This is a genomic window from Planotetraspora mira (assembly GCF_016863275.1).
Lineage (GTDB): Bacteria > Actinomycetota > Actinomycetes > Streptosporangiales > Streptosporangiaceae > Planotetraspora > Planotetraspora mira.
Window position 1 is genome coordinate 1 of record NZ_BOOO01000037.1, and the last position, 57,671, is coordinate 57,671.

The window sequence follows — 57,671 nt, forward strand, 5'->3', positions numbered from 1 at the left end:
CCGGTTCAGATTTGTTCCGGTGAGCGTCGACCGACCGGCGTTGCCGAACCTGAGCGTCCCAGTCTTGCCGGAATGAATCGGCACATGCCCTATGAGGCAGACGCGACCCGTACCTTCGCCTCCTCGAAGCGGCCATCGCGACCTTCCATCAACGCTAGAGATCACGGCTGTTACGTGAAAACGAAGCCCCCCGAAGCGTTTCGCCGGGGTCTGTTCTCCTAGTCGGCTAGGTCAACCGGTTCACGCCGCCTGCGATTACCGCCTCGCCGAGGCCAATGCCGTTCGGATGGCCTCCTCCCCTGCCGACCGGCCCTGCTCATCGGACACCGGACCGTACGGAGTCCCCCACACCGGCGTGCCCGTCGCCTGCCGCCAACTGTCGGCCAGCGGTCCCGAGTCCACCACGCCGTACCCGACGGACTCGATGAAGCCGGTCACCACCGCCTTCGCCGGCGCGGAGTCTCCGGCGATCGGCAGATACGAACGGCCGGCCTCCCCTGCCGGACGGGCAAGCGACAGCAGGTGCTTGTAATAGATGTTGTTGAACGCTTTCACGATCATGGCGCTGGGGATGTACCGCAGCAGCAGCTCACTCGAGGTCAGGGACGTGCCGTCGAGCTCCGGGATATGCCCGTCACGCTCGGCGCCGTAGTTGCAAGTGTCGATCACCGCTTTCCCGGCCAGCGGCGCGGCCGGAAGGTGAGCGAAGGCCTTGACCGGTACCGTGACCACCACGATCTCACCGGCCGCCGCAGCCTCCGCGCTGGTTGCCGCGGACGCCAGCGGCCCCAGTGCGGCGACCATGTCAGCAAGCGTCTCCGGGCCGCGCGAATTGCTGAGCACGACCTTGTGCCCAGCTTCGAGGGCGAGCCGCGCGAGGGCGCCGCCGATGGCACCGCTTCCCAGGAATCCCACAGTGGTCACGATCTCAGCCTCTTTCGATCCGAGACCCTGCCGTCAGCCGGCGGGGAAGTAATGGCCGTTGTCCAGGTCGTCAAGCAGTCGCGGCTGAACCGGTTCCCACCCGAGGACCTGACGGGTGATGGCGTTGGACGCCGGGTAGCTGCGCGTGACGATGTTGGCGAGGAACCCGAAGTATCCCGGCAACACCAGTTCGTCCATGGGAATACTCAGGGCAGGCAGGCCCAGGCGGCTGCCGATCGCCTCGGAGATTTCCCGGAACGCGACGCCCTCATCCGCTACCGCGTGCCAATACCGGCCCGCCGGCCCCTTCTCCAGTGCCAACCGGAACAAGGAGGCGGCATCACGGATGTGCACGGCGTTCCACAGGTTCGCGCCGTCCCCGGGGTAGCCGGCGAAACCTCTCTCCTTCGCCAGAGCGATCAGCTGTACGAGGAACCCGCGACTGTCTGTGGTGCTGTGCGCGATGTTCGCGATCCGCACGACCGACGACCGCACTCCTCGTTCAGCGAGCCCGATCACGGCCGACTCCACGACATTACGAGCATGCAGAGTGCCTTTGTGCTCGTCGCGGACGGGCAGGGCCGGGTCCTCCTCGGTGGCCGGCCGGCCCAGGCCCTGCTGCCCGGGCGAGCCGATGCTGCCGGCCACGACCAGCGGTTTTCCGGTTCCCTCCAGCGCCTCGCCGTAGGCGAGCATGATGGGGACCTCCGCGGCGGCCACGGCATCGATTCCACCGGAGAAGAGCAGGTCCTGTCGATGCGCGACATGGATGACGCCGTCGAACTCCGCGGCCGTCTCCCGGAGCCCGGTGAGATCCTCGAGGTCGCCTCGACGCACCTTGGCGCCGAGCGCGGACAGCGCCGCTGCCGCCCCGTCCGACCGGGCCAGGCCGGTGACCTCGTGACCGGCGGCGACGAGCTCGGGGACGATGTGGGAACCGGAGTGGCCGGTTCCACCAGTAACAAGAACGCGCATGATATGGCTCTCCGTGGGTGAAGAAGTGTGGGTGTGATCGGTTCAGCGGAGAGTGCTGATGCCGAGGGTGAAGTCGAAGGTCCCGACACCGTTTCGGGCGAGGCTGATCATCAGCAGGCCCAGCCCTTCCAGCCAGTGCGCCATCTCCAGGCCTCCGGCATCCAGCGGGCGCAACCCCAGGCTTTCGATGAACGCCGAGACGGTTGCCTTGGCTTGAGCGTCGTCGCCGGCGAACAACACGTCCAGCGAGCGGCCCGGAACCAGCGTGTGCCCGAAGACGGTGTTGAACGCCTTCACGACGTGTGCGCTCGCCGGGGCGGCGTCGGCGATCGCCTGTGCGGCGGACGCGCCGTCAGCGGTGACCAGCCCGGTGGCGTCGGCGTTGACCGGGTTCGTGAGGTCGATGATGACCTTGCCGGCCAGCGCGTCACCGTACTGGGTGACCACGGGCACGGCACTGGCGTTCGGGACCGCGAGGATGACGATGTCGCCGGCTGGGGCGGTGCCGAACGTTCCGGCCGTAGCGCCGCCGCCGAGCGCCGCGGCCATCTCCTTGGCCTTGGAGATGTCGCGGCCGATGATTTCGACGTCGTTGCCGCCCGCGACCACGCGGGCGCCCAGGGCGTGGGCCATGCCCCCCACGCCGACAATGCTGATGCCGCTCATGAGTCATGCCTTTCTGAAGCTGCGAAGGTCGTCGACGAACAAATCATCGGCGCCTCGGGAAGCGCGCTGTTCGGCGCTCGACCCGAACGTGCCACCGGCCGATCTCGGTGTCCAAGACCTCTTGTGGTGGTGGCGATAACCTGAAGGCATCACCAGACGGGGAGGCCTGATGGATCTGGATTTACGCAAGCTGCGCTACTTCGTCGCGGTCGCTGAGAGGTTGCACTTCGGCCGCGCCTCCGACGACCTGCACATCGCGCAGCCGGCCCTCAGCCGCCAGATCCGCGCGCTCGAGCATGACCTCGGCGCCCCTCTGTTCGTCAGGGACAGCCACGGCGTGACGCTGACCGACGCGGGCCAGCAGTTGCTGGACGACGCCGGCCCGCTACTGGCCGCCGCGCAGGGGGTCCGCCGCCGGGTTAGCGTTGCTGCGCGCGGCACCCGGCGGCTGACGGTTGGTTTCCGGGCCGGTGTCGCCGTCACACCAGCGGTACGGGCGTTCGAGACCCGGCATCCGGATGTGATCGTCGACGTACAGCGCATCGAGGGGGATGAACAGGCCGCGATGCTGCTCGACGGCCGCATCGACGTGGGCTACGTACGGCTGCCGATCGACGAGGCCGGCCTGCGCGTCACCCCGCTGTACACCGAACCGCGGGTGGCGGTGCTGCCCGCCGACCACCGGTTGGCCGGCAAGGAACAGATCACCGAGGCCGACCTGGCCGGCGAACCGCTGGTCTGGAACGCCGACCCGAGCACGCAGCCCACGAGGCGCCCGCACCCGAACGCCGGATACCAGGTGCGCGGGGTGGACGAGACGCTCGAGCACGTCGCAGCCGGCCGCGGTATCTCGTTTCTGGCCCGTTCAGCGACCGTGTTCTACTCCCATCCGGACGTCAGCTACGTGCCCATCCCAGACCTGTCCGCCGAACAGGTGTGCCTCGCCGTGCCGGCGGCACGCACCTCGCCTCTGGTCGACGACTTCGTCGCCGCGGCTCGGGCGACCGCCGAGATCACAGAGGAATGCGGCAACTACGAAATGTGGCAGCTCGGAGGCGAATCCGCCGCCACGAACGGTTGATTGATCCGGCCGGCCACAACAGCGCCAACCGAGGGCGCGCTCACCGCGATGCCGAACACCACGCGTTCGATCGTTGCAGCGCCCGATCGGTGAACCGCAACACCGCACGACGGCGCGACCCGCCCGGCCAACATGCAGCCGTCCACTAGTCGCATTCGCGGTCCTCGTGCTCGTGACCTCCTGTTCGGAAACCGGGGTTGCTTCTCCCTCGGTCCCGCCTACCCCAAGCGGCCCACCAGTCGATGTCGGGTCCTACTCATCGCCGCAGGACATCGTCGCCAAACTCCAGAGCGTCGGCATCACCTGCCCCGACTATGAGCCCATCGCGAACGCCACCGGCGCGCGCGACAGAGGCACCTGCAAGGACGGCAACCTTGTGGTGCCCATCTACGACCGTGAAGGCGACGTCCAGACGCAGATCGAGATGGAAATGGGATTCGCTGACATCGTAGGGATCAGCCTCCTCACCGGGCGGAACTGGACCGTCAACTACGACAACCGGCCCACGCTGGAGAAGGCCAAGTCCGTGCTCGGCGGAACCCTCGTCGTACAGCATCCCGCAAGCTGACACCTCATCCCTGAACCTGGGAGCCACTGGCTGGATAGGCGCCTTACACGGGGCTGCGGCACGTTGGCGTCACCCTGGACTTGATCATGCCGATGGGGTCCCGCTTTTGCCGCGCGAGCTACTGGGCGCCAATTCCTCTACTTGTTGACGCGCCCACGGGTAAACCACGCCGTCCACGCAGCCGTCGATATATGGGCAGCTTCTTATTGAACTTGACGCCATGATCTCGATTGTCACTAGCGATGTAGACCATCTCAGCAGAAGCATTAATTGTTTTTGGTAGCATGAGCATCACCGATTAGCGTCCCGGGCTGGCATGCATATCTTTAACTGCCTGTGAAGACCTGTTCGGGCTATGTGCTCATGGCGTATCGAGCTATAGCAATACCAGGAAACCTGTCACATTTAGCCATTCGTGCTGACCAGCAGGAAAAGCGCAGCGCATCACCGCAGAATTACTGAACGGTCGTTACCGCCCTGTGACGGCCGTCGGCGCGCCGCGATCTGCTCCGCGGCCTTTCTTCCCCCCGAAAGCGCGTGATGCCCCATGCCCCCTGCGCATCCTCGTACGCCGACCCGCCTGGTCACCCTGCACCGTCTGCCGGACGTGCGCCCCGATGCCCTGCTTGATGCGGTCGACCTGGAGTTCGCCGACATAATGGGCGCTGATCTCCGCATCCCCACCGCCTTGGAGGTGCCCGCTCTATGGGTGGACGGCTGCCTGGCCCCCGACGAACCCGTCGAATGGTGTGCCGATGCTTCGCTGACCACCGGGTTGCCGGTCGCCCACTACGAACGCCGGTCCGGCGGGTTGCTCGTCCTCGCAGTCGATGATGTCGTCTATGCCGTCGGGTTCGGCACTCATGGCCGTCATCTCCTGGCGGATGAGCACAAGGACCCTCGTTTCGGCCTGCAGTTCGCCGTGCGCGCCGTCGACCCCTACAACATCCATGACCTGGTCCGGCGGTTCCCCGCCGCTCGTGGCAGGTCCGACTTCACGCACGTCCCGGCCGGCCTGCCAGTCTTCAGCTTCGGTCTCGAACCCGCAGAGATCGTCCGCCGCCTCGGCGGCGGGCTGGATCAGGCGGATCTGACCTTCCGCCGGCAGACAGGGCGGACCGCCCGCGTCGAAGGATCATCCGGGCTTCGCCTGCGACTGGCTCTGAGCCCTGCTGATCTGATCGCGGACATTAGGGCAATCGCCGAGACCTGCGCCCGCCGGCCTCCTCACGTACTGCTCGAGTTCGTCGACCAGGTGCAGCCCGTCAGTGACAGACGAACCCGGGAGCGACTCGACGCCGCTCTGGAAAAGATGCTCAGCCGCGATTCCAGCAGCGAGAGCCTCCTGGCACTTGCTGCTCCAACCACCGTCCTGACTCATCTCGCCCATACGCAGTCGTACCTGGTCAGGATCCCGGGTGCGCGTGCCACCGCTCACGACCATCTCCAACTGGAGACGATCACGGCTCCGCTCCAGAAGCAACCTGCCGGTAACCGGGTCCAGGCGCTGAAGAAGAGCAGAATCCAGGTGTGCGCCTCCGGCGACGGCAAAGATCCCATCGCCGGCTCTGCGGCGATCAAGTGGCTCGAGGCCACTTGCTCCATCGACTCCCGTCGGTTCCACCTGCTGGATGGGCACTGGTACGAGATTAGCCAGACCTATCTCGACGGCATCCGCGGACATATCGTCCGCATCCTGTCTGCGCCACCGTCGTTGGACCTGCCCGGTTGGGCGGCGAACTGGACCGAAGGCGAATACAACAAGAAAGTTCCTGGGCTCCGCGACGGCTACGTGTGCCTGGACCGCAAGGGCGTCCGTAATCCGCTGAACAAGAGAAACTGGATCGAGATCTGCGACCTGCTCGGGCCCAACGACGAACTCATCCACGTGAAAAAGGCCGAAGGCTCGTCACCGCTGAGCCATCTGTTCTACCAGGCGCTCGTATCCGCGCAGGTCCTGGCCCACTCGACACAAGCGCTCGCACAGTTCGCCGAACTTGTCGCGCGACAGGACCGGGGCCGTACCATCCCGGACGACTTCCAGCCCAAAAAGATCGTACTTGCGATCCTGTTGAAGGGCGGCGAGGCCTTGACCGCCGACACGCTCTTCCCGTTCTCGCAGATCACGTTGGCCCATACCGCGATCGCGCTGCAGGAGCAGTATCACGTGGACCTCGAAGTGATCGCCATCCCTGCACGCCAGCCCTGACGGAGTTCCAGAGTGAAGGTTCTGGAGGTTAATCCCGGCCCGGCATCGTCTGGCGCGGATTCGCCAGATCCGTCGTGGCGTCGAAAAGATTGATCCCCGGCGTTGCGGTGGAGGGATCTGCGTCAGGAACTGAACTGACCCTCTGCTCCGTAGCGCCGTCCGGCGAATCATCAGCCTGCGGTTTGCGCGGCCACACCGCCTCTTCCGGCGTTGGAAGACCGATCGTGGACGCAGCCGCGCCCTGCAGATCGTGAACCGGGTCGCCGCGTGTAGAAGATGACAATTTTCGCGACGCTTCTACTGCCGGCACCACGCTTTGGCGATAGCCGCCCTGGAATGTCAGTGATGCGACATACCATTGCCGCGCTATGGACTACGAGGAGATCAACTCGCTACGGAAGCACAGTCCGGCGTGGAGGTTGCTACGCGCCGACAATGCGCCACTGGTGTTGACCTTTCTCGAACGAATTTTCGTTGCAGAGAACGTGCGGTCCATCTCAGCGACCGATCTCGCCGGCCGCTTGGATGACGAACTGTACGCGCTCAACGAGCGTGGCATCACGTTCCCCAAAACGGCCAAAGCGTACTTGGACGACTGGGCAGCACCTGAAGCCGGATGGTTGCGCAAATACTATCCGCACGGCTCGGACGAGCCTTTCTATGATGCCACTCCGGCGGTGGAGAAGGCGCTCAGCTGGGTGCGTGCCCTGACCAGTCGATCCTTTGTCGGGACCGAGTCGCGGTTGAATACGATCTTCATCTTGCTGCGGCAGATGGTGTTCGGGGCGGAGACCAGCCCGCACGCCCGCCTGCAAGAGTTGCACCGGCGCAGGACGGAGATCGACAACCAGATCCAGCAGGTCGAAACTGGCCAATTCGAGATCCTTGACCCGTCATCGCAACGTGACCGCTACCAGCAGCTCACGACGACAGCCCGGGAGTTGTTGTCGGATTTCCGGGAAGTCGAGGCGAACTTCCGGCTGCTCGACCGGCGCCTGCGGGAGAAGATCTCCACCTGGGACGGCTCAAAAGGGGCACTGCTCGACGACATTCTCGGCAACCGGGAAAGCATCGCCGACTCCGACCAAGGAAAAAGTTTCCAGGCGTTCCACGACTTTCTGCTGTCCAGTTCACGGCAGGAGGAACTTTCCACGTTGCTCGAGCATGTTCAGGGCCTCGACGAAATCACCGATCCGGATCCCCGGATGCGGTACGTGCACTACGACTGGCTGGATGCGAGCGAACGCACTCAGGCGACAGTGCGGCAGTTGTCGGAGCAGCTGAGACGGTTCCTCGATGATCAGGTATGGGCCGAGAACCGCAGGGTGGCGGACATCATCCGCAACATCGAGAAGCTCGCGTTGACCGTCCGAGAGGATCGTGCGGTATCAGTTACCACCGAGCTCGCCGGCACCGCGCCCGAACTTGGCCTGCCAATGGAACGCCCGCTCTACCTGCCCCGTCCCAAGCCACTGATCAACAGCGAATCCATCCGGGACGACCAGGAGGAGTTCCCTGCCGACCTGCTGTTCGACCAGTTCTACGTGGACCCCGAACGTCTGTCGGCAGGCGTGCGGCGCGCACTGCAGAGCCGGTCCCAAGTCGATCTGGTCGAGCTGATCCGCGATCAGCCGCTGACTCAAGGGCTGGCCGAACTCGTCACCTACCTGTCGATCTCCGATGACGCCTTCCAGCTTGTTTACGACGAGTCGCAGACCGATGAAGTGACCTGGAACGACTCCGGGGGAGCGGAACGGACTGTGACCCTGCCGAGAGTCACCTACAACCGCACGAGCGGAGGCCAGAAATGAGCGCGGAGCTGTCGCTGGCCGTCACACAGGTGATGAAAGGCGTCGTCTACCGGGACACCCACGAAAAGGCGTGGAAGCACCTGATTGACCTCCACGCACAGGTCCGCGATCACGTCGCGGTGATCGGCCTGACCCTGATCATCGACGAGGCCGAGGGCTACGCCTTCCTGCGTTCCCGCGACGACGATGACGATCCCGATGCCCCGCCACGCCTGATCCCAAGACGATCCCTGTCGTTCCATGTCAGCCTCTTGCTGGCTCTGTTACGCAAACGGCTCGCCGAGTCCGACGCCCGCGGTGCCGACACCCGGCTGATGCTGACCCGCGACCAGATCGCGGACATGCTCACCATGTTCCTGCCCGACAGCAGCAACGAGGCCCGGCTCGTCGATCAGGTCGACATGCACGTCAACAAGGTGATCGAGCTGGGGTTCCTGCGCAGAGTCAAAGGCCAGGACGGCCTGTTCGAGGTACGCCGGATCCTCAAGGCATTCGTCGACGGTCAATGGCTGGCTGGTTTCGAGGAAGGCCTCACGCGATACACCGAACAGGTGGAGGAGGCGCAGTGACCGATGCTCTGTTCAGCGCGGTCGAGCTTGGAGACGCGGACAACCTCGTCGGCCACCGGCTGACGCGGCTCGAACTCTACAACTGGGGCACCTTCACCGACCGCGTGTGGACCTTCCACATCGATGGCCGTAACGGGCTGCTTACCGGCGACATCGGTTCAGGAAAGTCCACGATCGTCGATGCCGTCACCACGCTCCTGCTGCCCGCCAACCGCATCGCCTACAACAAGGCCGCCGGTGGCGAGGCTAAAGAGCGCAATCTCCGCTCATACGTCCTGGGCTACTACAAGTCGCAACGCAACGAGGAGACCGGCGTCTCCCAGCCGGTGCCGCTGCGCGACCCCAACTCCTTCTCGGTGATCCTCGGAGTGTTCACCAACGAGGGCTACAACACGACCGTCACCCTCGCCCAGGTCTTCTGGATGAAGGACGCCAACCAACCCACCCGGTTTTACGCCACGGCCAACCGCGACATGTCCATCGCCGGCGACTTCTCCGACTTCGGTACCGACATGGCAGCACTCAGACGGCGGCTTCGTACAGCAGACGCCAAGACGTTCGACGCGTTCCCCGACTACGGCCGGGACTTCCGGCGCAGGCTAGGGATCGAATCCGAACAGGCCATGGAACTGTTCCACCAGACCGTGTCCATGAAGTCTGTCAGCGACCTCAATGAATTCGTCCGGCATCACATGCTTGAGCCGTTCGACGCAGCAGCCTGGACGAATCGGCTGATTTCACACTTCGACGACCTGACCCGTGCACACGACGCGGTGAAAAGCGCGGAGGAGCAACTCACAGCTCTCGCGCCGCTTCTGGAGGACTGCGACAAGCATGATGCGCTGCGCGACGAGCTCAACAGTCTGACCGGACAGCGAGACGCGCTCCGCTACTTCTTCGCCGACCGCAAGTCGACGCTCCTGCAAGAGCGGATAGGCAAGCTCAGCGAACAGTTGGCTACGCAGCAATCGGTGCTCGCCGACCACAAGGAAGAAATCGATCGGCTGCGCAGGCGCCACAACACGCTGAACCTCGAGCGTGACGGCAAGGGAGGAGCCCGCCTCAGCGACATCGAGAAACTGATCAACGAGGCCGGCGTCGTCAAAAGCCAACGCTTGGCCAAAGCACAGGATTTCGCCGAGGGGCTGACCACGGTCGGCCTCCGTCCGATCGAGACCGCTGACCAGTTCGCCACCCGGATGCGGCAGATCAGCGAGGCCGCCGATGCCGCAAGAGCGAGACTCGGCGCGGCGCAATCCCAACTCGACACTCTCGGAGTGGACACCAAACAGCTCGACCAACATCTCAAAGAGGTCGGCAACGAGATCCGCAGCCTGCGCGCACGCAAGAACAACATTCCCAGCCGCATCCTGGACCTCCGCAGCCGACTCTGCGATGAACTCGACCTCAAACAGGAAGACCTGCCCTTCGCCGGTGAGCTGATCCAGGTCCGGCCGGAGGAAAGCCGCTGGGAAGGCGCGGCCGAACGTCTGTTGCACGGTTTCGCACTGTCCATGCTGGTGCCCCACGACGTGTACACCGATGTCTCAGACTGGATCAACGACCATCATCTGGACACCCGGCTCGTCTATTACCGGGTGCCAGACTCTGTCCCTGCCAGGACACCCAGCCAAGGCGTCACAGGCCCATTACTGGCAGACAAGCTCGAGATCAAGGACTGCGAGTTCTACCCATGGTTGGAACGAGAGCTCACCATCCGAGCCGGATACACCTGTGTCGAGACCATGGCCGAGTTCCGCCGCCTTCCCAAGGCGATCACCACGGCAGGCCAGTTCAAAGGCGCCGGAGGCCGACACGAGAAGGATGACCGCTACCGCATCGACGACCACAGCAACTACGTCCTCGGCTGGACCAACGAGCAAAAGATCAACGCCCTCCTTCGACAGGCCGTCGAGCTGGAGCACAAGATGAACCGGCTGGCCCAAGCACGTGAAGAATTGCACACCACCCGGAACACCGCCATTGAGCATGGGCAGATCTTCAGGGTCCTCACCCAGACCACCGACTTCACCGAACTCGACTGGCAGCAGCAGGTCAGGTTGATCTCTGACCTGGAGGAGGAGCAGCGCAAACTACAGGAAGACTCCCACGAACTCGGACGGCTGACACGCGAGATCACCGCGACTGGCAAGGCCATCCAGGATGCTGAAGGAGCCCAGGAAACGTGCACCCTCGGAATCGGCGAGCTGAAAGGACAGCTCAAAGACTCCGAAACCGACGGACGTAAAGCCGGCGCGATCTCGGCAGAGCCGGCAGCCGCCGCGGCCGGGCAGTATTTCCCTGACCTTGCCCGACGCTTCCCCGGCATGGCTGACCTCACTCCAGCCGATTGCGACGGAGCGGAGAACCGGGCTGCGGCCACGCTGAGCGGGCAGATCGACCGGCAGACGAGAGCGCAAAGCCATCTCGGCACCCGCATCGTGACCCGGATGACCGAGTTCCGCAGGCGCTACCCCGTGGAAACCGTCGAATTCGACGACTCGGTGCTGTCCGCGCCCGCCTACCGGGACTTGCACACTCGCCTGGTCGCAGACGATCTGCCGAGATTCCGCGAGCAGTTCAAGACCTACCTCAATACCAACACCATCCGTGACATCGCGACCTTCAGCTCAAAGCTCGCCGAGCAGGAAGCGCTGATCAGCCAGCGGGTCTCCACCATCAACGACTCACTCCTCGCCGTCGAGTACAACCCTGGCCGCTTCATCCGGCTCCAGGCAGAGCGCAGCCCCAACACCGATATCAGGGACTTCCGAACGGAGTTGCGGGAATGCACGGCAGGCGCCTTGTCCTCACACGCCTCAGACCAATACTCAGAGGAGAGGTTCCTCCAGGTCAGCCATCTTATTGAACGGTTCAAAGGCCGCGAAGGACGCACCGAGACCGACAAGGCATGGACCAAGCGCGTCACCGACGTCCGCAACTGGTTCGTCTTCTCCGCCTCCGAACGCTGGCGTCAGGACGACACCGAACATGAGACCTACTCCGACAGCGGCGGCAAGTCGGGCGGCCAGAAAGAGAAGCTCGCCTACACCATCCTCGCCGCCTCGCTCGCCTACCAGTTCAAACTCGAGTGGGGCGTCACACGATCCAAGACCTTCCGATTCGCCGTCATCGACGAGGCGTTCGGCCGCGGCTCGGACGAATCCACCAGATTCGCCCTCAAACTGTTCCGCAATCTCGGGCTTCAATTGATGATCGTCACTCCCCTGCAGAAGATCCACGTGATCGAGCCCTACGTCTCCGCTGTCGGTTACGTCGACAACGTCAACGGTCAATACTCAAGGCTCCAGACACTCACGATCTCCGAATACAAGGCCCGACAGCTCGCACACACACTCCAGCAGGCGAACCCATGAGCTGGACAACCCCACAAGACATCCACAGCATCCTGCGCAAACGCTGGACGGCCGGCACATACCTCCGCATGCTCGCGAGCGGTACCACGTGGGAGCCCCTCTCACTTCCGATCCACGGGCCGAAGGCAGGCGAACTCGCAGCACGCTTCGACCAGGTCCGCCGCTGGGTCAGCCAATGGGAAGCCACGCGCTCCGTCCGAGTGGAATTCAAACAGGCCGGCGGCCGCACACTCGGCACCAACAACCTCCCCGCCCGAGCCTGGATCGACGACTACGACCAGCTGTGGACCTTGCTCAACGTGCACGGCGACGTCAAACGCTTCCAAGAGCACCTAGCCGCGACCGAGTTACCCGGTGTCGCCGCCTGGATGGCCATCAACCCCATGAAAGTCCTTGAGATCGCCGACCGATGGCCCGAGATGAACGCGACCGTCGCGTGGATCCACGAACGGGCCACACCAGGCGAACTGTACCTACGACAGATCGATGTGCCCGGTGTCGACACCAAGTTCGTCGAACGCCACAAGGCGGTACTGTCTGCTCTGCTCGACGCCCAACTCGAACCAGAGCGAATCGATCACGATCGCCCCAGGTCAGACTTCGAAGGCCGCTACGGGTTCAAAAAGAAACCCGACTACATTCGCCTCCGTTTCCTCGATGGCGCCGCCATCGCGGGCTTCACCGAGCTGACAGTCCGCGCCAGCGACTTCACTACCAGACCTGCCAGCGTCACGACCGTGTTCATTGTCGAGAACGAGATCACCTACCTGGCTTTCCCGCCAGTCCCGAACGCGATCGCCATCTTCGGCAGCGGCTACTCCGTCGCGCTGCTCCAATCCCTGGCATGGCTCAACCACACCGACCTCATCTACTGGGGCGACATCGACACCCACGGCTTCGCTATCCTGGACCGGCTTCGGGCACGATTCCCCCACACAACCTCGATGCTCATGGACGAGACCACCCTCCTCGCCCACCGCCCGCACTGGACACGTGAACCCGCCCAGAGCGGCCACCGCCTTGAGCATCTGACACCCGCGGAAGCCGCGCTCTACCAAGCCCTCACCACCCAGACCCACGGCCCGGCCGTTCGGCTGGAGCAGGAGCGAATCAGATTCTCCGCCGTCGAACAATGTGTAGGGGCCGGCAGCCCACCACGACCCCCGACCGCACCGCGGATAAGCGGCCCACTCTGATCGGCTGCCGCTGAACCCCGCGGTCGACACCCGCTGCGGCGGCGACATCAATGCGGCCTGTGTGAGGCGTTGCCATGGTGGTTTGTCCGTGTGGGCGATCAGACTGGCGTGCATGAGCGCCACCGGTGGCCAGTACGCCTTCGTCATCCAGACCCGGGACAACGCCGACCGGTCATGGTCGTGGATCTTGACCCACGGGGCTGCAGCGAACACGGCACCGGGCCGTGGGGTCGACGACAACGCCGCGTGAACGCCACGAACGTTTGGCCGGGCAAGGTTCGATGCCTTCCTGGACCACCTGGTCACCGACTGCCCAGGGATGGTCGACTACTTCCTGTTCGAGGATCATGACGACACCGAGTGGCGCATCCTGGTGCGGGATGTTCCCGCCACAAGGCCTTCCACCCGAGGGCGGTGCCACGCCTCCAGGCTGAGTCCATCGTCGAGATCACCCATCGACGCGAAGCGATCCCACCCCTCGTTGCGGAGATGGTCAACGATAGTGACGCTGCCAGGGGCATCCGCGCAGAATTCGGCAGGCTGCCAACCGTTCTTCGTCAAACGAAGGTCCAGCGGAAACTTGTGAGTCACGAAAGCTCCGTATGGCCGGGATGACATGTGAACACGACCGTACGCGATCGGTGCGCCTGCGCCCTGGCGAAGCCAAAAAGTCCATCGCCTCAATGGATCGCTATGTCCTAATCGCCTGATCTGCTGTCCTCTTGGTCGGCCGTCATACCCGCTGTCGCGGACGAGGGAACACGCCTGCACGATTGAGCCGTCGAATGTTCCCTAACCGACATGACTATTCACCCTGACATGGTGCTGAATAACGGACCGATTGCACTATGCCGGTTTCTCCTCATCCTTTCTGTGCGCGCTGGAATCTTTTTCCGGGCTACACTGGGAGGGACCACAATGCTCAGGACGGACGACGCGCTCGGCTACGCGGTCATCGACGTGGAAACAACCGGCCTACGGCCATCCCGGCACGACCGGGTCATCGAGGTGGGAATCGTTCACCTCGATCCCGCCGGCGCGATCACCGGCGAGTGGACCACCCTGGTCAACCCCGAGCGGGATCTCGGCCCGCAGCACATTCACGGCATCACCGCGGCTGACGTCCGCCATGCGCCGGCGTTCGGCGAAATCGCCGGATCCGTCGCGAACCTGCTACGGGGCAGAATCGTCAGCGCTCACAACCTCCCGTTCGACCTGCGCTTCGTTACCCATGAATTCGGCCGCCTCGGCATGACGACACCGCTGAGTGACGACCACGGTGTCTGCACGATGTCGTGGGCAGCGCACTTTTTGCCGGACGCCCCTCGCACGCTCCCTGGATGCTGCGCCATGGCTGACATCCCGCTGAACGGTCACCACGATGCTCTGATCGACGCGCGGGCCGCCGCCGAGTTGCTCCGGCACTACATCACGCGCACCGGCACGGTCACCCCTTGGCACCACCTGTTCACGATCGCGTCCAAAGCGTCATGGGGGCAGATCTCCGACACAGGCGCGGCCTGGGTTCGCAGAGGCGTCTCCGCCGAGCGTGACTCCCACTTCCTCAGCCGGATCCTCGACCGGATGCCTCGGGTAACCCAACCGGCCGCTGACTCCTACCTGGCACTGCTTGATCAGGCACTGATCGATCACCACATCTCCGCCTCCGAGGCGGACGCACTGGTGGAACTCGCATCCGATCTTGGACTGCAACGGGCGGATGCCGAGCGATTGCACCTCGACTACCTCACCGCACTCGCCCAGGCCGCTCTCGCCGACGGCGTCGTCACCGACGCCGAACGGCAGGAACTTCACCTCGTCACAACGCTCCTAGGACTACCACCCGAACACGCGGACCAAGCCCTCGAACAGGCATCAAAGGAGACCCATCCAGCGATCGCGCGGTTCACACTCGAGCCAGGCGACCTGGTCGTCTTCACAGGCGAGATGGATGGCGACCGACAGACGTGGGAGGCACGCGCGCGCCAAGCGGGATACGTTCCGCACTCCAACATCACTAAGAAAGTTCGGCTACTCATCGCAGCGGACCCGGACAGCCTGTCCGGCAAAGCACGCAAAGCGCGGAGCTACGGCATCCCGATTGTCACCCCAGACTCGTTCGCACGCATGATCACCCAAGTAGGGCGAACTAGTCCCAGGTCGAAGTAACAGCTGGAGGCTCCCGCTCCGCACGCTGGACGGGACTCCCCTAGCGCGGACGCGCCTCGATCGCCGCAATCCGGGCCGAGGCCAAGAATGTCCTGATCGCTCCAAGGCGTCACCTATCCTGACCTACACCATCAGGAGGGAAATGGCTCATTGATTTCGTTCCCTGATAACGTTGGCCGCCGCTGCTCGATTCGAGTGCCGCCTGACTGGTGGGTAGGTCGGCGCGTCGAGAGCGTGGTCGGGCACGGCTTTCGCCGGAAACGGCACGAATTACTTTCACATCGTGGAGGCGTGAATGCCGGGTAGCCCGGCCGCGGCTTCGGCGCGGCAGTTTCATGGTCTTTTCGTAGGTATCAACCGGTACCGCTCCAAGTCGGTGCGGCGGCTGGCATCGGCGTCGCGTGATGCGAAGGCGCTGCACGCCCTCTTCTCCGACAACCTTGGCGACACCAACACCACGTTGCTGGTGGACCGGGACGCCACCTGCGACGCTGTCGTGGCCGCTCTCGTGGAGCTCCAGACCCGCACCACGTCCGAGGATGTCGTAGTCATCTCGTTCTCCGGGCATGGCAGCACGACCCATGAGTTGGTCACCTACGACGCCGACCCGAACAACCTGCCCTCGACGTCGTTGCCGCTTGACCAGTTCACGGACCTGGTGAGCGCGATTCCGGCCCGGCAACTAGTCGTGGTCTTGGACTGCTGCTTCGCCGGAGGTGCGGGAGCGAAGGTTCTGAACGCCCCGCTCGTACCCCGCGGCGGCCTGCACGGCTTGCCAGAGTCCACGGACGCACGGTTGGAGCGGATGGCTGGGACCGGACGGCTGATCCTGGCCGCGGCGACCGGCGAGCAGGAGGCGTGGGAGGACCCTCACCTGGGGCACGGGCTGCTTACCTATCACCTGGTGCGGGCCTTGCTGGGCGCGGCGCCCAGGGAAGGCGGGCAGGTTCGCCTCTACGACTTGCTGGCGTTCGTGACCCGCGAGGTCAAGGCGAAGGCATCCGGCACGGTGGCCGCCGAGCAGGATCCGAGCCTGCGGGGTCAGATGGACGGGGAGTTGCTGTGGCCGGCCTTTACCGATACCGGCCCGCTCTATTCGGCGCAATTCCCTTCGTCCGTACTCGCTCCGGTGACCGGTGACCTTACGAGCCTCCGTGGCCACGGCATCCCGCAGATCGTTCTGGACACCTGGGCGGCGCGCATCGAGAAGCTCAATGATCTTCAGGTCGACACGATTAACCAGGGGCGGCTGCTCGCCGGGGCGAACGTCCTGGTGACGGCTCCTACGTCATCCGGCAAGACCATGATCGGGGAACTCGCCGCTATCCGCGCTGCCCAGATGGGCGGGCGGTCGGTGTTCCTGCTGCCGACCCGCGCGCTGGTCAACGAGCAGTACGCGAGGTTCACGCGCACATACGGGCCGATCGGGTTGCAGACCATCCGGGCCACGGGGGAAACCGCCGACGACGTGCCGGCGCTGCTGCAGGGACAGTTCGACCTGGCTGTGCTGACCTACGAGAAGTTCGCTGGTCTGGCCTTGGGTAACCCGCACCTACTCAAGCTGCTCTCCGTCATCGTCATCGACGAGGTTCAGACGATCGTCGACTCTGGCCGTGGCGCCTACCTCGAGTTCCTCCTCACTGTGCTCAAGGCGCGCCGTCCTGAAGGTGTCGCACCGCAGGTCGTCGCGCTATCCGCGGTGCTCGGCGACCTCGGTGGTCTCGAGAGCTGGCTCGATGCGAACGTCATCGCCCGGACCGAGCGGCCGGTGCCGCTACTCGAAGGGGTACTCGGTCCTGATGGGACCTACCGGTACATCGATGCCGATGGCGAAGAAGCATCCGAGCAGCTCATCGCGCCGACCGGATGGACGCAGCGCAACCAGGAATTCATCATTCCGCTGGTGCGCAAACTGGTAGGCGAGGGTCAACAAGTCATCGTCTTTCGGAGCACTCGGGGAGCGGCCCGCGGCTGCGCTCGCTATCTTGCGCAAAGTCTGAGCCTGCCGGAAGCGAAGGCGGCGCTGGAAGGCCTGGCGGGCGGCGACCCCAGCGCCGTCTGGGCCGACCTGCGCCAGTGCCTGGCCGGTGGGGTCGCCTTCCACATCTCTGACCTGGCGCGCGATGAGAAGATCGCCATCGAGGACCAGTTCCGTGCCCCGGACAGCGGCATCCGAGTGCTTGTGTCCACCACAACGCTGGCTCAGGGCGTCAATCTTCCCGCCGAAACCGTGATCATCGTGGAGCTGGATCACCCGACCGGGCCGACTCAGACAGCTCCGTATTCGGTCGCCGAGTACAAGAACATCGCCGGGCGGGCTGGCCGGCTGGGGCTCACCGATGGAGGCCGCGCCGTATTGATCGTTGGCGGCGGCATCGACGGCGACCGCCGGTGGCGCGACTACGTGCTCGGTAAGCCGGAGGATCTGCGTTCTCAGCTGCTGGACCCCGAGCAGGATGTCGCAACGTTGTTGTTGCGCGTCGTAGCGGTCGCCTCGCGACGCGAGGGCGTGGCGGGCCTGAGCCAAGCCGACGTCATCGCGTTCCTGTCCAACAGCTTCGCCGCGCACCAGCAGCGGCTAGCGGGCGCACCGGATCCATTCCCCACGGCAACCGTCTCCGCTGTTCTGGACGAACTTGTCGATGCCGGACTGCTGTCATCCGGCCCGAACGGGCTCGAGTTGACCGAGCTCGGGACCTACGTGTCCCAGAGCGGTCTGCGTGTCGTGTCCGCCGCGCGGGTCTCTCGTGCCCTGCGTACTGTGCACCCGAGCGCACTGAATCGCGTCACTATCATCGCAGCGGCCCAGCTGACCGACGAGGTAACTACCGCTCGTCCTCCGGTCAATACAAGGGGATGGCAAAGGGAGCAGGCGACCTATCTCGGCGAGTTGCAGCGCCACGGTATCGCCGGACCCGTGCTCGCAGCCATGCCCGGCAGGGAGCGCAAGACGGCCGCCGAACGGGCCAAACGGGCTGTGGCCTGCATGATGTGGATGGGTGGCGTCCCGATCGGCCGCATTGAGCAGCAGCTCATGGTGCACATGCCGACGAAGGACGCCGCCGGCGTGACCCGGGCGTCTGCCGATCGCACCCAAAGTGTCGTCGGCACCGTCATCGAGATCGCCCGTTGCCTGCATCCCGACGCCCGCCTCGACGACCTCGCCCGCCTCCTGCCCGTCCAGCTCGAATTCGGCATTCCGGCCGAGTTAGTACCGCTGGCCCAGCGTGCAGGTGCCGCGCTCGACCGGACGGATTACCTACGGCTTGCGTCCAAGTTGCTCACCGACCCTGCCGCGATCGTCGATGCCGACGATGATGTCCTGCTGCCGTGCCTCAACGGCAACCACAGCAAGCTCCGCGTGCTGCAGGAGGCCGCGCGGACTGCCCGTGACGGCGACGACAGCACCGACTTCGTCGATCTGCTGCCCGCCTCCACCGACTAACTCCTCACCGAAAGCGAGCACCTCGCCATGACCGACGATTTTTCGACCGCGACTGCCGCAGCGGGCGAGGAAGATCATTGGCCGTCGTTCGACATCACGCCGAAGGCATACGAGGAAGCGGTCGCCGCGATCGCCACGTCGATGAACCTCGACCTGGTTGACTGGGAGGTCAAACACCTCGATCCGGTCGAAGGGCTGGACGGGACCTACATCATGGACGTCACGGCGCGCTTCCAGTTGGCGGGCATGGACTTCCTCATCCTGTTCGAGTGCAAGCGCCACAAAGACCCCGTCAAACGCTCTGACGTCCAGGTGCTGCACACCAAGCTCCAGTCCACGGGTGCCCAGAAGGGTGTCGTGGTGGCCGCCACCGGCTTCCAGAGCGGTGCTCTCGAATTCGCCAAGGCCCACGGCATCGCTTGCGTCCGCCTGGTCGACAACGCCTGGACGTACATCACGCGCCACACCACAGCGACCACCCTGCCCGTCCTCACCGGCGCGTACTCCGGCTACGCCATGACGCCCGACGGCGACGGGGACTACGACTTCACATTGCTCACCGGCAGCGCCCACAACTCGCGGTCGGCGTTGATCATCCCGACCTAGGCAGAGGCTTCAAAGGCTATGCCGTGCCTGACGTCGTCGTCGTCGACACGTCGCATAGCTGATCACCGTCAGCTGGTGCGGGATCCGAGGCAACAACTGAGGGTCGATTGATCAGGCCCAGATTTTTGCTTCCCTGGCAAAGCACGGCCATGGCCGGGTGCCGAAAGGGAACTCGCCACTGAGCGTCGCGGCGACCTGCCGACTCCAGGTGCGTAGATCGATCAGCTCTAGCATCAGCTCCGCGATCGCAGCGAAGTTCAGCGACGTCGACCAGAGCCGATTGCCAGACCGTGCGGCGACGCGCAACAACGGCTTCGAAGGGTTCTCCGTGCCGTCGAGGCGCTGCAACCAGGAAGCCTGGACACCGGCCTTGGCCAGCGCGTCGATAATCTTGTGCGGGTTCATACAGACGGCGAAGAACATGCCGTCGGCGATGAGGCTTGCGGCGACCTCGGCTGCGATCGGGTAAATCGCCCAGGGCGGGCGCACGAGGGTACGGCCGGCCTGGTCAATGCTCAGCAGAGTCAGCGTGTGCCCAGGGTCGTCGGCGCCGATGCGGCGGCGGACCCGGTCGAGTTCGGCGCTGAACCGGGCGCTGAACTGTTCGGCGGTGTACGTTCCGGCGGCGGTGAACTGACTGGCCGCCACGACCGCGCGTCCGGACGAGACAACGCCACCGGCGATCCCCGACCGCGCATGTGCCAAGCCGAGGACGACACGCAGACCCGCCAGGTCGGTGCGGTAGTCGATGGTGGTGCGTACCGGTACGTGACCGCTGGGCAACTCGCCCGCCTCGTCGGCGAGGACCTGCGACGTGTCGGCCAGCAGCCGCTCCTGGGCCGGCACCCGGTACCGCTGGTTGGTTTTGATCTCGCGGAGCCAGGCCCGGCCGTCACAGTGGAAGACGGTGACGTCGCCAACACGGATCACATTAGTCAGGTCGTGGTGCAGCACGAACTCACGGTTCTCGCGCCAGGCCGTCTCAATGACCTCCAGCTCTGCGGCTAGGCCTGCCTTGCCGTACATCGGGCCGGGGGCGTCGGCGCGCGACAGCGCCACGATGATGTTGCGCTGGTAACCGAAGACTTTCCAGGCAAGTGCGTCTGCGATCGACTTGAGCTGGCGCCAGATCCGCTCGTAGACGTCACTTTCAAATACCCAGGACTCTAGGTCGGTGCGGTCGTAGCCAGTGCCGAGCTCGGGCGCGTCGGCTGTGAGCGTGTGATGCTTACCCAGTCGTTTGATCTGCTGGCTGATCCTGGCACGGTGTTTCTCGGTGTCGAGGACCATGCTGCGGAGCCGGTCCTGGAAGTGGTACATATCCTCAGCCGAGCGGCAAGCGCGTAAGGCCCTGATCAGATCGATCAAGGCGCGCAGGGTCTGCTGGTGCGCCGGATGCGTCAGGATGGCGTCGATCTGTTCGCCGTCCGCACGATCCATCAACGTGGCGCGCACTGTATCTCCTGCACTGACGACCGGATGGGATTCCCATCCTCGATGTTGCTCACCGTATCGGCAAACGAGTCGCCGCTGCCGAGCCGCCGTCGACAGCGTGCTGTGCCGTCGAGCGTCCGGCGGCGCACTGCACCTCGGCGGCTACCTCGTCGACGGCTAGGAGAGCGTCCGTCGGCGACGGCCAGGCGGTTGGCGACCGTCGCGTTGCGGTATGCCCGATCCCTTCGCTGCTCTCGATTCCTGCACCCTTGGTCGGGGCGCCGCGACGGGCACACAACGGCATCCCGATCGTCACCCCAGACTCGTTCGCACGCATGATCACCCAACAAGGACGAACTAGTCCCAGGTCGAAGTAACAGCTGGAGGCTCCCCCCGTCCGCACGCTGGACGGGACTCCCCTGGCGCGGACGCGCATGATCGTGCTCGTATGCCTGTCGGGAGGGCAATGATGAAGTCCTGGTGGAACCTGCCCGACGACTTTTGGGTGATCCAGCGCAACGTCCGCTGGCAGCGCACGTTGCGCATGAGGATCGAAGGCGAGCCCGAACAGAAGGGACTGAGAGGGAGCAGGTCAGCCCTCGCGTTCCAGCAGCAAGTGGTTGAACAGATGATGGCCCTGAGCCGACGTCCCTTCACTGGGCCCGTCGCGCTGGATCTGCACTTCACCAGCAGGCGGAAGAACCCGCCCGCGATCCACAACGTCGCTAAGCACGTTCTCGATCTGCTGGATGACGCCGACCCGGCCGGCCGGCCACGCCGGCGGAGCGTCCTCTACAGGGACGACCGGCAGGTCAAGTTCTTGTACGTCGGCCTGGATCAGGCATGGAACCAAGAGGCGACCCGGGCCAAGCTCCCGTCATCCCTCCTTTCAGGCCCCTGGGACTCCATCGCCCCGCTCTCCGACGACGGAGAGCGCACCGACGTAGGGTCCCGCCCCATAACGGCCGATCTCCCTGCAGACCAGGATGGTTCGCGCCGCAGGGTCGCCGCTTCTGTGGTCCGCCACGGTCACACATATCTCATCGCCCGCCCGGGTCGGGACGTTGCCGCCGACCTCACCATCGCCAACAGGCTCAGGCGTGACGATGAGAACGAGGACGACGAGTCCAGCCCCTTCTGGTCTCCCAATCTGCCCGACGACGTCGAGGAAGAAGAATGGGGCAGCGTACCGGGAGGCTCCACGAACGCACCCCTATGGGGGTACATCGAACGGTCGAGCCGCTTCTATCGCCTCGCCGACCTCCAGAAGGCGGTGCTTCGCCAGATCGACGCGTCCCTCGCCCTCGGACTATGCATGTACCTGGACGGCGTCACCCGGGCACTGCCCACGAATGTGCCAGAGACGCACCGGAGCATCTCCGAAGAGCACCTCCGTGACGCGCGGACCATGAGCCGACGTCAACTGCTTGGACACCCTCTGACGCTTTCGCTGCCCGGGCTGCCTCGCAACAGCCGCGAAGGGAAGGAGTTCGAGAACGCGCTGCGCCGTCGGATGGAGGAGTTCAAGGAGCATCGCCCGCTGTTCGACCTCCTGCTTGTCCCGGTTAAGGTGACGTTCCTCGTCGTTCCTCCTGAGCAGGGCAAGGACCTGGACAACATCGCCTTGACGGTCCTGCCGATCGTGCATGAGGTACTCAAACCGCACGTCGAGCCTCACCTGCTGGCACCTACTCATCCCGACGGGCCTCCGCCATGGCGGGCGGAAGCGATGCGTCGACTGCGATCCCTCAACGTGAACAGCGTCACCGCGTACCAGGTGATTGAGCTGCCGCGGACCTCGCAGGACCCCCCGGAAGGCGTACTCCGTTTCGCGCTCGGCGCGGACTCGCGCCGCAGCTGGTGGGACCAGGTCGCCGACCACGTGGACAAGCGAATTGCCGACGCAGATGACCTGCATGACCGTGACCTCGGACACTGGTAGTCAGCGGGCTCAGGGAAGAGTCAACCAGCCATCGCCTATGGGGGGCACTGGGCGGGCCGGCCTCCCCGCAGCCGAGCAAGCGGCGGTACTCATCACTGTTCATGGCCACAACGTGCGGATCGTCAGGCGGCGACGGTGTCGTCCTGAAGGTTGTAGGTGAGCGTCTGGCGAGCCCTGTGTGCCGCCGTCGTCCGAGTTGCTGAACCGCCGTTTCCAGCGCTTGAAACTGGCCGACGAGAATCATGTGCGACTGGGCGCGATTGACAAGGGTGTAGAGAAGTCTGCGCCGAAGCATGATTCCGCCGAAGTCGACAACCAGCGGTGCCACGACGAAGGGGTACTCGCTGCCTTGGGAACGGTGCACGCTGATGGCGTACGCATGCGTGAGGTCGTCGAGTTCGTCGAAGTCGTAGGTCGCCGAGGCTCCGTCATCGATGATGATCTCCAGCCGCCGATCTTCCGAAAGGACTGCGGTGACCGTACCGGTTGGAGGACGAGGGCGATCGCCGAGTGCGTGCACGAACTCCCGGACGGGTCGTTCGCCTGCTGGCTATCGATTCATGGAAGATCGTGGTCAGCTCTTTCAGCCCGACGAGACGCGGCGCCACGGTCAGCAGGCGCCCGCCCGTCGGAGGTGAGCGGTTCGACCATCCCGTCGCTACGGAATGGCCAGCCAGTCCGCAGTGGTGCTAGCCACTACGGGGCGTTTACTGCGCGAGATCGCCATCGTGTGTGGCGACGAAGGAGACCAAGCGAGTCGCGGGGTGCCGGTCTAGGGAATACCGGGCTCGGTCGTAGGCGCGGGTGGTGCGGGGGTCGGCGTGGCCCATCGCGTCCTGAACGTCGCGCAGGGCAGCACCGGCGTCCAGCGACAGCGTGGCGAACGAGTGCCGCAGCGAGTGCGGGGTGAGCTCGGACCATGACGGAATGCCCGCCTGGCGGGCGATCCGGCGAATGAGCTTGGTGATCGCCCACCGGTCGAGGCGCCGGCCGCCGTGGTGCGGACCGGTCGGGCCCGTGACGAACAGCGGCCCGGCCAGTTGCTCGGTAGAAACGCCGGAGTTGGTGGCGCGGTCGGACAGGTAGCGGTCCAGCGCGTCCGCAATGGGCGGGGCGAGCGGGAGGGCCTGGCGCTTGCCGCCCTTGCGGGTCACGGTGAGGGTCCGCCAGCCGCGGTTGTGGCCCAGGTCGGCGGCATCGGCGTTGCAGACCTCGGAGACGCGGACGCCTTCGGTGAGCATGATGCCGAGCAGCGCGGCGGTGCGCAGCCGTACCGGCTGGTCGTCGGCCGCGGCCGCGGCGAGGAACCGGCCCGCCTCATCACGGGACAGGCTGACCGTGCGGGAGGCGTCGCGGTCCACTTTGGGCCGGTCGACCGCGGCGACCGGGTTGCGATCGCACGCCTCGTTGCTGATCAGGTAGCGGTACCAGGAGGACACTGCCGACAGCTTGCGGGCTGCGGTGCTGGCGGCGTACTCGGCGGCCAGGTCGGTCTTGTACAGGTCGACGTCGGCGCGGCGCACCGCCAGCGGGTTCAGCCGGCGCGCGGCACACCACGACAGCCAGCTGGTCAGGTCGGTGTGGTAGGCGGTGGCGGTGGCTGGGGACGGCCGGGACTCCAGCCAGATCGCGGTCAATCGGTGGACGCCGTAAGGGTCGGCGAGGTCCACCTCGCCCAGTGCGGGCAGGGCGGCGACCGCATCGGCGATCGATGCACGGCGCAGCTCGAGCAGCTGCTGCACGGGCGCGGCGTCTTTCCTGGCGGGCACGCCGCGGACAGTTGCGGGTAGCACCGCTCCCCCGGCGTCGGATGTCACCGGCTCGGGTGTCCCGCCCGCGGGTGTGTCCGTCATCGATCCTCCCCACGATCGCGCGATCTCGACCGTACACCATAACCGTGATTATGGGGCACGAAGACTGGAGCTTGATTTCGCGTTGAGCTCTCGCGAAAAGCTATTTCACAGAAGACTCGCGAAATCACTGCTACGGTCTGAGAGTGTCCGATGATCCGCCGAACGCCGAACTGCGCGGTCCATCAACCGCTCCCGCCGCGGCGGACCCCGAGCCCGAACCGGTCTGCGCGTTCTGCGGCGGCCCCATGCCGCAGCCGGCGCTCGATGAGCACGGTCAGCGCAAGGCCGGGCGGCCGGCGCGGTTCTGCCGCAAAGCATGTGCCGACGCCGCGTCCCGGGCGCGTCGCCAGCGACAGACCGCCACCATCTCCGCCCATCTCGCCGCGGTCACCCAGCTGAGCGACACTGCCCGCCCGGGCCTCAGCGAGCTCACCGCGGTGCTCGCCGAGCTGACCCAGCAGTTGGAGCAGGCGCAAAGCGGTGCGCTGGCGCAGATCGAGGCCGCCGAGGAGGAAGCCGCCGAAGCCCGCAACATCGCCGAGGCCGCCGAGCAGCGGGCCACACAGGCAGAGCGAGCCCGCCGCCAGGCGCTAGCGGCCGAGCGAGCCGCCCAACAAAAACGACTCGAGGCAGAGCGGCGGCTGGAGCATGCGCGCACCGATGCCGAACGGATCCGGACCGAAGCATGGCAGCAGGTGGCCGAGCACGAAGCGGCTCGCGGCCGCGCGGAGGCTGCCCGTGATGCCGCGCTTTCCGCGCGGGCTGAACTCACCGACCAGCGGGAAGCGGCCTACCAAACTCTTGAAGAGTTGCGTACGGCTCACGCGCTGCAGGCCGGCCAGCTCGAAACTCTGCGGCGCGCTTTTGAAGAGGCGCGCGCGGAGTACGCCACCCAAGCGAATCAACTGATGGTCGCCCAGCGTTCCCTTACCGAGGCTCGCGCCGAGAACTCGGTGCTACGTGAGCAAGCCGACGCCGCGCTGGTCCGAGCCCAAACTGCCGAGACCGCGCGGGACCAGGCGCGCGCCAGAACTGAGCGTGCCACCGCAGACAGCCGGAAAGAGATCCAGCGCCTGCGCGCCGACACCGAGCGTCAGCTGACCGTGCTCACCACAGCCCACCAGGCCGAAACAGCGGCGATCACGGCCAGAGCCGAAGACGCCCGCGAACGCGCCGAACGCGCCGAGGCGCAAGCCGACGCTGCCCAGCTGGAACGCCAGGGCCTGGCCCATCAACTCCACGACCTACGCGCCGGCCTTGGCATATCGTCGCGGCAGCCAGCGGGCCACCATAAGCCTGGGTGAGCTCACTTCCACTTGTTTGATCCAGCACGCAGGCACTTCCTCAGCTGACTACGCTGCCCAGCAAGCCAACCAGTCCGAGCATTCCCTGGCAGTAAAAGCGACACCGGAGGCATGTCGCCAGGCCGACTCCACGGAACTCGGTGAACATCAGTCCACCGTGCCCGCCGAAACTTCACCCGCCGATGTGGCCGCCCTGATTGCCCCCGCCGCCCACACCGACCACGGCCCACTGCACGCCCACACCGGCCACCAACGCCCGCGCCGCGCCACATGGCACACCTCCATAGGGCGACGGCTCCGACCATGGTCGCCCGACCGCCCGCGCTCGCAACGCGCACCGAGCCGGGGCTGGGTGGCTGCCAGCTTCTTGTTCGGTGCCGCAGTCCAGGCGGCCGAGGACGGCCGCAGGGCAGGAAGGCCAGCTCAAGGGGAGGGAGAGCATCCAACGGCGGGAACTAGCCGTGGTCGGCACCCTGACCAGTCTCAGCCTCACCGGCCTACTCTCCGCGGTGGCCATTGACGCCGTCCATCTCAGGGGCGTCACCGACGACAGCTCGTTCCTTCTGGACATGAGCTACAGCATCAACACCCAGGGCCTGCTGCTGGCCGGCATCATCATCGGCGCTCTTGGTGTGCTCGACGACGTCACCGTTACCCAGGCGGTCACCGTCGAGGAACTCGCCGTTGCCAACCCGGGCTACACCTTCAGACAGCTCTACCGTGCCGCCGGCCGAGTCGGCCGGGCCCACATCGCCTCGGTGATCAACACGATCATCCTCGCCTACTCCGGAGCCGCACTGCCGTTGCTGCTGCTGTTCAGCATCGGCGACCAAGATCTGGGTGACGTCCTGCGTAACCCAGTCCTCGCCCAAGAGATCGTGCGCGCTGTTGTCGGCACGCTGGGACTCATCGCGGCCGTCCCCATCACCACCGCCCTGGCCGCTCTGGCCGCCACCCGGCGAACCCCTCCAAGCGACCCGTCCGTCTCCGCACGCCATCGAAAGCACGTGAACTCCCTTCTCGACGCGGCCGCTCATTCTCATCCAGTGCCGTGACAACTGCCCGCTCGTCAGACCTTCGCCCTGTGGAGCCTTTCGTGAACATGCACGCGCTGCGCTCTCCCGCCGTACCGATGACGAACCCGATGATCGGCTCGGCTTCCTAGTGCTGCACCGCGTTAGTTCGTTGAGGGTGGGGTGAGTCTCCTGGACAGCAGCCCGAGGATCACAGTCTCGGACTGGTTGTACAGGGCTGGCGCGAAGTCGACCGTGGCGTGTCCCAGGTGCGGGTTGCTGCGGTACAGGGCGGCCACGGGCTCGGTCGGGTGGCTGACCTGCCACAGGGAGGACGCGAGCGCGCATACCGCCGTGACCAGGGCCCGCCCGTCCGCCTCGGTCAGTGACGGCAGCGCGGCGGTGGCAGCCTGGACGAACCGGTCGACCTGATCAAGCACGATGACTTTGAACTGCTGCACGGCCTCGGCGGACACACCGCGTTCGAGGTTCATCGGCGCGTGCCCCAGCAGATCGCAGAACAGGGGCCGCTGGGTGAGCGTGTCGGCGATGGCCCGGGCCACTCGGGACGGGTCGCCGGCCGACGAGTGGATCGCCGGCACGCACGCGTCCATCCAGTCCACCCACCCCACGGTGGCGAGTTCCAGGAAGACGGCCTCGCGGGTCTCGAAGTAGCGCAGCACAGCCGACTTGTGGAATCCGATGTCGTCCGCGATGTCGCTCATTGTGACGGTGCGGACACCTTTGGCGAGCGCCAGTTTGCGTGCCGCTGCGAGCATCTCGTCCCTGCGCTGCTGCTTCTGCTCGACGCTGCGGGCGCGCTGAAAGTCGGATGTCGCCATGTTCGGCATTTTAGCAACGACGTTGCGTAATTAACACAACACGGTTGTGGTGTATTTGGGGTGCGTTCGCCCTGGAGGCGGGCCGCGAGGTCGTCGCGCCACCGCGACAGCGCCGCGACTGGACGGGTTTGCGGACCCCCTGGAGTGGCCCCTGCTGAGGAGTTGGGGCTCGATGTCGTTGTGCCGGAGGTCCTCGATGATGGTCCGCGGCGCGGCAGCCGAGGCCGCAATCGGCCGGGGTCTTCGCCTCCGGCTCGACGCGGAGCCGGGGGGTGAACATGAAGTGCGGGGTGTGGGCTTCGGGCGACCGGGCCCCCGCGGGGGCGTTGGAGGCCGCACTCATGATCCAAAAAATAACACACCCGGGTTGCACTAATTGCGAAACCATGTTTTGCTATTCATATGGCTACTCAAACATGGTTCATCACCGGTTCGTCCCGCGGCTTCGGTCGCGCCCTCGCAGTCGCGGCCTTGGAAGCCGGCGACAACGTCGTCGCCACGGCGCGCAAGGTGGATCAGCAGGACGATCTCGTACAGCAGTACGGCGACCGCGTTCTCCCCGTCGCGCTTGACGTCACCGACCGGTCGGCCGCGGTAGCCGGCCTTGAGGCGGCGGTCGGTCGTTTCGGCAGGATCGACGTGGTGGTCAACAACGCCGGGTACGCCAACCTGTCGCCGGTGGAGACCACATCCGAAGACGACTTCCGGCAGCAGGTCGACACGAACTTCTGGGGCGTCTACAACGTCTCGACGGCCGCGCTCCCGATCCTCAAGACGCAGGGAGGAGGCACGGTCGTGCAGTTCTCCTCCATCGGCGGCCGGGTCGGCGGGTCACCTGGCCTTGGGGCCTATCAGGCGGCCAAGTTCGCAGTCGACGGCTTCACCCGCGTCCTCGCGACTGAGACCGCACCATTCGGCATCAAGTACCTCATTGTGGAACCGAGCGGGTTCGCGACCGATTGGGCCGGCGCGTCGATGCAGATCCCGGATCTCGGGCCCGAGTACAACCAGACCGTCGGCGAGATAGCCCGCCTGCTCAGCGGCCCGGCAGCCACCGCCGGAGACCCGAAGCGCGCCGGGGAGATCCTGGTCCGGATGGTCAAGCGGCAGAACCTGCCCTCGCATCTGCTTCTGGGGGCCGGTGCCGTCCAGTTGGCGCAGAGCTATTCGCAGAGTCAACTTGAGGAGGCGGCCGCGTGGGAGGCAGTGAGTCGATCGGCCGACTTCGATCAGGACTATCCGGTCGAACTCTAGTGCTGCACCGCGTTAGTTCGTGGAGGGTGGGGTGAGCCAAGCGGTGGGATCGTCAAGGTAGAGGCCGCAGGCACAATCGAAGGCTTCCTCGGGACTGCCGATAGGCAGGCCACTGGGCAGGATGTTGTCCTGGTAGCCGTCGCGGCTGGCAAGGTAGATCGCGAAGCCCCAGGTGTGCAGGACTCCGCCGAAGCGCAGGCGGCACAGCGGCAGCACCTCACCGCCGGACAAGACCCCGTCGGCGTAGGCGAACCCGGCCCGGTAACGCACCTCGACCCTGTCCAACTGCGGCCAGCGAGCGCGGGCGTGATCGTTCAGGCGCTGGCGCAGGTGGTGCTGCATCGACTCGGGCGGGTTCTTCGGCATGGCTCCCGTCGTGCCCTCTGACGCCCCCGGTCCGCCATGATTCCCCCTCGTTGGGCAGGGCGGTCAGAGAAGCGGGGCGAGCTCGTGCGGGCACAAGCGGTGCGGGTGAGGGTGGATGAGGGCACGCGTCGGCGACTGGAGCGGACCGTCGGCTCGGTCAAGGCCGAGGTGCGCGCGGTGGTCCGCGCCAAGATCGTGCTGGCCGCGGCGGCCCGGGCGTCGAACGAGACGATTGCCCGAACGGTAGGGGTGAGTGTCAATACCGTGCGCAAGTGGCGCGGCCGGTTCGCTGCCCAGGGTCTGAAGGGATTGAAGGATGCCCAGCGCTCGGGTCGGCCCTGCCTGCACGGGGCCGGGGTTCGCCTGGCGGTGGTGGCGACCGCGACCAGTGCCCCGCCCTTCCCGGAGTCGACCTGGTCGCATCGAACAATCGCCGCGCGCCTGCCCCCCACCGGGATCTCCGCCTCTCAGGTGGGGCGGATCCTGGCCGACTGTGATCTCAAGCCCCACCGGGTGCGTGGCTGGCTCACCCGGCGCCAGACTCCCGACTTCTGGGAGCGCGCCACCGACATCTGCCACCTCTACCTCAACCCGCCCGAGGGCGCGGTAGTGCTGTCGATCGATGAGAAGACCGCGATCGCGGCCCGCTCCCGCAAGCACCCGGGCCGGGCCGTACAGCCCGGCAGACCCGCCCACCAGGAGTTTGAATATGTCCGCCACGGCACCGTCTCCATCATCGCTGCGCTGAACGTGACCACTGGTGAGATCCTCCCGAGCCGATCGCCCGCAACACCTCGGCCACGTTTGTCGGCTTCCTGTAGATGCTCGACCGGCTGATCGATCCGAACCGCCAGATCCACATCGTGCTGGACAACGGTCTCCCATACCGCCAAGAACACCAGGGCATGGCTGGCCGAGCACCCGCGCTGGCACGTGCACTGGACCCCGCCGTACGCCTCGTGGCTGAACCAAGCGGAGATGTATTTCTCCGCTTTGACCCGTTGCGTCCTACGACACGGTGACTTCGCCGACCGCCATGACCTCATCGACAAACTCGACGCCTTCGCCATCGCACACAACACCACCGCCAAGCCCTACCGGTGGACCTACGACGGCACTCCGCTCAAGGCCGCGTGACCCTCAACGAATCAATGCGGTGCAGCACTAGATGCCAGGCCGGCAGCGCCCGCTGCTGACCACCTCCGAGCCACCCTCCATCCACAGCAAGAGAAGAGGACACACACATGAACCAGCAGTTCGCAGGGAAGTCGGCGCTCGTCACCGGAGGCGGGAGCGGCATCGGGCGGGCGTCTGCCCTCGCACTGGCCGCCGACGGGGCGCTGGTGACGGTCGCGGGCCGCACGGCCGAAGCCCTGAAGGAGACCGTCCGGCTGATCGAGGCCTCCGGCGGCTCGGGCCGCTACGTGGTGGCAGATATGACCGACGAGTCCCACATCGAGCAGGCCGTCCAGGCCGCGACCGCGGACACCGGACGCCTCGACCTCGCCTTGAACAACGCGGGCTACGACGGAGAATACCAACGCACCACGGACTACTCGACCGAGTTGCTCGACCACATGATCGCCGTCAACGTGCGTGGTGTGTTCCTGTCGATGAAGTACGAACTCCGGCGCATGATGGAGCAGGGGTCCGGCGCGATAGTGAACATGTCCTCCGCCGCAGGCATGGTGGGCGTTGCCGGCTTCTCCGGCTACACCTCCACCAAGGCCGCCGAGATCTCCATGACCAAGAGCTCGGCACTGGAGGTCGCGCCGCACGGCATCCGCATCAACGCCGTCTGCCCCGGACTGGTGGACACCCCGATGATCGCTTCACTGGACGAGGAGCAGCGGAAGTCGCTCAGCGCCTCCCACCCCCTCGGGCGGATCGCCCGCCCCGAGGAAATCGCCGACGCCGTCGTCTGGCTGTGCTCCGACAAGTCCAGCTTCGTCACCGGCATCGCGCTCCCCGTCGACGGCGGCTACACGCTGCCCTGAAGCCTGTCGTCACATTCCCCGCCTGCCTTGGAACGCCCCCGGCCACCGCCGGGAGGCGCCCCAAGCACGCGCTCCCGTTCGCCTGACACGTCGCTGAGGCACGTCTCATCCCGCCACAACAGACCACGGGCCGGGTCTGTACAGAGAACGGCTCTGTCGCAGATTCGGCTCTGTCTCTCTTTCGGTGGTAGCGGAGAGTTAGGCCAAGAGAATGCGGTGGCGGAGTAACGCGAAGCTGGCTCGGCCGTGCATCTGGCGCATGATGCGTTTGGTCTTGGTGTTGACGCCTTCGGTGCCGCCGTTGTGGAAGGGCAAGGTGACGGCCGCGTAGACGGCGTCGTGGTCGTTTTCGAGGCCGCGGATGAAGGCGTGCAGGTGAGGCAGATCGCAGGTCCGGGCGGTAGTGGTCCACGCATCAAGACGGTCGGCGTTGTCCTCGTGCGGCCGCAGCAGATCGGCGAAGGCGCGGACGAGCTCGGACAGGTCGATCATCTGCGGGCAGGCGGTGGTGAGGTCATCGAGCAAGCGGCGGTGCTCGTCTTAGAGGTTGTCGGGCCGGGTGAGCAGGAGCCGGGCGAGGCGGCGGGGTGAGATGGGCAGGCGGTCGGCTTCGACCCGGGCTTGGGTGATGTAGCGGTAGAGGAGGTTGAAGCTGCCCTGGTAGTCGAGGGCTTTGATCTCGTTGAACAGATGCAGGATGGGGACGGCGGGGTCGTCGGATCGGCGGCGCCTGAGGTGGTCGCGGTAGGGGTCGACGAGGGTGGGCCGGTATTGCGGGGCGCGTTGCAGGCGTTCGGGTTCGCCCACGCGGGCGTAGCGTTTGACGGTGTTGAGGGACACGTTCAGGCGGCGGGCGCATTCCAGCAGGCCGACGCCCTTGCCGAGTAGGTCGTGGACCTGGTGCCAGCGCTCGCGGGTGGTCTGCGCGCGCTTGCCGTCCTGCGGGGGCGGTCCGGCCTTGGCCCAGCAGGAACTGTGTCCGGCTACTTCTTTCCCGACGGCCTCGCCGAGGTTGTGCCACAGGTGCCAGCGGTCGGTGACCTGGACGGCGTCCGGCAGCGCGCGGCGCGCTGCTTCGGCGTAGGCGCCCGAGCCGTCCCGGCACACGACCTGCACCCCGGGATGAGCACGAAGCCAGGCCTCCAGGACATCGGCGGTGCGGCAGGTAAAACGTCAATGCGCTCCCGCGTTTGGGCGTCGATCAGCACGGTGGCGTAGCGGCGACGCCGGCGCAGCGCGAAGTCATCCACTCCGAGCACACGCGGCACCCGGGGCTGGGGCGACGGCCCGCGCAGCAGAAGGCGCAGCGCCGTGTGCCGGGACAGGCCAACTGCCAACGCGGATAAGGCGCGCACGCCGGCTCGTCCAGCCAGTTCGCGGACCACCGCACCGATCTGCGAGGTCAGACGGGGGGTGCGCCGCTGGTAACGCTCCAGCACACCGGGCAGCTGTTCACGGAAGGTCTGACGGCAGCCGCGGGTCGGGCAGACCAGGCGGCGAACCTCCTCCACCACCACCAGCACACGGCGTGCATCGACCGGGACATCGGCAACGGTCCGGTCGTGATAGCCATGCACCCGCGCTGTCTCAGCCCCGCACCCAGGGCAAGCGACCGACCCGTCCGGAGTTCGCGCCCGCACGCGGATCCGCTCGCCCTCGTCCACTACGTCGTTCACCACCAGCGGCGACAACCCCGAAAACACCACGCTCACAAGCTCGTCAAGATCAATCATGACTCACTGTGACGCAGCCGGACCTTTCGTCACCACCGAATCTGCGGCTCTGGCACGAATCCGGTGGTGACGGTCGGTGATCTAGGTGAGCAGGATGCGCTGGCGGAGCAGAGCGAAGCCGGCTCGGCCGTACATCTGGCGTTTGATGAGTTTGACCTTGGTGTTGGCGCCTTCCATCGGGCCGTTGCTATAAGAAGTCCTAACACAATGATCAGCGGGCGAGGCGTCGTCAGCAGATGATGGCGGCCGCGAGCGTCATGAAGGCCTCGTGCATGTCGTCGCGGATTTCCCAGCGGATGCGTAGGCGGCGGAACCAGTGGAGCAGGGCGATCGTCTGCTCGATGACCCAGCGGTGGGTGCCGAGCCCGGAGCCGTGCGGGGTGCCCCGGCGCGCAATGACGGGTTTCACTCCCTTGGCCCAGACCAGGCGGCGGTACTTGTCGTGGTCGTAGCCGCGGTCGGCGTACAGCACCTTGGGACGCTGACGAGGCCGGCCGCGTCGGCCGCGGACGGGCGGGATCGCATGGAGCAGCGGCATGAGCTGGGTGACGTCGTTGCGGTTGCCGCCGGTCAGGCTGACGGCCAGCGGGATGCCGTTGCCATCGGCGATCACATGATGCTTGGAGCCCCTCTTGCCGCGGTCGACCGGGCTCGGACCCGTTTTGGGCCGCCTTTGAGCGCCCTGACGTGGGAGCTGTCGATCACCGCCTTGGACCAGTCGAGCTTGTCAGCGGCGTGAAGTTCGCCCAGCAGCAATTGGTGCAGCCGTTCCCACACACCGGCGTGATGCCAGTCCCGCAACCGCCGCCAGCAGGTCATACCTGAGCCGAAGCCCAACTCCTGCGGCAGGAACTCCCACGGGATCGCCGTGTAGAGCACGAACAAGATCCCGCACAGAGCCTTCCGGTCATCCAGCCGTTTGCGCCCGGGGTAACGCTGCCGCCGTTCCACCGTCGGCAGGAGCGGCTCGATCCGTTCCCACAAGCCGTCCGACACGATCCACGGCGGCTGCTCACCCTTCCTCACACGAAGATCAACGATCATCAGGCCCGGCGGGTTACGCGGAAGATCATTTTGTTAGGGGTTCTTAGGCCGAGCTGGTGGCCCCGGCGGCTTGATAGGGATCATGCCGAGCTGACACGGAGTCAGCACGTTGTCAAGTCATGTACGGCCGCCTGGCGAATTCCGCAGTTGGCGTAGACACGCCACGCAAAGCGAGACGCGACGGACTTCGACCCTCCCGCTGCCGTGCCGTACGGGGAAATCGGCAGGTCATCGGCCCCGCTTCCGGCGGCCAGCCTGCGAAGGCATTCGCCCGGAATGTCGAGCCGATTGTTAAATCTTCCGACACCGGCCAGTCGGACTCTTGAAAGGTTCACATGATCGATTCACCATTCTCCGCGTGGGCTGTAAAGATCACGTAAGGTCCACTTCGCTTTCCCCGGCGGGAGACCCCCGCCTGCGTGAAGGAGATCGTGTGTCCAGCACCTCGCGTCACTGGCGAGCGGCCCTGGTAGGGACCGTAGCCACCCTCGCACTCCTCATCCCCCAAGGCGCGGCGTACAGCGCGACCGCGGCAGCACCCGAGCCGACCAAGATCGACAAAACCGTCAAAGCAGACCTGGCCAAGGACGACAAGGCCACCTTCTGGGTGCGTCTGAAGGGCGCCGCCGACCTCAGCGCGGCCCGCACGGCGAAGACCAAGACCGAGAAGGCCGAGCAGGTCTTCAAGGCCAAGACCGAGAAGGCCACGTCGTCGCAGGCGAACCTGCGCAAGCTCCTCAACGCCCAGCACGCCGACTTCGCCTCGTTCTGGATCGTCAACGCCGTCAAGGTGACGGGCAACGCCAAGCTGGCAGCCGAGATCGCGAAGCTGCCCGAAGTCGAGCAGATCGCACCCGACCAGGTCGTCAGGCTGCCCACCCCGCTGCCGGGCAAGCCCGTCGCGACGGTCAACTCGGTCGAGTGGAACATCGACCGCATCAACGCCCCTCGCGTATGGGACGAACTCGGCGACCGCGGTGAAGGCGTCGTCGTCGCCAACATCGACACGGGCGTGCAGTTCGACCACCCCGCGCTGGCCGCCCAATATCGCGGCAAGAACGCCGACGGCAGCGTCGACCACAACTACAACTGGTTCGACCCGGCGGGAGTGTGCGCGAACGACGCGCCATGTGACAACGTCGGCCACGGCACCCACACCATGGGCACCATGGTCGGCGGCGACGGCGGCGCCAACAACATCGGCGTGGCTCCCGGCGCCAAGTGGATCGCCGCCAAGGGCTGCGAGAGCACCAGCTGCTCCACCGCCTCGCTGCTCGCCACCGGGCAGTGGGTCATCGCACCCACCGACCTGAACGGCCAGAACCCCCCCCCGACCTGGCCCCCGACATCGTCAACAACTCCTGGGGCGGAGCCCCGGGCATCGACCCCTGGTACAAGGAGACCGTCCAGGCGTGGGTCGACGCCGGAATCTTCCCCGCCTTCGCCAACGGCAACTGGGGCCCGGGCTGCGCCACCACCGCCTCCCCCGGCGGGTACGCCGACGCCTACAGCGCCGGAGCGTTCGACTCCAACAACACGATCGCGGACTTCTCCTCCCGCGGCGCCGGTGAGAACGGCGAGATCAAGCCCAACCTCGCCGCGCCCGGGGTCGACGTGCGCTCGTCCGTGCCCGGCAACGGATACGCCCCCAACTCCGGCACCTCGATGGCCACCCCCCACCTCGCCGCGACCGTGGCGCTGATGTGGTCGGCCTCTCCCGCGCTGAAGAACGACGTGGCCTCCACGCGGGAGCTCCTCGACCAGACCGCGATCGACGTCGACGACACCAGTTGCGGCGGCACCGCGGCCGACAACTACATCTGGGGCGAGGGCAGGCTCGACGCCTACGCCGCGGTCCAGGCGGCTCCCGTCGGAGCGCTCGGCGCCCTGACCGGCTCCGTCACCTCGGGCGGCTCGCCGCTCGCCGGCGCGAGCGTCAGCGTCACCGGCCCCCTGAAGCGTACGGTCACCACCGGCCAGGACGGGGCGTACTCGCTGCCCCGCCTGGAAGAGGGCGACTATGACGTCACCGTCAAGAAGTTCGGGTACGGCACCGTCACCGACACGGTCACCGTCGTGGCCGATGAAACGGTCACCAAGAACCTATCCCTGACGCAGCAGCCCTCCGGGACGGTCTCCGGAACGGTCACCGCCGCGGGCGTGCCCGAGGCGGGCGCCACGGTGACCGCGGCGGGCACCCCGGTCAGCGCCGTCACCGACGCCGCCGGCCGATACCAGCTCACGCTGCCGTATGAGACCTATGACCTGAAGGCCACGCCGTCCTCCCGATGCGCGGACGCCCTCACTGTCCCGATCACGGTGAAGGGCGACCTGACCAAGGACGTCGAGCTGCCGCGCCGCACCGACTCCTTCGGCTACACCTGCACCAGCGGCACCGAGGCGTACGTCGCCGGCACCACGAAGCAGCCTCTCACGAGCGACGACGCGGGCCAGGTGATCACGCTGCCGTTCTCCTTCCCGTTCTACGGCACGTCCTACACCAGCGGCACGATCAGCACCAACGGGTTCGTGACCTTCGGCTCCACCGACATCTCCCAGAACAACGGCTCGCTGCCCTCCGGCGCCACGCCCAACGGGGCGGTCTACGCGTACTGGGACGACCTGCTGCTGGACTCCCAGTCCGGTGTCTACACCGCCACAATCGGAACCGCGCCGAAGCGTACGTTCGTGGTCGAATGGCGTGACGCCCGCTTCTACGACGACGTGAACCAGCGGATCTCGTTCTCGGTGCTCCTCGGCGAGGACGGCACCATCAGCTACCGCTACAAGGGCATCACCAACGAGCACGCCGCAGGCAACAGCGCCACCATCGGCATCGAGAACGCCGACGGCACCGACGCCTTCGAGTACTCCCAGGACAGCGCCGCCCTCACCGAGGGTCAGAGCCTGACCTTCGCCGCGAGCCGGCACGGCCTGCTGGGCGGCACCGTCACCGACGCCAACGACGGCGAGCCGCTGGCGGGCGCGACGGTGAAGGTGGGCGACGTCGCCACCTTCACCACCGGTGACGACGGCACCTTCTCCGGGCAGGTCCTCGGCGGTGACTACCAGGTCGAGGTCTCCAAAGAGAACTACGGCACCTTCACCCAGGAGGTCACCGTCACCGCCGGAGAACCGACCCGGGTCGACACGGCCCTGATCACCGGCCGCGTCACCGCTTCGGTCGGCGAGCTGACCGTGGTGGAACCCGCCGACTCCACCAGGAAGCGCACGTTCGACCTGTCCAACCTCGGCACCGCCACCGACTACACCGTCGTGACGGATCCCGCCGACAGCTGGCTGAGCGTCACCCCGGCGAGCGGGCAGCTGGCAGCGGGCAAGTCGGTGACGTTGCAGGTCACGGCATCCAGCTCGGGGGTACAGCCGGGAACCGTTCGCACCGGCAAGCTGGTGGTGCGCTCGGCGAGCGGCCGCAACCCGCAACTGGAGATCGCCGTGTCGGTCGTGGTGCCCAAGCGTCAGATCGCCATCGAGGCGGGCGGCACCAAGAACGTCGTGGACGCCGCCGGTGACACCTGGGTCGCCGACCGGAAGTACACCACCGGCGGATACGGCTACGTGGGCACCGACAAGACGTACACGGCCAGTAAGACGGTCGCCGGCACCACCGAGCAGTCGCTGTTCAAGACCGCCCGCGAGGCGCTGCTGGAGTACCGGTACGACAACGTGCCCAACGGCACCTACACCATCGAACTCGGCTTCGCCGAGACCCGGAACAAGCGCCCGGGCCAGCGGGTCTTCGACGTCATCGCCGAAGGCGAGCTCGCCATCCCGGCGCTCGACCTCGCCCTGGAGGCCGGCGCGAACACGGCGGTCAACCGCCAGTACACGGTGAGGGTCACCGACGGCCAGCTCAACGTCCGGTTCGCCGAGCGGTCCGGCGACACCATCGTCAACGTCATCCGAATCTCCGAGCGCCCCGACAAGGCCACGCCGTAGGAGCGGCCTGAACCTTTCCCGCCGGCCCGTCCCGCTCAGCGGGGCGGGCCGGCGGCCTCTCATCGTGGGCTGAGCGCCGCTCCCGCGTGCCCCGGACGTGGGGCCGCGATACCGGCCGGTCCGTGGCCTCCTCTACGATCCAGCCTTACCGGCGGGAACCGTCAGCGACGGCGACCGCTGGACGGGTGCGCGAAGTGTCCCGGCGAGATGTCTCAGGGAGGCGTCAGGGTGCTCGAGGTTCTGGGGATCGACCACTGGGGTGAGGAGGCGTACCTCGCGCTCGTCGAAGGTGCGTCGCTCACCGTCGACGAGCTTGCGAGTGTGACGACCGTCGACCGGGACATGCTCACGGGGGTTCTGCAACGGCTCGAAGATCGAGGGCTGGTCTGCCGGGTGCCCGGCCAGCCGGTGCACTACGCCGCGCTGCCGCCGGACAGCGCGATCGAGGTGCTGCTGCTGGCACGGGAGCGTGACGTCAAGCGGGTCAGGGCGCTGGCGCATCACCTCGGCGAGCGGCACCGCGCCAGAGCCGGGCGTGACGCCGCCGAGCTGATCGAGGTGGTCTCCGGGCCGGACGGCGTGGCGCGGTGTGGCCAGCAACTTCTCCGCCGGGCGAAGACGGCGATCCGCGGCATCGATGCGCCGCCGTACGCCAGGGCGATCGACGGGGAGATGATCTCCTCCAGCGCGAACGTGCTGGAGGACGGCGTCCGCAGGCGTTTCATCCACGAACGCGACACGTTCCGGATGGCGGGGCAGACGCAGAAGATCGAGCAGAGCGTGGCCTCGGGAGAGGAGGTGCGGATCCTCGCCAACGTGCCGATGAAGATGATCCTCTCCGACGAGGACCTCGGGCTGATCCCCCTGCGGGCGACACCCCGGGTGCTCGACTCGTGCATCCTGGTCCATCCGTGCTCGTTGCTGGACGCGCTGTCAACGCTGTTCGAGATGTTGTGGCGCCAGGCGCTGCCGTTCGTGGCCGGGCAGGCCGCCGTCGACGAGGCCGCCACACCTGCCGCGCCGCTCCCCGGCATCACGGGCCTCACCGGAGTCGTGCGGAAACCCGGGGAGGGTGAGACACCGCTCACCGAGGAGGAGCGCAGGATCGTCTCCCTCCTCGCGCTCGGCCTTCCGGACGAGGCGATCGCCCGCCAACTGGACATGGGCCACCGCACCGTGCAGCGCCGCATCCACGCGCTCATGGTCCGGCTCGGGGCGACCAGCCGGTTCCAGGCCGGCGTCCTCGCCGCCCGGCGTGGCTGGTGGGAACCGGACCCGCGCCACTGACCGGCGATTCTGGCACGCGGCCCCGGAAAGGGCGACCGGCCGGAGACGATGCTCCGGCCGGCCACCGAGATCGGACGCGCTCAGGTCAGGACCCAGGGAACTGCGTGAAGTCCCGGACCGTCCCGTTCAGATGCCCTCATGACCTGGGCGGTTTCACCCGCATCGTCACCGGCACGACCTGCGACCCGTACGGAGTGTCGCTCTCGATGGTCACCGCGGCCGAGTAGTCCGTGAGCATCGAGGTGGTGCGGGGGTCGGCGTCGAGCGTCACCCTGACCGTGGTGCTCCGGCCCGGCCCCAGCCTGGTCGTGCCGGCCCGGGCCGACATCCACGACACGTCGGCGTACGGCCGGTCGTATCCGGACAGCCGCTCCACACCGGCCGTCGGCTGCCCGGTGGTGGGATCGGTGCCGCCGATCAGGTAGAACCCGGGTGCGCCCACCGCACCGGAGACGGTCACGTCGGCGTTGGGCAGCGGGCTCCACGCGTCGGCCGCGGGGTCGTAGGCGTACCCCTCGTTCGTGGCCGCGCCGAGGCCGTAGCTGTAACCGGTGGAGACGAGAAGCCGTCCGTTGGCCACCGCGTAGGCCGAGTCCATCAGGTCCAGCGGCATGTCCGCGATGCGGGACCACGCGTTCTTGGCCGGGTCGTAGGCGTAGCCGGCGGTCGTCGCGACGCCGCCCGCGCAGTAGACCTTGCCGTCGATCCCGCCGCACGACAGGTAGGCGGTGCCCGCGGGGTACGGCGCCGCCTTGCTCCACTTGTCGGCCGCGGGGTCGTAGACCGTCACGGTGTTGTTGGCACACTGCTCGGACCCGTAGTCACCCTGGCGGCAGCCGCCGACGAGGTACAGCTTGCCGTCGAGTGCTGCCACGCCGGAGTAGCCGTACGGATCCGGGTTGGGCGCGAGGGTCTGCCAGCGGTCGGTCTTCGGGTTATAGGCCTCCGTGGCGGGGACGGTGCCGCCCATGCTGTCGCGGCCGGACGTGACATAGAAGCGGCCGTCGATGAAGGCTCCGGCGGCCGCCCACCGTCGGTACCAGGGGCTGGTCAGCGTGGTCCACGAACCGGTCTTCTGGTCGTAGGAGGCGAAGGAGTTGGAGAACGTCGTGCCCTCCGCCGCGTTGCCGAGCCCGGCGTAGAGTTTCCCTTCGTAGACGCCCGCGACCATTCCCGTGCCCTGTTTCGGCAGGTCGGCGACCGGGCGCCAGGCGGTTCCCGCCGGGTGGGCGCGACCGGATCCCGGTACGGCGGGGCCGGTGCCGCCCCTGACGGTTGCCTGCGTGGCCGGGACCTTCACCCGGTTCGCCGCGGCGCCCGTCGCCGCCGCCGTCTCCGCCGGAGTGACGCCGGGCCGCTCGCCGAGCGTGAACGTGGCCGTTCCCGTGCCGGTGTTGCGGACGGTGAAGCCGACCGTGCGCCTGCTCCCCCAGGTGACCGAGGTGTCCACGGACGCCGGGGTGGCCGTGAGGCGGCCCGTCTCCAGCGCGAAGTCGGCACGGGTGGCTCCGCTGGAGACCTTCACCTGCCTGGTCAGAGCCGGGTAGTGGAAGGCCGCCTTCTCGGCAGTGATCTTCTGTTTCCCGGTCTTCGGCGAGAACAGCCAGTACAGGCCGTCGCCGAGGGCGGGGTCGTCCGGAGTCGCCACGCTGATCGCCCTAGACGCGGCGGAACCCGCGGCCCCGGAATGTCCGGCCCGGGAATCCGCCGCCGACACCGTGGCGCCAACCACTCCCCCTCCGGTGTTCGCGTCGGTCACCTGGCCGACGACCAGCCCGCCGGGTGTGGGCCCGAACGTGCGGGTGCCCACGGCGACCTTGTCGATCTCCCACACGTTGCCGAGGCCGCCCGCGTAGTGGAAGCGCAGCCGGACGCCGGACCGGCCCGCGAAGGCCGCGAGAGGGACCGACACGTGCGCGGGGCCGCTCATGCTGTCGGGCGCGGTCCACACGGTGGTCCAGGTGGCGCCGCCGTCGGTGCTGACGTCGACGTCGGCCTTCGGGGTGTTGAGGCGCTGGAAGGGCGGGAAGTGGGTCTCGAATTCGACGACCGGGTTCTCCTCCTTCGACAGGTCGTAGGACGGGCTGCGCAGTTCGGTGTCGACCTCGGCCCAGCCGAGATGGAAGTCGTCGACGATCGCGAAGCCGCCCCCGCCGCCGGTCTGGTTGCCCCGGCCGAGCGGGTCGTCGAACTGCCAGCCGCCGTTGTCGTTGTTGTTCCGCACGGTCCAGCCCGTGGGAGTGGAGCGGTCGTCGAAGGCCTGCACGCCTCCGCCGCGGTAGGCCAGCGTGTAGCCCGGCGCCGCCGCCTTCTGCGTGTCCACGGGAACCGCGATGTTCGCCGTCACCGGGCTCGTTCCGAGCCGCACCGTCTCCGTCGCGGGCAGGTAGCCGGGGTAGCCGGCCGTCACAGTGAGCGTGTAGTCGGTGCCCTGCGGAAGCTTCAGGTGGTAGGCGCCGGTCGCCGGGTCGGTGTGCACCGGTGCGCCGGGCACGCCCTCGACGCTGATCTGGGCGTACATGGGCCACCCGTGCCCGCCGCCGTCGGTCACGACGCCGGAGACGGCCTGCGAGGGGAGCGGTTCGAGCGCGACGTCACGGGTGACGGTGGCCCCGTCCTCCAGCGTGGTCGTCGTGACGGCCGCCTGCTTGTAGCCGTACGCGCTGACCGTGCCCGTGTAGCCGCCGGCCGGGATCGACAGGCGGTAGCCGCCGTCCGTTCCCGATGTCGCGTGGAACGCCCCGAACGTGATGAGGGCCCCGGCGATGGGGGCCTTCGTCGATTTGTCGGTCACCGTGCCGGCGATCGTCCCGTGGGGGCCGCCGCGGAAGGAGGCCGCTCCGTTGGGGGTGCCGAGTCCGGTCGGCCCGTCGTACGCCGGTGCCGCCACGCACAGGTACGCGGGGTCGCACGACGGTGTGGCGCCGAAGCCGCACAGCCCCGGCGAGCAACTGGCGTTGTCGCCCTTGACGACGTCGTTCAGCCCGCCCGGGTTGGCGTAGGCGTAGGAGTTCACGTCGGTGTCCTGCACCGGAGTGCCCGCGATCGCGTAGACGCCGGCGATGATGGGCGAGGACGCGCTGGTGCCGCCGTAGACGCTCCAGCCGGTGTCGGAGTAGCTGTTGTACACCGCCACGCCGGTGACCGGGTCGGCCACCGCCGACACGTCGGCGACGGTACGGCCGGCGCAGCCCCGGTCGGACTGGAAGCCGGGCTTCGCGCCGTACACGGAGCAGCCCGAGCCGGGCGCGCCCCACCGGTCGGCTCCCGAGGAGGTCCAGGTGGAGTTCCAGACCGTCTCCGACCAGCCGCGTGCGCTGGAGTCGCGCACCAGCGACGTGCCGCCCACGGCCGTCACGTACGGCGACGCCGCCGGATAGGAGACGCCGTAGCCGTAGTCGCCCGAAGAGGCGACGATCGCCACTCCCGGATGGTTGTAGTGCACGTCCAGGGTCGCGTCATCGGGGTATTCGCGGTCGGTTCCGTAGGAGTTGGACACGAACTTGGCGCCCATCGCCACGGCCTGGTCGACCGCGGCTCCGAGGTCGTCGGGATAGTTCGAGTCGGCCTCGACGAGCAGGAGGTTCGCGCGCGGCGCGACGGCGGAGACCATGTCGAGGTCGAGCGCGATCTCACCGGCCCATCCGCCGTCCGGCACCGGGTAGTCGGTGCCACCTCGCTGGTCGACCTTCCGGAAGCAGCCGCTCTCGGACGTGCAGGCTGGCAGACCGTACTGTGCCCGGTAGATCGCCAGGTCGGCCTCGGCGGTCGGCGCGTCGAAGGCGTCGACGATCGCGATGGTCTGGCCGGCGCCGCCGTCGGCGGGCAGGTGGTAGGCGTCGATCAGGTCGGCAGGGCCATACCCGTCAGGCGCGACCACCGCGCTCACCCGCTTCTCCGGCTGCCCGGCCGGGCTGGGACGGCGCAGCGCGAAGCAGCTGAACCTGCCCTCGGCCGGCGCCTCGCATAACGGCTGGGCCTGTTCCGCGGCGCTCGGGGACGCACTCGGGGTGGTGTCGATCGTCGGCGTCGCGGCGAACGATGGAGCCGGTCCGAGGGTCAGTGCGGCGAGTACGACGGTGACGAGGAGGGCGACGCGACGGCCGCCGTTACGTGCCCGCGGCCGTGGCCGAGGTGGCAATCCTCTCCAGGTACGCAAAGGTTCTGCTCCTGCTCTCCGGGGGGTTCCGCCAGGCAGACGCCGGCGGCGAGATCCGAGGATCTTCGCTCCGAAAATCGGGCATCAGAGACAATTGCGTCAAGATCATACGGCGGCGTGATAGTGCCGTGACGCGTTCACGCCAAGCGTCACCGCGCCGGGCGGCGGCCCCCAGCCTGGGCCGCGAGTTCGGCATGAACGCCGAGCAACTGTCGCGGACGTGCCCGACTATCGCCCTCCCTGCCCCGGCGGCCGGCTCGGCTGGTTGCCGTGGGCGTAAACGTGGGTCTCGAAGTCCACGACCGACCAGCGGCCGATCGCGTAGATGCGCTCCTCCTTCTGCCCCACGGTGGGCGGAGGGTTCTTGTCCAGGTGGTAGTCGCCCTCGGACTGTTTGACACCGCCCTTGTAGCCGCCCTCGTTTCCGCCGACCGTGCGCAGTGACTTTCGGCGTCGTCGTAGGAGATCGCGGTGGTGATGTGGTCGGGCCGGACGTTGCCGTGGTTGTCCTTGAGCACGATGTCGCCCGGTCTCGGGGTGAACCGGCCGTGCGCGTCGTAGTAGTCCTCCAGATGGAACTGGGTGAACCAGCCCTTGTACGTCCGGTCCTCCGCGAGCGGTTTGACCAGGCCGCCGCTGCCTTCTGGGGCGGGCAGGACCCAGTACTTGCGCGGGGCGCCTCGCCCGGTGTGGAAATCCTTGAGCGTCTGCCAGGTGGACGAGGCCGAATTCCACACCCAGGTCGGCTCGCCCTGATAGGTGAAGACGCGCTCGAGTTGGTCGACGTGCTGGTGGAAGCTGACGGCTCCGCTGGCCGTGGTCGGGTCGAGACCGATGCTGCGGGCCTTGGTGTAGGCGAACTCGCCGCACCAGTCGGCGTCGGAGATCCCCCATTTGGCCCGGGCGTCCTGCTGGTCCACGCTGTCGAGGCCGCGCTGCTTGACCTGGAGTTGCAACGCCGCCAGCACCTTGTCCTGGACGGTCCGATCGGGATGTTCATACTCCGGCTTGAGCAGCGCGTGCCGCAGCTCGCCAAGGATCACGGCCTGCTTGGCGGACACGGCGGCCTCGGTGGAATCGTCGGCCTTCCGGCTGGCGGGCAGGGTGTCCTGGAGGTCCGCGACCATGGTCGTGAGCCGGTGCCTGATCTCGGTGAGCCCCTTGACTCGTTCGGGCCCATCACCGCCGATGAGATCCTCTGACGCGACCTGCAGGCGTGGTGGAAGGACACCCGGAGCCTGCCCACCGATGACGCCGCCAAAAAGTCCCTCTACACCAGGCTCGGCTCCTGCCTGCCGGAGAACTCCCGGGCCCAACAGAACCTGTTCACGCTCTACCACGAAATCCACGGCCCGAATGTGCAGGGGCTGCCTGCTCTCCTGCCCGAGGTCTGGCTGCACTGGGACCCCAAGACCGTCCGTGCCCGTGGCACCGAAGCGCTGCTCCGATTCCGCATGGACTTTCTGCTTCTCCTGTCCCGCGGCCAGCGCGTCGTCCTGGAGGTCGACGGACGCCAGCGGCGCGGTTGACCTCCTTCTGTGCGCGGGAGAGCCGTGGCCGGTGGCGGTGGCGTTTGAACGGGGTGCGGATGGTGCCGCCGGCCCCTTGGTATCCTTTGTCGGCGAACGTCTTCATGTTGCTGCTGGTGAGTGCGTCGATGAGGCCGACCGTTCGGGGGGCGGTCAGGTCGTGCGTTCTCCCTGGCAGGGCCAGCGAGGCCCAGACGAGCCGGCCGGCGAGGTCAGCCACGACCTGGATATGCATACCGTGGCGTTTGTGCTTGCCGGAGTAGTAGGGCTTTTGGTCGGCGACGCGATCGATTGGGATCAGGGTGCCGTCGAGGATGGCGTAGGCCAGTCGAGAAGCTCGGACGGCGGCAGCGTGTAAGTCGTCAGCGAGGGCTGCCAGGAGGTCGACCGACTCCCGCACATAGCGCCAGGCTGTCGTGGTGCCGATGCCGAACCCAGCGGCCAGGCGGGCGTAGGTATCCCCGTCGCGCAGGTGGGCCAGCACCAGCAGCGCTTGCCGGCCCGGATCCAGGCGCCGCCACCGGCATCGACGTTGGGCACGCTGAGCGCGGATGAGAACACGGGACTGCTGCGGCGATACGTGGGCCCGCATCTCGGCAACGTCGCGCTGAGCAAGATCGATACGGCGATGGTTCGCGAGTGGCGGGCGACGCTCGTGGGAAAGGCGTCGGCCCATCCGAGGTGGCCAAGTCCTACCGCTTCCTCCGCGGAGCCGTTCCCCGACACCGGAGCGCGCGGTGGCATCCTGCGGCGCAGCAACTTCCGGCGTGCTGCCAAGTGGGACGAGAACACAAGGAAGATCGGCTTCCTCGGTCTCCACTTCCATGATCTCCGGCACACGGGCAACACGATCGCGGCCGGCTCCGGCGCCACTGGATCGGCTTGCCGGACGCTCGCGCAACTATGCCGGAGGCTGCAGCATTCCACGTCCAGACTCCGGTTCCTACCGTAGGGGTCATGACACTTATCAGCACTCCGTTCAACGCCAAGACCACGGCCGCGGAGGTCCTCGCTGGCGTCGACCTCACTGGGCGACGGATCATCGTCACCGGCGGTGCCTCCGGGATCGGCCTGGAGACCGTCCGGGCTCTGCGGGGCGCGGGGGCCGAGGTCACCGTGGCGACGCGCAACCCCGCCGGCGGCGAGCGGGCCCTGGACTTGAGCGACCTCGGCTCGGTGCGCGCGTTTGTGGCCGGCTGGTCCGGGCCGGTGCACGCGATCGTCGCGAACGCCGGGATCATGGCGGTGCCCACCCGCCAGGTCGCCACCAACGGCTGGGAGCTGCAGCTGGCGACGAACTTCCTCGGTCATTTCGCGCTGGTCACCGGCCTGCACGAGAACCTGCGGCAGGCCGGCGACGCGCGGGTGGTCACGGTGAGTTCCGGCGCTCATCTGGGCGTGCCGTTCGACTTCGACGACCCGCACTTCGAGCGACGCCCGTACGACCCATGGGCCGCGTACGGGCAGTCGAAGACGGCCGAAGTCCTGCTCGTCGTCGGCGTGGCCCGGCGCTGGGCCGCCGACGGCGTCACCGCGAATTCGCTGAGCCCCGGCTACATCCACACCAACCTGCAGCGGCATCTCGACGATGCAACCATGCGGGCGTTTGGCGCGATGGACGATGAGGGAAACCTCCTGACCCCGGACTACTACAAGACCCCGGAGCAGGGCGCTGCCACCTCGGTGCTGCTTGCCGCGTCGCCGCTGCTCGACGGTGTGACCGGCCGCTACTTCTTGGACAACCAGGAAGAAGGGGTAGTGCCGGGCGGCCCGGACGCGACCGGCGGCGTAGCGGACTGGGCGGTCGACCCGGCCGTTGCCGACCGCCTCTGGGACTACGCGCTCAAAGCAACACTCAACGGATGATCACCAGCCAGTGAGCCCACGTCGCACCCGGCTCATCGCGGTGTCCGGGCTGGCCATAGTTGCTAGTCACCCCTCGCTGCTGCAGGGGTCGTCGCAGCCGTCCCACGCCACGGCGCCGGCGACGGCGCAGGACCGGCACGGGCAGCCCGGTCCGCCCCTCACCGCCCTGCCTCCCATCATCAACGACGCGAATCCTGACGACGGCGCGCGTTGATGTAAACCAAGAGCACGGGCAGGATCACCACCACGATCACGAAGACACCTACTAGCGCGAGCTCCATACCTCCATAGGACTCAACGAGCGCCCCCGGTCGATACCACCGCAGGGCAATATTCGCGTTGGGCGCCGGGATCCCGGTCGTCACCCCGCGGGCCGCCATATGGGCCATGCCGGACGCGTAGCGGTTATTGACCCTCTACCAGTAGCCGTCGCGGTGCAGCGTGACGCTGCAATAAGGGCATTACGCTTTCTTGGTTCTGCTCATACTAAAGGCCGAACTGCAATCTGGTATCAAGGTGCCATTCCCGGCAGTCACGTTCAGCTGACCTGGGAGGTGAATCATGGAGTTGCTGAACGTCACAGTCGAGCCCGCTCACCAACAGGTCACCGTCCGGGTGCGCGGCGAGATCGACATAGCCACCGCCGATCACCTACAGCACATCCTTGACGCAGCCCTTCAAGAGGCGCAGGTCTCACGGCTGGAGGTGGATATGAGCGGAGTACGTTTCATGGATTGCTCAGGCCTCCGGGCGTTGCTGCACGCCAAGGAGCGGCTGGAAAAGGACGGCGGCACGATAACCCTGGTGAATCTGACACCACAGGTCGATCGTGTGCTGTCGATCCTCGGCTTCGACCATTCCCTCAGCCCCAATCTGCTCGACTCCAAAGCCTGAAGGGCTGCGATGCGCACGATTGGAGGACGGCCCCCGCCTCGTCTGGTCGAGGCGGGAGCCGTTTCTGTCGAGCACGAGCGCGCACCCTCTCCTTGACGGCGCCCACCGTTGAAGGTTCGAGGCGTTGTCGAACGTGGACCAATCGTGGCGGTTCAGCCTCAGGGTCATATCCATCTGCGCGGCCCGGGCGTCAGCCAGCGCCTGCTCGAGGTCCTCCGGGACCACCGCCTCCTGTTTGGCGATGTCGATCGAGGATGGCATGAGGTCGTCGTCGACGATCTCCTTGACCTGGGCTTCGGCCGCGAGGAAGTCACGCTGCGCCTGAACGAGGTCGTCCGGAAAGTTGTACGACTCGGCCATCGTCTCTCCCCCACTTGAGCGGCTGCGGGGAGGAGCCTACTGCTGGCGCCCCACGATCCAATCGCAGACACGAGACCGTACGCCAGGCACCTAGGGCTGGGCCGATCAGACCGTCTCGACCTTGGCGGCGTCGACCCATCGGGCGAGCACGCTGAACGCGGCCAGTTGCTCAAGCGCCTCCGCCTCGGGCAGCTCGTTCTGCACGGTGTGGCTCGTCGGGTTGCGGATGGCCCTGTAGCAGCCCTCTGCGTACGCGGCCGCCCCGTCCTGGAGGCTGCTCTAGGTGGGCGACCCGTCGTCGGCCATGAGGCGCAGCCGAGACTTGCCCGGCTCCGGCGCCTTGGTGGTGAAGGCCTGGCGGAAGAGGTCCTTCTCGGACACGTCCTTGCGACCGCGCCTATTCTGCGTCTCGGCGTTGAGCTTGACGGCGGCCGCGTGCACCGCCTGCCGGTAGTCCCCGGACTGCCACAGAGATAGGGCGCGACCACGCAAGCCATCGCGAGCAGGGCAGCATGATCCGCCGTTACATCGCCTGGCGAAACCGCAACGCCGACAATCCCCGCCTACGGCGCATCGTCAAAAAGGCAAGCATGGCCTGACGCGGCACTGGCACCGTGCGCTCGATCGCGGGAGACGGGTCCGTGCCGTCAGGGCTCGTTCGGCGCCCTGACGGTCCCGCTCGGTGTCATGTCCTGCAGGCCCACCACCCGCAGGAGTCGGAGTCGTTCGTGGGATTCCGTGCCCGGGCGAGCCGTGTGGAGGACGAGGAGGTGGTGGTTCTCGTCGTTGAGGAGGATTTCGCAGTCCAGTTCCAGAAGGCCGACCACGGGGTGCCGGAAGCGTTTCGTGGTCGCTCGGCGTACCGCCACCTCGTGTTGGTCCCAGAGAGTCGCGAACTCGGCACTGGCTGTGCGTAATTCGGCAACCAGGGCGGCGGGCGCGGGGTCGGCCGGGCGGGATGCCGCCACCGCGCGCAGGTTCGCCACGTGCACTCGCGCGTGCTCCTCGCGGTCTTCCGGAGGGACGATTTCGCGCGCGGTCGGGTCGAGGAAGTAGCGGCGGAGCAGGTTGCGGTCCCTCGGCGGGCGGGCCGAGGCGTCGCCGGAGAGTGCCTTCGACAGCGCGTTCTGCGCCAGGACATCGCCCAGGTCGGTGACCACCGAGGCGGGCGCGTCATACAGGCGGTCCAGGACGAGGAGGAGGCCGGGGCGGACGTGGCCGGACGGGACCTCGTGGCGTGGCGGCTCCTCGTCAGCCAGGTGGAACAGGTGGGCCCGTTCGTCGCCCGTAAGACGCAGGGCGCGGGCCAGCGCCGTCAGCATCTGACGAGACGGGTGTGGGCCCCGGGACTGTTCGAGGCGCGTGTAGTAGTCGGTCGACATGCCGGTCAGCGATGCCACCTCCTCACGCCGCAGACCCAGGGTGCGCCGCCGGGGGCCGGCCACCAGACCCACGTCTGAGGGGTGGAGGCGGGTGCGGGCGCGGCGCAGGAAGTCGGCGAGTTCGGCGCGGTTCATCCCTCCAGGGTGGCCCCGATCGCCCGGCTGATCCAGGGACTGACGGTCCCATGATCGGAAGGTCTCTCCCGTTCGTCCCGGTCCGACCCCACAGTGGTGGCGCCAGATCGTGGGGCATCAGATCGTGAGGAGATACACCGTGTTGACACTGGTGACGGGTACGACGGGGCAGGTCGGGCGGCGCTTCGTGCCGCGGCTGCTGGCGCAGGCCCAGGCGGAGGAGCGGGTGCGGGTCCTGGTACGCGACGCGGCGCGCGGGGAGCGGTTCGCGGAACTGGGTGCCGAGGTCGTGCTCGGTGATCTGCGGGACGAGGAGGCCCTCGGCAAGGCGGTGGCCGGGGTGGACGCGGTCGTGAATGTCGCCGCGTCCTTCCGTGGAGTGCCGGACGAGGAGGCGTGGGCCGTCAACCGGGATGCGGCGGTGGGGTTGGGACGGGCCGCGCTGGCCTCCGGTGTGCGGCGATTCGTGCAGGTCAGCACCGGGAACGTGTACGGCTCTGGTCGAGGCCGTCCGATGACCGAGGACGACGAGAGCCGGCCCGGCGGCGAGCTGTGGGGCGCCTACCCGGAGTCCAAGGCGGCCGCCGAGCGGGAGTTGCTGGCGCTGGACGGAATGGATGTGCGCGTCGGCCGGCTGCCTTTTGTATACGGCGACGGAGACCCGCATCTCGCCCAGTCGCTGCGCTGGGCCGCGAACTGGGCACCCGCCCAGCGGCTGCAGATGGCTCATCACGTCGATGTCGCCCAGGGGCTGATGCGCCTCCTGTACTCACCGGCGGTGACAAGCCCGATCTACAACATCGCCGACGACTCACCCGTCACAGCGGTTGAGCTGCACCAGCTCAACCGCGTCGAGGTGCCCGCCGACATGCACACCCGGACCGACCCCGACCCGTGGTTCGGGATCATGTCCACCCAGCGGATCCGCCGGGACCTCGGCTTCCGGCCCATCTATCCGAGCGTCTGGGCCGCCCGGGACGCCGGAGCCCTCTGACAGCCAGTGCCCGGCAGGCAACGTTTGCTCCATCGTCTGGCGAGCCAGGTGATAGGGCAAACGTTGTCTGACGCGGCACTAGCTCAAACGGTGCTTGACCCAAGCGCGACCTGCAGCGATGAGGAGGACAGCGGCGCTATCAGGGCCGATACCGGGCTGCTGCAGGAGCACTGGAGCTGCAGTCTCAACGGCCGTCGTGATGCGCTTGGACAAGTCGTTGACCTCTGTGGTGAGGTACTGGATCCTCTCGGCCAAAAGTCTGAGTGTGTAGAGCATGACGGACGCGGTATCGGTGGCTGTCGCAGACTCTAGGGCGACGCATGCGCTGATCAGGCGTGGGACAGACAGTCCTGCTAGGCGATCGCGTAGGTCGGGGTTAGCGGACACCAGCAGTGCTTTGAGCTGATTGATGGACTGAGTTCGAGCCTTGATCGCCGAGTCCTTGGCGACTTTGAACACCCTCAGCATCTCCACTGGGCCGTCGGCACTCTTCGGGGTAGCGTTCGCCTCTCCGGCCAGGACGGCCCGCGCCGCGTTCTCCGCGTCGATCGCGTCGTTCTTGCCTCGTCGGCGTCGGACTGCCCGGTTCGGCCGGTTGACCTCGAGGACCGTGAACCTCTCGGCTTGCAGATACCGTGCCAATGCCGCCCCGTAGGATCCCGTGCCTTCGACTCCCGCGCGTTGGACCTCACCAAGTGAGCGGGCCCAGGCGACGAGCTGCTGGTAGCCCGATGTCGTCGTCGGGAATGTGGCGTGCGCGACCACGCCGCCGGTCACGGTCAATACTGCGGCGACGTGGATGTCCTTGTGTGTATCGGCTCCCAGAACGATTTGCTCGATCTGGTGCTCGCCTTCGGGCACGGGCATGCTGACGGTGGTCATCTGGCTCCTTGCACGACATCAGAGGGGATGGCCGTCGTCGGGCGGGCGTGACGGTCAGAACTGTGATGGTGCCTTGTAGCGGCAAGGCCCCTATCGGGACACGTCTGCCGGTCCGACGCCAGCAAGCACCGCCCGGAGCAAGGACCGGCAGATCAACCCACAGGCAACAAGGCCAGTTAGACCACGGGCCAGGACCTCGTCCGGGCGGCACGAGAAGATCCTCACAGTTGGACCAGATCTGTTTCCGGATCTCTCTCGGGAACTGCGCGAAGGCGAGCAGGTCCTCGCGGGCTTGGTCGAGATGGTCGGCGGCAGCCGGGTATTTGGCGGCCAGGGCGTCGATGACCCAGGCGTGCTGGGCTCGGACTTGCTCGGCGGCCGTTCGGCGTGATCATGCCGTGGCCACATCCCCTGGCCCGTATCCGGCCGCTTGGCACCTGACCTGCGCAGACGCCGCAAGGGCGAGATCGGCGACCGGTTCGCGCCTGTGAGAGCGGCCCGTCCCGCCGAGACGGCGGGCTCAGCCCCGGACGGCGGCGATGGCTGCGTCGAGCAGTTCGTCGAGGGGCTTCTCGCCCCCGGACCGGGTCCATTCGTCGACGGCGACATCCAGACAGGCCAGCGCGGCGGCGACGATCGCCTCGGCCTGGAGCTGCCGGGACGCCGCGGATCCCTCCAGACGGGGTGTGATGCCGGGCACGAGCAGTTCGTTCCACTGGGCGTGTTTCTGCCGCTGGGCGGCGCGCAGAGCGGGCGTGGTCGTCAGGAGAGTCGACCTGGCGAGGGCGATGCCCCCATCGTCATTCAGGGCTCGGAGCGGCTCGTCCAACGCGCGGCGCAGCGCCTCCCATGCCGGCTCCTCGGCCGGGCGCGTCCGCAGAGCGGCCGCGATGTCATGGCCTACCTGTGCCATGGACCCCACGACCATGTCCTCTTTGGTGGCGAAGTAGCGGAAGACGCTGCGTCCCGACATCCCCACCGCTGCGGCGACCTGCTCGATCGTCGTCTCTTCGTAGCCCTGCTCCACGAACAGGGTCATTGCGGTGTTGGCGATCTCGGCCTGGACCGCGCGGCGAGTCACCTCGCGCAGCCCGGATCGCGGTGGGGCGGGACTCATCACGGTCGCATCATAGCATGATGATTTCGTCATCAAATGCCTCGGTTGTCAGTCACTGACAAGCTCGTCTATGGTTGACATCGATCGAGAAGACTCGAATCTCTTGGGGGAGACATGGACGTCGATCACTACGAGGACGGCGTGCCGTCCTGGGCCGAACTCACGACACCAGAGCCCGCGGCCTCCGCGGCTTTCTATGGCCGGCTGTTCGGCTGGCACTACACCGATGGCCTGTCCGGCAAGGGGAGCGACCGGACCGCGGTGCTGCGGGCCCGGCCGGTCGCCGCGTTCACCGAGAACGCGGGCGCCGAGCGCGCCACATGGACGACGTATGTCAACGTGGCCGATGCCGACGAGACCGCGGCCAGGGTCACCGCCGCAGGCGGCGGCGTCCTCAAAGCTCCGGCGGACGTCTCGGCCGCCGGTCGATCCGCGCTGCTGTCCGATCACAGCGGAGCGCGGTTCGCGGTGTGGCAGCCCGGCCGGCATCGAGGGGCGGGCGTGGTGAACGAGCCCGGCACGTTCTCGTGGGGCGAGCTGATCACCGATGACGTCGAGGCGTCCGCGGACTTCTACGGCTTGGTCTTCGGCTGGACGGCGACCGCTCCGGAAGGCACACTCGGACGCCGGGAGTGGCGGCTGAACGACCGGCCCGTCTCCGGACTGCTTCCCCGCCCACCCGCCATGCCTGCCGAGATCCCGCCGTACTGGGACGTGTACTTCACCGTGGCCGACGCCGCCGCCACGGCCGACACGGTCACCCGCCTCGGCGGAACGGTCCTCATGGGGGTGACGCCCGTCGCACACGGCGTCATCGCCGTCTTCACCGATCCGGCGGGCGCGGTGTTCACCGTCCTGGCCTCCGGCCGCTGACCGGCCCACTCACGAAAGGAGGGATCCCCATGTCAGTCAACGGCAAAGTAGGCATCGTCACCGGAGCGGGCTCCGGGCTCGGTGAAGCAGGCGCCAAGCGCCTCGCCCGTGAAGGCGCCAAGATCATCGTCACTGATCGCGACCCGGAGTCCGCCGAGCGTGTCGCCGAGGAGATCATCGCCGCCGGGGGCGAGGCCGCCCCATTCACCGCCGACGTCGCGGAATTCGAGCAGACCCGGCGGCTCGTGGAGTTCGCGGTCACCACGTACGGCCGCCTCGACATGGCCTTCAACAACGCGGGCGTCACCCCGCGACTCGTCGACGTCCACGAGATCGACCCGGAGGACTGGCTCCGGGTCATCAGCGTCAATCTCACGGGCGTCTTCAACTGCATGAAGGCCCAGCTGAGCCACTTCGTGGGCCAAGGCGGCGGCGCCGTCGTCAATATGGCCTCCACCGCCGGGGTGATGGCACACGCCGGGAGGGCCGCCTACTCGGCCTCCAAACACGGCATCGTGGGGCTGACGCGCTCCGCCGCGGTGGAATACGCCCGCCGCGGCATCCGGATCAACGCCGTCGCGCCCGGCCCGATCGACGGGCCCTCCGCCTGGGGCCTGCCCGCCGAGGTACGGGCCGCGATCGCCGCCAAGACGGCGATGAACCGGCCCGGCACCATGGAGGAGGTCGCCGGCGTGGTGAACTTCCTGCTCTCCGACGAGGCGGCCTTCGTGACCGGGTCGGTGTACGAGGTCAACGGCGGCCAGACGCAGCTGTGACGAAACTTGGGCCTTAGTGCCGACGGTGTTGCGGCTGAGGGCGTCAGGTGTGCCACGGGAGGATCTGGTTCGGCTGCTGGCTGGCCCGATGGGTGTGAAAGCCGATGGGGCTCGGAAGTGGCTTCAACGACTGGAGGGGCGAACGTCTGGGAGCGAGTGATCTTCATTCGCCCTGACGGCTCTGGAGCGTTTCTACCGGACGCGCCCGGCGCGGCCCCGTGAACGCCAGGAGACGCCCCAATGCGGCCCCGTCTGCCGAGCGTTACGGCTTGGGGCGCTTAGTGCATTTCGAAGATCGGCAACGACGGAGAGTCGCCCACCTACTCACAGTGTCGCGGCTCTCCGTCGTTTCCCCGGATATGCGGGGTTCTTGGGGGCATGTGCGATGGCCTGGGGGCAAGGGTGAGGCCGCCGGCCTGGTCTCCGGCCACCGGGGAGCACCTAGAGCAGTTCACAAGTTGGGACGCCGGCCATCAATGGATCGCGGAACGTCTACGGTCCGCATGAAGGACGCAGAAGTGAAGGGACCCGGAAGCCACCGGGACCCTTTTCGCGTCCTTGGCCTGCAGCGGCGGGGTTGCGGTTTCATCCCGCGGCTATCCCGGACGCGGCATCTGACCAGGAAAAACAGGCCAAGATCCATCCCGCGTATATCCCACGATCAGCGACAACCGGCGGCTCTCGGCGACCTACGGCTGCATGGCCCTGGAAAGCAAAAGAGGCCCCGTGGGGCCTCTGAGCTGGGATGATCCCTGGCGGCAGGTGCAAGGTTCGAACGTGCGTAGGCTGAGCCGACGGTTTTACAGCACGTGACCTTTCCTTGCCGCTCATTACATCTGACCTGCGGCGAAGCCTTGCTGTACGGCTCTCGCCGGCAAGATCATTGCATGCATATTGCACGGCCTGGCGATCAAGCTTTGGCTCCTGCCGTTCCGGGCGCGCGAATGCCCTTCGATATCAGTCCAAGATGCTGGCGAATCGCCAGCCTTCGTAGTGGTGCTCGATCTCGACCAGGCCCTGACCCTTGCTGGATGATGCCCGCACGCGGTAGTGCCGCACCTCGTGGTCCATCGGCTCGGGTAGCGGGTCGATCCACCATGGGCGCATGCTCCGCCAGTCGTGGACCAGTTCGATCACCGTGTTCTCCCGCTCTCGCCACACGAACGTGCGAGGCGATCCGTCCTCGTTCTCGGTCGCCTCGCAGGGCTCGTTGTACACACGCATCGAACCAGAGTGCACCCCCGGGTCCGTGGGCGTCGGAGCATCATCCTCCGAGCGGCCAGCTGAGCTGAGCACAAAGCCCCGGCCTCCGGACGAGGATGCGGTTTCGTGGTCTTGACCTGCAGTTTTCTAGCATCACGACATGGCCATGTGGGTTGGCGTTAACGGGTTCGAGGTCGAGGCGATCGTCCTGGACGGCCGGCAGCGCCTACGGGTGAAGCAGCACGGCTACCTGGTGGCCTACTGTGCCACCGTCTGCGAGGTCGCCCGGCATGTGGACCTTGCCGACCTCGTCGAAGTGGTCGAGTTCAGGCGGTAGCGCGAGCCGCCTTCCGCAAAGCCATCCGCGCAGCTTGCTGACCTGGGCGTAGACGTCGTGAACATGTACGTGACGTGAGTAGCCAGGGGTCGGCCGCTGGACGTAGTGGCCATCCGGTGCGGAGGCCGCGTGGTTCGGCGCGCAGGATCTCTACGGCGGTCTGGGCGCAGCTGCCGCAGATCCAGACGCCGGGTCCGGCGACGAGGGGGCCCAGGTCCTTGCACCCGCAGAATGAGCAGGCCCGGTCGGTGTTCTTGCTCTTGCCGATGCGGCGGTGTCGGCGTTGGACCGGGACGATCCACTCCTCGACCTCCTTCTTGACGCGGGCGGGTTCGACACCGAGGTCGTTGAGGACGCGGCGGGCGGAAGACCCAGGGTCCAGGGCCAGGCAGAACAGCAGGCGCTCGGTCCGGAACTGGGATTGGCCGCGCCGGGCGGCCAGCCTCCGACCGTGGGGCCGTCTTCGATGTGGACGACGTGCGCGGTGGGCATGGCGGAGGAGGGGTAGGCCGCGCTGATGACGCCACTGGCGTCCAGGCGCAGGAAGTCCGCGGCGTGTAGCTGGGCCAGGATCGTGCGGCCGTCGGTGCAGCCTCGTCGAGCTCGGTCGTCGACCCTCCTCGCCGGAGACTTGTCGCCCGGTGGTGCTACCGACGCCTCGACGAGCGCTCACCCCGCCGCCAGGTAGGCTCGCCAGCCACCGTGAACCGTGATGTCGGTCGCACCCGCCAGGCCCTCCGGCGTGCACACGAAGCCGGTCACCGTGCTGCCGTCGGCCAGCTCGACCTGGCCGAGCGCGAGCGGCCGGGGCACCTCGGCGAGCAGGCTGCCCAGGCCGTCGGGCGGTAGTTCCCACACCTCGACCTCGATCGGCGCGCCGCCCTCGGCCGTGCGGACCAGGCCCGGCTTGGGCGGGGTGGTCGGCAGGGCGTACAGGCGGTAGGCCGAGGCGGTGGTCGTGGTGGCGACGAGGTCGGCGCCGCGTCCGGTCAGCTGGTGATTGAGTGGCTGGCCGGTGAGGTGAGCGCCCACGACGGCCAGGCGCAGGGGCAGGCTGAGCGTCTCGGCGATCGCCGCCAGGTGGTCGTCGGCGTGCGGACGGCCCAGCAGCATCACGCCGAAGGGCCGCCTGCCGACCGTGCCTGCCGGTACGGCCAGGGCGGACAGGCCGAACAGGTTGGTGGAGTTGGTGAAGCGGCCCAGCCTGGAGTTGGCGGTCAGAGGCTCGGCGGCCACCTCGGCGAGCGTTGGATGGCCGGGGGTCGTGGGTAGCAGGAGGGCGTCCGCGTCCCCGAGGTTCCCCATGGCCTGGGCTCGCAGGTCCGCGAGGGTTTCCTGGTCGGCGAACAGGCGGTGTGCGGGGAGCGCGGCGGCGGCCATGATGATCCCCGCGACGGTGGGGTCCAGGTCGGGACCCCCCTTGGCGACGAACTCGCCGACCGCGCTGTAGCGCTCGGCCACGAAGGCACCCTGGTAGAGCAGTTCGGCGGCCTGCAGGAAGGGAGCAGGGTCGATCGGGAGCAGTTCCACGCCGCGGAA

Annotated in this window: 46 protein-coding genes and 8 pseudogenes (1 of these 54 running past the window's edge); 30 read left to right on the forward strand and 24 right to left on the reverse strand. The window is 67.0% G+C overall.

Annotated elements, in window-relative coordinates; translation table 11 throughout:
* Window positions 1–255 precede the first annotated feature (255 nt).
* Genes Pmi06nite_RS31140 through Pmi06nite_RS31150 form a run of 3 tightly spaced genes read right to left on the reverse strand, consistent with a single transcriptional unit; the run spans window position 256 to window position 2,565 of the window.
* Window positions 256–924 carry an NADPH-dependent F420 reductase gene (locus tag Pmi06nite_RS31140; RefSeq protein WP_203956748.1) on the reverse strand — a complete coding sequence of 223 codons (669 nt, stop codon included), beginning with the start codon at window positions 922–924 and terminating at the stop codon, window positions 256–258.
* Window positions 925–957: 33 nt separating this feature from the next.
* On the reverse strand, window positions 958–1,899 hold the full coding sequence (locus Pmi06nite_RS31145; protein WP_203956749.1) for an SDR family oxidoreductase: 942 nt from the start codon (window positions 1,897–1,899) through the stop codon (window positions 958–960).
* A 42-nt stretch (window positions 1,900–1,941) separates the two neighbouring features.
* Window positions 1,942–2,565, reverse strand: a complete 624-nt coding sequence (locus Pmi06nite_RS31150; RefSeq protein WP_203956750.1) for an NADPH-dependent F420 reductase — start codon at window positions 2,563–2,565, stop codon at window positions 1,942–1,944.
* A gap of 169 nt (window positions 2,566–2,734) precedes the next feature.
* On the opposite strand from Pmi06nite_RS31150, the gene Pmi06nite_RS31155 reads away from it, so the two are divergent.
* The 11 genes from Pmi06nite_RS31155 (at window position 2,735) to Pmi06nite_RS31205 (ending at window position 19,596) form a co-directional block, all read left to right on the forward strand.
* A complete protein-coding gene (locus tag Pmi06nite_RS31155) occupies window positions 2,735–3,646 on the forward strand; it encodes a LysR family transcriptional regulator (protein WP_203956751.1) in 912 nt (303 codons plus the stop codon).
* Window positions 3,647–3,812: 166 nt separating this feature from the next.
* Window positions 3,813–4,214, forward strand: a complete 402-nt coding sequence (locus Pmi06nite_RS31160; RefSeq protein WP_203956752.1) for a hypothetical protein — start codon at window positions 3,813–3,815, stop codon at window positions 4,212–4,214.
* A gap of 607 nt (window positions 4,215–4,821) precedes the next feature.
* Window positions 4,822–6,423 (forward strand): DUF6119 family protein, encoded by a 1,602-nt coding sequence (locus tag Pmi06nite_RS31165; protein ID WP_203956753.1) that lies wholly within the window; start codon window positions 4,822–4,824, stop codon window positions 6,421–6,423.
* A gap of 368 nt (window positions 6,424–6,791) precedes the next feature.
* On the forward strand, window positions 6,792–8,234 hold the full coding sequence (locus tag Pmi06nite_RS31170) for a DUF3375 domain-containing protein (RefSeq protein ID WP_203956754.1): 1,443 nt from the start codon (window positions 6,792–6,794) through the stop codon (window positions 8,232–8,234).
* Window positions 8,231–8,803, forward strand: coding sequence for a DUF4194 domain-containing protein (locus Pmi06nite_RS31175; protein WP_203956755.1), 573 nt, complete (start codon window positions 8,231–8,233; stop codon window positions 8,801–8,803). The genes Pmi06nite_RS31170 and Pmi06nite_RS31175 overlap by 4 nt, the downstream gene beginning before the upstream one ends.
* Window positions 8,800–12,180: an ATP-binding protein gene (locus Pmi06nite_RS31180; protein ID WP_203956756.1), complete on the forward strand. Its 3,381-nt coding sequence runs from the start codon at window positions 8,800–8,802 to the stop codon at window positions 12,178–12,180. Before Pmi06nite_RS31175 ends, Pmi06nite_RS31180 begins: the two co-directional genes overlap by 4 nt.
* Entirely contained in the window at window positions 12,177–13,376 is a 1,200-nt protein-coding gene (locus Pmi06nite_RS31185; protein WP_203956757.1) for a Wadjet anti-phage system protein JetD domain-containing protein, read from the forward strand. Before Pmi06nite_RS31180 ends, Pmi06nite_RS31185 begins: the two co-directional genes overlap by 4 nt.
* 112 nt (window positions 13,377–13,488) lie before the next feature.
* Window positions 13,489–13,626, forward strand: coding sequence for a hypothetical protein (locus Pmi06nite_RS31190; RefSeq protein WP_203956758.1), 138 nt, complete (start codon window positions 13,489–13,491; stop codon window positions 13,624–13,626).
* Between the two features lie 668 nt (window positions 13,627–14,294).
* Window positions 14,295–15,545, forward strand: coding sequence for an exonuclease domain-containing protein (locus Pmi06nite_RS31195; RefSeq protein ID WP_203956759.1), 1,251 nt, complete (start codon window positions 14,295–14,297; stop codon window positions 15,543–15,545).
* A 295-nt stretch (window positions 15,546–15,840) separates the two neighbouring features.
* Window positions 15,841–18,990: a DEAD/DEAH box helicase gene (locus Pmi06nite_RS31200; RefSeq protein WP_203956760.1), complete on the forward strand. Its 3,150-nt coding sequence runs from the start codon at window positions 15,841–15,843 to the stop codon at window positions 18,988–18,990.
* Window positions 18,991–19,017: 27 nt separating this feature from the next.
* Window positions 19,018–19,596, forward strand: a complete 579-nt coding sequence (locus Pmi06nite_RS31205) for a restriction endonuclease (RefSeq protein WP_203956761.1) — start codon at window positions 19,018–19,020, stop codon at window positions 19,594–19,596.
* A gap of 111 nt (window positions 19,597–19,707) precedes the next feature.
* Here the strand turns inward: Pmi06nite_RS31205 and Pmi06nite_RS31210 are convergent, their stop codons facing one another.
* The gene (locus Pmi06nite_RS31210; RefSeq protein WP_203956762.1) at window positions 19,708–21,051 is read right to left on the reverse strand and encodes a hypothetical protein; all 1,344 of its coding nucleotides are present in this window, start codon (window positions 21,049–21,051) and stop codon (window positions 19,708–19,710) included.
* Window positions 21,052–21,574: 523 nt separating this feature from the next.
* Here Pmi06nite_RS31210 and Pmi06nite_RS42175 point away from each other — a divergent pair.
* Entirely contained in the window at window positions 21,575–22,972 is a 1,398-nt protein-coding gene (locus tag Pmi06nite_RS42175; protein WP_239114328.1) for a RusA family crossover junction endodeoxyribonuclease, read from the forward strand.
* A gap of 244 nt (window positions 22,973–23,216) precedes the next feature.
* Here Pmi06nite_RS42175 and Pmi06nite_RS42720 read toward each other — a convergent pair.
* Together Pmi06nite_RS42720 and Pmi06nite_RS31220 are read right to left on the reverse strand one after the other, a co-directional pair.
* A pseudogene (locus Pmi06nite_RS42720) lies at window positions 23,217–23,492 on the reverse strand (ATP-binding domain-containing protein); the annotation flags it as partial.
* 187 nt (window positions 23,493–23,679) lie between these two features.
* A complete protein-coding gene (locus Pmi06nite_RS31220) occupies window positions 23,680–24,825 on the reverse strand; it encodes a tyrosine-type recombinase/integrase (RefSeq protein WP_203956764.1) in 1,146 nt (381 codons plus the stop codon).
* 143 nt (window positions 24,826–24,968) lie between these two features.
* Here Pmi06nite_RS31220 and Pmi06nite_RS31225 point away from each other — a divergent pair, with 143 nt between their 5' ends.
* The gene (locus Pmi06nite_RS31225) at window positions 24,969–26,129 is read left to right on the forward strand and encodes a coiled-coil domain-containing protein (RefSeq protein WP_203956765.1); all 1,161 of its coding nucleotides are present in this window, start codon (window positions 24,969–24,971) and stop codon (window positions 26,127–26,129) included.
* Window positions 26,130–26,503: 374 nt separating this feature from the next.
* On the forward strand, window positions 26,504–27,184 hold the full coding sequence (locus Pmi06nite_RS31230; protein ID WP_239114329.1) for a YibE/F family protein: 681 nt from the start codon (window positions 26,504–26,506) through the stop codon (window positions 27,182–27,184).
* Window positions 27,185–27,306: 122 nt separating this feature from the next.
* Here the strand turns inward: Pmi06nite_RS31230 and Pmi06nite_RS31235 are convergent, their stop codons facing one another.
* Entirely contained in the window at window positions 27,307–27,984 is a 678-nt protein-coding gene (locus Pmi06nite_RS31235; protein WP_203956766.1) for a TetR/AcrR family transcriptional regulator, read from the reverse strand.
* Between the two features lie 402 nt (window positions 27,985–28,386).
* Between Pmi06nite_RS31235 and Pmi06nite_RS31240 the strand changes: the two genes are divergently transcribed.
* Window positions 28,387–29,238, forward strand: a complete 852-nt coding sequence (locus Pmi06nite_RS31240) for an SDR family NAD(P)-dependent oxidoreductase (protein ID WP_203956767.1) — start codon at window positions 28,387–28,389, stop codon at window positions 29,236–29,238.
* Between the two features lie 12 nt (window positions 29,239–29,250).
* On the opposite strand, the gene Pmi06nite_RS31245 is transcribed toward Pmi06nite_RS31240, so the two are convergent.
* Window positions 29,251–29,604: a hypothetical protein gene (locus tag Pmi06nite_RS31245; RefSeq protein ID WP_203956768.1), complete on the reverse strand. Its 354-nt coding sequence runs from the start codon at window positions 29,602–29,604 to the stop codon at window positions 29,251–29,253.
* A 111-nt stretch (window positions 29,605–29,715) separates the two neighbouring features.
* On the opposite strand from Pmi06nite_RS31245, the gene Pmi06nite_RS31250 reads away from it, so the two are divergent.
* From Pmi06nite_RS31250 to Pmi06nite_RS31260, 3 genes are all read left to right on the forward strand, one after another.
* On the forward strand, window positions 29,716–30,441 hold the full coding sequence (locus Pmi06nite_RS31250) for an IS630 family transposase (RefSeq protein ID WP_203956769.1): 726 nt from the start codon (window positions 29,716–29,718) through the stop codon (window positions 30,439–30,441).
* A gap of 3 nt (window positions 30,442–30,444) precedes the next feature.
* Window positions 30,445–30,741 carry a transposase gene (locus Pmi06nite_RS31255; protein ID WP_203956895.1) on the forward strand — a complete coding sequence of 99 codons (297 nt, stop codon included), beginning with the start codon at window positions 30,445–30,447 and terminating at the stop codon, window positions 30,739–30,741.
* 107 nt (window positions 30,742–30,848) lie between these two features.
* Window positions 30,849–31,601: a glucose 1-dehydrogenase gene (locus Pmi06nite_RS31260; RefSeq protein ID WP_203956770.1), complete on the forward strand. Its 753-nt coding sequence runs from the start codon at window positions 30,849–30,851 to the stop codon at window positions 31,599–31,601.
* 198 nt (window positions 31,602–31,799) lie between these two features.
* Here the strand turns inward: Pmi06nite_RS31260 and Pmi06nite_RS31265 are convergent.
* The 4 genes and pseudogenes from Pmi06nite_RS31265 to Pmi06nite_RS42185 form a co-directional block, all read right to left on the reverse strand.
* Window positions 31,800–33,334 (reverse strand): annotated as a pseudogene (locus Pmi06nite_RS31265) (ISL3 family transposase).
* 81 nt (window positions 33,335–33,415) lie between these two features.
* Window positions 33,416–33,526: pseudogene (locus Pmi06nite_RS42725) on the reverse strand (transposase); the annotation flags it as partial.
* 37 nt (window positions 33,527–33,563) lie between these two features.
* Window positions 33,564–34,378, reverse strand: a protein-coding gene (locus Pmi06nite_RS31275; RefSeq protein WP_203956772.1) for an IS5 family transposase whose coding sequence is annotated in 2 segments (ribosomal slippage) — window positions 33,564–34,000 and window positions 34,000–34,378 — 816 coding nt in all. Because the reading frame shifts where the segments join, the coding sequence is not laid out codon by codon here.
* Between the two features lie 331 nt (window positions 34,379–34,709).
* Complete coding sequence (locus tag Pmi06nite_RS42185; RefSeq protein WP_239114340.1) at window positions 34,710–35,459, reverse strand: hypothetical protein; 750 nt, start codon at window positions 35,457–35,459, stop codon at window positions 34,710–34,712.
* Between Pmi06nite_RS42185 and Pmi06nite_RS42730 the strand changes: the two are divergent.
* The 3 genes and pseudogenes from Pmi06nite_RS42730 to Pmi06nite_RS31285 all read left to right on the forward strand — a co-directional run.
* Window positions 35,391–35,615, forward strand: a pseudogene (locus Pmi06nite_RS42730) (S8 family serine peptidase); the annotation flags it as partial. The gene Pmi06nite_RS42185 and the pseudogene Pmi06nite_RS42730 overlap by 69 nt on opposite strands.
* Before the next feature lie 50 nt (window positions 35,616–35,665).
* Window positions 35,666–38,338, forward strand: a complete 2,673-nt coding sequence (locus tag Pmi06nite_RS42195) for an NIDO-like domain-containing protein (protein ID WP_275409619.1) — start codon at window positions 35,666–35,668, stop codon at window positions 38,336–38,338.
* Window positions 38,339–38,566: 228 nt separating this feature from the next.
* On the forward strand, window positions 38,567–39,625 hold the full coding sequence (locus Pmi06nite_RS31285) for a helix-turn-helix transcriptional regulator (protein WP_203956773.1): 1,059 nt from the start codon (window positions 38,567–38,569) through the stop codon (window positions 39,623–39,625).
* A 136-nt stretch (window positions 39,626–39,761) separates the two neighbouring features.
* Here Pmi06nite_RS31285 and Pmi06nite_RS31290 read toward each other — a convergent pair whose 3' ends face one another.
* Together Pmi06nite_RS31290 and Pmi06nite_RS31295 are read right to left on the reverse strand one after the other, a co-directional pair.
* Window positions 39,762–43,766 (reverse strand): carboxypeptidase regulatory-like domain-containing protein, encoded by a 4,005-nt coding sequence (locus tag Pmi06nite_RS31290; protein ID WP_203956774.1) that lies wholly within the window; start codon window positions 43,764–43,766, stop codon window positions 39,762–39,764.
* Window positions 43,767–43,933: 167 nt separating this feature from the next.
* Window positions 43,934–44,911 carry a hypothetical protein gene (locus tag Pmi06nite_RS31295; RefSeq protein ID WP_203956775.1) on the reverse strand — a complete coding sequence of 326 codons (978 nt, stop codon included), beginning with the start codon at window positions 44,909–44,911 and terminating at the stop codon, window positions 43,934–43,936.
* A 231-nt stretch (window positions 44,912–45,142) separates the two neighbouring features.
* Between Pmi06nite_RS31295 and Pmi06nite_RS31300 the strand changes: the two genes are divergently transcribed.
* Window positions 45,143–45,313, forward strand: coding sequence for a hypothetical protein (locus Pmi06nite_RS31300; protein ID WP_203956908.1), 171 nt, complete (start codon window positions 45,143–45,145; stop codon window positions 45,311–45,313).
* Here the strand turns inward: Pmi06nite_RS31300 and Pmi06nite_RS31305 are convergent.
* Window positions 45,270–45,905: pseudogene (locus tag Pmi06nite_RS31305) on the reverse strand (transposase family protein); the annotation flags it as partial. The gene Pmi06nite_RS31300 and the pseudogene Pmi06nite_RS31305 overlap by 44 nt on opposite strands.
* 365 nt (window positions 45,906–46,270) lie before the next feature.
* Here Pmi06nite_RS31305 and Pmi06nite_RS31310 point away from each other — a divergent pair.
* The 3 genes from Pmi06nite_RS31310 (at window position 46,271) to Pmi06nite_RS31320 (ending at window position 48,073) form a co-directional block, all read left to right on the forward strand.
* A complete protein-coding gene (locus tag Pmi06nite_RS31310) occupies window positions 46,271–47,179 on the forward strand; it encodes an SDR family NAD(P)-dependent oxidoreductase (protein WP_203956776.1) in 909 nt (302 codons plus the stop codon).
* 10 nt (window positions 47,180–47,189) lie between these two features.
* Window positions 47,190–47,393: a hypothetical protein gene (locus Pmi06nite_RS31315; RefSeq protein WP_203956777.1), complete on the forward strand. Its 204-nt coding sequence runs from the start codon at window positions 47,190–47,192 to the stop codon at window positions 47,391–47,393.
* 347 nt (window positions 47,394–47,740) lie between these two features.
* Entirely contained in the window at window positions 47,741–48,073 is a 333-nt protein-coding gene (locus Pmi06nite_RS31320) for an STAS domain-containing protein (RefSeq protein WP_203956778.1), read from the forward strand.
* Between the two features lie 198 nt (window positions 48,074–48,271).
* Here the strand turns inward: Pmi06nite_RS31320 and Pmi06nite_RS43235 are convergent.
* The 3 genes and pseudogenes from Pmi06nite_RS43235 to Pmi06nite_RS31340 form a co-directional block, all read right to left on the reverse strand.
* Window positions 48,272–48,433: pseudogene (locus tag Pmi06nite_RS43235) on the reverse strand (hypothetical protein); the annotation flags it as partial.
* 105 nt (window positions 48,434–48,538) lie between these two features.
* Window positions 48,539–48,874, reverse strand: a pseudogene (locus Pmi06nite_RS42200) (TIGR02391 family protein).
* Window positions 48,875–49,080: 206 nt separating this feature from the next.
* A complete protein-coding gene (locus tag Pmi06nite_RS31340) occupies window positions 49,081–49,950 on the reverse strand; it encodes a helix-turn-helix transcriptional regulator (RefSeq protein ID WP_203956781.1) in 870 nt (289 codons plus the stop codon).
* Window positions 49,951–50,089: 139 nt separating this feature from the next.
* On the opposite strand from Pmi06nite_RS31340, the gene Pmi06nite_RS31345 reads away from it, so the two are divergent.
* Window positions 50,090–50,944: an NAD-dependent epimerase/dehydratase family protein gene (locus Pmi06nite_RS31345; protein WP_203956782.1), complete on the forward strand. Its 855-nt coding sequence runs from the start codon at window positions 50,090–50,092 to the stop codon at window positions 50,942–50,944.
* A gap of 78 nt (window positions 50,945–51,022) precedes the next feature.
* On the opposite strand, the gene Pmi06nite_RS31350 is transcribed toward Pmi06nite_RS31345, so the two are convergent.
* The 3 genes and pseudogenes from Pmi06nite_RS31350 to Pmi06nite_RS31360 form a co-directional block, all read right to left on the reverse strand.
* Window positions 51,023–51,826: an IS110 family transposase gene (locus tag Pmi06nite_RS31350; protein ID WP_203956783.1), complete on the reverse strand. Its 804-nt coding sequence runs from the start codon at window positions 51,824–51,826 to the stop codon at window positions 51,023–51,025.
* 226 nt (window positions 51,827–52,052) lie between these two features.
* Window positions 52,053–52,202, reverse strand: a pseudogene (locus Pmi06nite_RS31355) (transposase); the annotation flags it as partial.
* A 144-nt stretch (window positions 52,203–52,346) separates the two neighbouring features.
* Window positions 52,347–52,943 carry a TetR/AcrR family transcriptional regulator gene (locus Pmi06nite_RS31360; RefSeq protein ID WP_203956784.1) on the reverse strand — a complete coding sequence of 199 codons (597 nt, stop codon included), beginning with the start codon at window positions 52,941–52,943 and terminating at the stop codon, window positions 52,347–52,349.
* A 114-nt stretch (window positions 52,944–53,057) separates the two neighbouring features.
* Between Pmi06nite_RS31360 and Pmi06nite_RS31365 the strand changes: the two genes are divergently transcribed.
* Entirely contained in the window at window positions 53,058–53,816 is a 759-nt protein-coding gene (locus tag Pmi06nite_RS31365) for a VOC family protein (protein ID WP_203956785.1), read from the forward strand.
* A gap of 29 nt (window positions 53,817–53,845) precedes the next feature.
* On the forward strand, window positions 53,846–54,592 hold the full coding sequence (locus Pmi06nite_RS31370) for an SDR family NAD(P)-dependent oxidoreductase (RefSeq protein WP_203956786.1): 747 nt from the start codon (window positions 53,846–53,848) through the stop codon (window positions 54,590–54,592).
* 957 nt (window positions 54,593–55,549) lie between these two features.
* Here the strand turns inward: Pmi06nite_RS31370 and Pmi06nite_RS31375 are convergent.
* Complete coding sequence (locus tag Pmi06nite_RS31375) at window positions 55,550–55,816, reverse strand: DUF6504 family protein (protein WP_203956787.1); 267 nt, start codon at window positions 55,814–55,816, stop codon at window positions 55,550–55,552.
* Window positions 55,817–55,955: 139 nt separating this feature from the next.
* Here Pmi06nite_RS31375 and Pmi06nite_RS31380 point away from each other — a divergent pair, with 139 nt between their 5' ends.
* Window positions 55,956–56,132, forward strand: coding sequence for a hypothetical protein (locus Pmi06nite_RS31380; protein WP_203956788.1), 177 nt, complete (start codon window positions 55,956–55,958; stop codon window positions 56,130–56,132).
* Here the strand turns inward: Pmi06nite_RS31380 and Pmi06nite_RS43045 are convergent.
* Entirely contained in the window at window positions 56,122–56,520 is a 399-nt protein-coding gene (locus Pmi06nite_RS43045) for a ClpX C4-type zinc finger protein (RefSeq protein WP_373317342.1), read from the reverse strand. The two genes, Pmi06nite_RS31380 and Pmi06nite_RS43045, sit on opposite strands and share 11 nt — an antisense overlap.
* Between Pmi06nite_RS43045 and Pmi06nite_RS42205 the strand changes: the two genes are divergently transcribed.
* Window positions 56,407–56,640: a hypothetical protein gene (locus tag Pmi06nite_RS42205; RefSeq protein WP_239114331.1), complete on the forward strand. Its 234-nt coding sequence runs from the start codon at window positions 56,407–56,409 to the stop codon at window positions 56,638–56,640. The two genes, Pmi06nite_RS43045 and Pmi06nite_RS42205, sit on opposite strands and share 114 nt — an antisense overlap.
* Window positions 56,641–56,801: 161 nt before the next feature.
* On the opposite strand, the gene Pmi06nite_RS31390 is transcribed toward Pmi06nite_RS42205, so the two are convergent.
* Window positions 56,802–57,671, reverse strand: the final stretch of a protein-coding gene (locus Pmi06nite_RS31390) for an allophanate hydrolase (RefSeq protein WP_203956897.1). 927 nt of this gene lie beyond the right edge of the window; the window shows 870 of its 1,797 coding nt (coding positions 928–1,797); its start codon lies off the right edge, out of view; its stop codon occupies window positions 56,802–56,804.

Excerpts from the sequence above, each read along its gene's own strand:
- Pmi06nite_RS31185 (WP_203956757.1), top strand. The coding sequence starts at position 12,177 with ATGAGCTGGACAACCCCACAAGACATCCACAGCATCCTGCGCAAACGC.
- Pmi06nite_RS31235 (WP_203956766.1), bottom strand. The coding sequence starts at position 27,984 with ATGGCGACATCCGACTTTCAGCGCGCCCGCAGCGTCGAGCAGAAGCAG.
- Pmi06nite_RS31360 (WP_203956784.1), bottom strand. The coding sequence starts at position 52,943 with ATGAGTCCCGCCCCACCGCGATCCGGGCTGCGCGAGGTGACTCGCCGC.
- Pmi06nite_RS31370 (WP_203956786.1), top strand. The coding sequence starts at position 53,846 with ATGTCAGTCAACGGCAAAGTAGGCATCGTCACCGGAGCGGGCTCCGGG.
- Pmi06nite_RS31260 (WP_203956770.1), top strand. The coding sequence starts at position 30,849 with ATGAACCAGCAGTTCGCAGGGAAGTCGGCGCTCGTCACCGGAGGCGGG.
- Pmi06nite_RS31145 (WP_203956749.1), bottom strand. The coding sequence starts at position 1,899 with ATGCGCGTTCTTGTTACTGGTGGAACCGGCCACTCCGGTTCCCACATC.
- Pmi06nite_RS31320 (WP_203956778.1), top strand. The coding sequence starts at position 47,741 with ATGGAGTTGCTGAACGTCACAGTCGAGCCCGCTCACCAACAGGTCACC.
- Pmi06nite_RS31380 (WP_203956788.1), top strand. The coding sequence starts at position 55,956 with ATGGCCATGTGGGTTGGCGTTAACGGGTTCGAGGTCGAGGCGATCGTC.
- Pmi06nite_RS31350 (WP_203956783.1), bottom strand. The coding sequence starts at position 51,826 with ATGACCACCGTCAGCATGCCCGTGCCCGAAGGCGAGCACCAGATCGAG.
- Pmi06nite_RS31340 (WP_203956781.1), bottom strand. The coding sequence starts at position 49,950 with ATGAACCGCGCCGAACTCGCCGACTTCCTGCGCCGCGCCCGCACCCGC.
- Pmi06nite_RS31240 (WP_203956767.1), top strand. The coding sequence starts at position 28,387 with ATGGCTACTCAAACATGGTTCATCACCGGTTCGTCCCGCGGCTTCGGT.
- Pmi06nite_RS42175 (WP_239114328.1), top strand. The coding sequence starts at position 21,575 with ATGAGGATCGAAGGCGAGCCCGAACAGAAGGGACTGAGAGGGAGCAGG.
- Pmi06nite_RS31200 (WP_203956760.1), top strand. The coding sequence starts at position 15,841 with ATGCCGGGTAGCCCGGCCGCGGCTTCGGCGCGGCAGTTTCATGGTCTT.
- Pmi06nite_RS31175 (WP_203956755.1), top strand. The coding sequence starts at position 8,231 with ATGAGCGCGGAGCTGTCGCTGGCCGTCACACAGGTGATGAAAGGCGTC.
- Pmi06nite_RS31190 (WP_203956758.1), top strand. The coding sequence starts at position 13,489 with ATGAGCGCCACCGGTGGCCAGTACGCCTTCGTCATCCAGACCCGGGAC.
- Pmi06nite_RS31295 (WP_203956775.1), bottom strand. The coding sequence starts at position 44,911 with ATGGTCGCGGACCTCCAGGACACCCTGCCCGCCAGCCGGAAGGCCGAC.
- Pmi06nite_RS31150 (WP_203956750.1), bottom strand. The coding sequence starts at position 2,565 with ATGAGCGGCATCAGCATTGTCGGCGTGGGGGGCATGGCCCACGCCCTG.
- Pmi06nite_RS31245 (WP_203956768.1), bottom strand. The coding sequence starts at position 29,604 with ATGCCGAAGAACCCGCCCGAGTCGATGCAGCACCACCTGCGCCAGCGC.
- Pmi06nite_RS31205 (WP_203956761.1), top strand. The coding sequence starts at position 19,018 with ATGACCGACGATTTTTCGACCGCGACTGCCGCAGCGGGCGAGGAAGAT.
- Pmi06nite_RS31220 (WP_203956764.1), bottom strand. The coding sequence starts at position 24,825 with ATGACGGACACACCCGCGGGCGGGACACCCGAGCCGGTGACATCCGAC.
- Pmi06nite_RS31375 (WP_203956787.1), bottom strand. The coding sequence starts at position 55,816 with ATGCGTGTGTACAACGAGCCCTGCGAGGCGACCGAGAACGAGGACGGA.
- Pmi06nite_RS31310 (WP_203956776.1), top strand. The coding sequence starts at position 46,271 with ATGACACTTATCAGCACTCCGTTCAACGCCAAGACCACGGCCGCGGAG.
- Pmi06nite_RS31195 (WP_203956759.1), top strand. The coding sequence starts at position 14,295 with ATGCTCAGGACGGACGACGCGCTCGGCTACGCGGTCATCGACGTGGAA.
- Pmi06nite_RS31170 (WP_203956754.1), top strand. The coding sequence starts at position 6,792 with ATGGACTACGAGGAGATCAACTCGCTACGGAAGCACAGTCCGGCGTGG.
- Pmi06nite_RS31155 (WP_203956751.1), top strand. The coding sequence starts at position 2,735 with ATGGATCTGGATTTACGCAAGCTGCGCTACTTCGTCGCGGTCGCTGAG.
- Pmi06nite_RS31365 (WP_203956785.1), top strand. The coding sequence starts at position 53,058 with ATGGACGTCGATCACTACGAGGACGGCGTGCCGTCCTGGGCCGAACTC.